The sequence below is a fragment of the Pontimicrobium sp. MEBiC06410 genome (genome assembly GCF_053601615.1).
The window spans coordinates 115,344-173,014 of sequence record NZ_JBSHNT010000145.1 but is presented as its reverse complement, the minus strand read 5'-3'; the positions used below and the strand labels follow the sequence as shown (position 1 = coordinate 173,014).

Genomic DNA, 57,671 nt, shown 5'->3' with positions numbered 1-57,671 from the left:
TCCAGATGCAAAACGTAACCCTGAAGGGATCTCCACATTATTAATATAAACTCCATCCACAATAAATAAAGGTTGGTTATTTCCATTTATAGAAGAAATACCCCTTAACCTCATTGCTATACCTCCACCTGGTGCACCAGAAGAAGATACAATATTTACACCTGGCAGTTTACCATAAAGTGCTCCATCTACAGTAGTTTGCCCAGTAGTACCGACTAATTCTTCTCCAGAAATAGTAGAAACTGCATTTGCTAAATTAGATCTCTTAATTGAGGTTCCTAAACCAGTAATTACAACTTCATTTAAGGCCGTTGCAGACTCTTCTAAAGTAACATCTACTTTAGAAGCAGAATTAACTACAACTTCTTTAGTTTCATATCCTAACAAAGAAAACTGTAATGTAGTAGGAAATTCTGAGACATCTACAATATAATTTCCATCAAAATCTGCCGTGGTTCCTGTTGAGGAGCCTTTAACAATAACGTTTGCCCCTGGCAAAGGCTCATTATTTGTTCCATCTGTTACTGTCCCCGTAATTTGCTGGGCAACAACAAATAAAGGAAGCAAAAATGAAAATAATAACATTTTTAAAGTCAACGCTTTATTCATAATTCTTTTGTTTTTTGGTTGTTAATATGTTAAATATCTTAATTTTTTATTTTAAATCGTCATTTTTTTTAAATTTTTATTAAATATTATTGATAAAGTACTCTTAAAATATTGTTTAAGATTATATGAACAATAAGTTATTTTAAAACATATTATCTTATTAAATTTGCAACTCTTAAAATTAAACTATGTATAGAAGTCATAACTGTGGTGAATTAAACGCATCACATATAAATACAGAGGTAACACTTTCGGGTTGGGTACAAAAATCTCGTGATAAAGGTTTTATTATTTGGGTAGATTTACGAGACCGTTATGGAATTACGCAATTACTTTTTGATGAAGAGCGTACTTCTAAAGCTTTATTAGAACAAGCACAAAAATTAGGAAGAGAATTTGTAATTCAAGTTACTGGTACTGTTATTGAGCGTGCTTCAAAAAATCCTAATATGCCTACGGGAGATATAGAGATTTTAGTTTCTAAATTAATTGTTTTAAATAAAGCTATTACGCCTCCATTTACTATAGAAGATAATACAGATGGTGGTGAAGATATTCGTATGAAATATCGTTATTTAGATATTCGCCGTAATCCTGTAAAAGAGAGTTTAATTTTTAGATCTAAAGTAACACAGGAGGTTAGAAACTTTTTATCTAATGATGGTTTTATAGAAGTAGAAACACCTTATTTAATAAAATCCACACCAGAAGGTGCTCGTGATTTTGTTGTTCCTTCACGTATGAATGAAGGAGAATTCTATGCTTTACCTCAATCTCCACAAACTTTCAAACAATTATTAATGGTTGGTGGAATGGATAAATATTTTCAGATTGTAAAATGTTTTAGAGATGAAGATTTACGTGCAGATAGACAACCTGAGTTTACACAAATAGATTGTGAAATGGCATTTGTTGAGCAAGAAGATATTTTAAATGTATTTGAAGGTTTAACACGCCATTTATTAAAAGAAGTTAATGGTGTTATCATAGACAAATTCCCAAGAATGCTCTATGATGATGCCATGCGTTTATATGGAAACGACAAACCAGATATTAGATTTGGAATGGAGTTTGGTGAATTAAATGAAGTTGCACAACATAAAGATTTTGGTGTTTTTAATAATGCCGAATTAGTTGTTGGTATAGCTGTTCCTGGAGGAAATAAATATACAAGAAAAGAGATTGACAAATTAATTAGTTGGGTAAAACGTCCACAAGTTGGAGCTTTAGGGATGGTTTACTGTCGTTGTAATGAAGATGGAAGCTACAAATCTTCTGTAGATAAATTCTACAATCAAGAAGATTTAGCAAAATGGGCAGAAACGACTGGAGCCAAAGCTGGCGATTTAATTTGTGTATTATCTGGAGATAAAAATAAAGTACGCGCACAGCTTAGTGCCTTACGTATGGAATTAGCAGAGCGTTTAGGTTTAAGAGACCCTAAAGTATTTGCTCCGCTTTGGGTTATAGATTTCCCTTTATTAGAATTAGATGAAGAAACGGGTCATTATCACGCAATGCATCACCCATTTACCTCGCCTAAACCTGGTCAAATAGAATTATTAGATAGCGAACCAGGAGCAGTAAAAGCAAATGCTTACGATTTAGTACTAAACGGAAATGAAATTGGTGGAGGTTCTATTCGTATTCACGACAAAGCAACTCAAGCTATTATGCTTAAACATTTAGGTTTTTCTGAAGAAGAAGCTAGAGCGCAATTTGGATTTCTAATGGATGCTTTTGAATATGGAGCGCCACCACATGGAGGTTTAGCTTTTGGATTAGATAGATTAGTAGCTATTTTAGGCGGGCAGGAAACTATTAGAGATTTCATTGCCTTCCCTAAAAACAATTCTGGAAGAGATGTTATGATAGATGCTCCTGCACCTATTGATGATGAGCAACTGTCTGAATTAAATTTGAAACTGAATTTAAAATCATAAATAAAAATCCTGCTTAAAGCAGGATTTTTTATTAGTTTTAAGTTTATCTATTAAACCATGGCGACTAAATCTCTTCTAAAACGGTTTTTAATTTGGAAATACAAACACATTTCCGAAAAGAACTTCACGTTTATATTAAGCGCTTTGGTTGGTTTATTAGCTGGGCTTGCTGCAGTAACATTAAAAAACTTGACCTTTTCTATAGAAGCTCTGTTAGACAAAGGCATAGTTTTTTCAAATAATCAACTCTACTTTATACTACCAGTAATTGGCTTGTTTTTAGTATATCTATTTGTTAAATACATAGCAAAAAACCCTATTGAACACGCTATTCCTTCTATATTATTTTCTTTATCTCGTAAAAGTGGATTTTTAAAGCGTACCAAAATATATTTCCCGTTAATTACGGCGCCTTTAACAGTAGGTTTTGGGGGCTCTGTAGGGTTATTAGGTCCAGCAATAGCTTCTGGAGCTGCTATTAGCTCTAATCTAGGTAAGCTATTCCATATTAACAGAAAAACAAAAACATTATTAATTAGTTGCGCTGCGGCTGGTGCTATTTCTTCTATATTTAAATCTCCAATTGCAGCCATTATTTTTGCTATTGAAGTTTTTAGTTTAGACCTTACTTTTGCCTCATTATTACCATTACTTATAGCTTCGGTATCTTCAGTTATAACATCTTATTTCTTTTTAGGAGACGATTTATTATTTAATTTTAATTTTTCGGATAAGTTTGAAATTAAAGATACTCTATTTTATATTTTATTAGGTGTAGGTACTGGTTTTGCTTCTATTTACTTTACTAGAATGTATTTTGCAATTCTTCAGTTTTTTAATCGGTTTCAAACTCGGTTTCAAAAATTATTGGTTGGAGGGCTAACTATAGGGATTATGCTTTATTTTATCCCTCCGCTTTATGGTGAAGGCTTTGGGTTTATTAACAATTTATTATCCGGAAATCATTTAAGTGCTTTAGGGAAAACACCTTTTGATGCTTTTATAGATAATATTTGGGTTGTTATTGCTTTACTTGTAGGTATTACTATTTTCAAAGCTGTGGCAATGACGACTACATTTGCTGCGGGTGGTGTTGGTGGTATTTTTATCCCAACCATGGTTATGGGTAGTGCATTAGGAAATGTTGTTGCAAAAATTATAAATAATATTGGTTTAGGTTTTCAGGTTTCTGAAACCAACTTTACACTTATTGGTATGGCTGGTTTAATTGCAGGTGTGCTTCATGCGCCTTTAACAGCTATTTTCTTAATTGCAGAAATTACTGGAGGTTACGAATTATTTATTCCTTTAATGATTGCTGTGGGTATATCTTTTAGTATAAAAAAAGGGACTCTAGATTATACTATTTATACTAGAGAACTTGCAAACAAAGGACAATTGCTAACCCACAATAAAGATAAAAGCGTTTTAACGCTTATGTCTTTAGATAGCGTTATAGAAACCAATTTTGTTATTCTAAAACCGACTATGACATTAGGCGAAATGCTACATGAAGGTGTTGCTAAGTCTACTAGAAACTTATTTCCTGTGGTAGACAACAATAAACAATTGGTAGGGATTATTTTATTAGATGATGTAAGAACAATAATGTTTGACCAATCTTTATATAATTCTACTTTTTTGTACGATTTAATGCATAACCCTCCAAGCAAAATAGATTACAGTAATGACTCTATGCAAGATGTTATGCAAAAGTTTCAAGATTCTAGCGCATGGAATCTACCTGTTATAAAAGATGGTAAATACTTAGGCTTTGTCTCTAAATCAAAATTATTAACAGCTTATCGCAGACAATTAATTAACTTTACCCGAAATTAAGAAGTCTTAAAAGCGATGAAATATATTATAGGTTTATTTTTTACAGCCTCTGTAGTTAGTATAATTATTGGTTATTTTGTGGATTTAGAATATTCACAAAAACTCATAGGCTTTGGTGTTCTTGGTCTTTTCTTTCTTGTAATTCCTCTTTTCTCTTATTATCGATGGAAAGATAGAGATCCTAAAGAGTATATGCTTACTAAAGAGAACTTAGATAAAATGCGAGAGCGAGAAGGGGATAAACGTCGTTAATTAAGGTTTCGTTTTTCAATAAAAAAACGCTTTAGTAGCGTTGATGCTTCAGCTTCCAAAATACCGCCTTCTATTTTAGTTTTGGGATGCAATTTTGTATTTAAATTAATACAGCCTCGGTCTTCATCTCTAGCTCCATAAACAATTTTAGAAATCTGACTCCAATACAAAGCTCCTGCACACATTTGGCAAGGTTCTAAAGTAACATATAGTGTACAACCTTTTAAATATTTACCTCCTAAAAAATTTGCAGCGGCAGTTATGGCTTGCATTTCTGCATGTGCAGTAACATCATTTAATAGTTCTGTTAAATTATGTGCTCTTGCTATTATTTTATCTTCAATAACTACTACTGCTCCAACAGGTATTTCTCCTTTTTCAAAAGCAACCTCAGCTTCTTGAAGTGCTTTTTTCATAAAATAAGTATCGTCGTATGGATTTATCATGCTCGTAAAAATACAATTTCAAATTAATATTATGGCAAGACCTTTGATGCTTAATTATAAAATAAGTACCATCATGAAGCAATTTTACAGTATTAAAATACCAAGTCCTTGTAATGAAAACTGGAATAGAATGACACCAAATGAAAAAGGTAGATTTTGTAATTCTTGTTCAAAAACCGTTATTGATTTTACTTATATGGATACATTTGAAATTCAAGACTTCATTAACACAAATAAAGGTAAATCTATTTGCGGGCATATTAAGCAATCTCAATTAGATTCAATAAATCTAGAAATCCCTATTCAATCTATTAATAAAGACATACAGTTTCACCGGTTATTTCTTTACGCGTTATTAATTACTATGGGAACTACATTATTGAGCTGTACCATGGATAATGGAAATATAAAAAAAATTGACAGTGTAGAGATTGTAGATACCTCATCTAAAACTATAGATTCTACTCCTAAACCTACTTGTAGTATTAATAACAATAATACAAAGCTTGAAAAAGTTATTAATTCTAATGAAACTATAGAAGGTTTGATGGTTGTGGGTGATATTACTTATTCAGAAAACCATAACCCCAAAGAGCTTTTTAATTTTTATAATGTAGATATGTTACCAGAATTCCCAAATACTCCTAAAAATTTAAATAAAATTGAGAAGAGAAAGTTTTTTCAAAATGAGATAGTTCATTTTGTAAAAACCAATTTTAATCATAATACCTCAACAAACTTAGGCTTAAAAGGAAAACAAAAAATATTGGTACGTTTTGAAATAGATAAAGATGGCAAAACAAACCTTTTAAAGGTAAGAGCTCCTCACCTACTTTTAGAAAAAGAAACGAAAAGAGTGTTACAACAACTTCCTGTTTTTAAACCTGCAAGAAAAAAACAAAAGGTAGTTTCTGTACTTTATAATTTACCTATTACTGTTAATTTCGATTAATAAAAAAGGCAACTAATATCTTAGTTGCCTTTTAAGTTATTTATAAAAACGCTATTTAGTTTTTAATAATCTTATTATTAACATTAATTGTTTCTCCTTTAATATTCAAGATATATAATCCAGATTGTAAAGCAGAAATGTCTAAATCTACTTGGTCTAATAAATTAGCAGTTGTAGATATTACTTGTCTTCCATTAACATCTGTTAATGTTAAGTTTACTTTTCCAAAGTTCTTTTTAACTTTTATAGACAATACGTTATTTGCTGGATTAGGGAATACAGAATACTGACTAGCTATAGCAAACTCATCTACACTTAACGATGTACAGTTAGCTAAAGTAGGATCTGTATCTGGTGGCGTAGTAAAATCTTCAACTTGGTCTGTTCTTGAATTTGCAGTACCTTCAGAAGCATTTAAACCTACTCCTCTTGCTGCAAACACATCCCAAATTAAACATTGATCTTCTCCTCCTGTTAATGCATTATCTGCTGCTAATAGTGAATCTCTTCCTCCAACAAAACCAGTGTTACATACTTGTAATTTTAAACCATCTAACACTAATTGCATTACCTTATTATTTCCACCAGTTCCATTGTAAATATCTGCATCGAATCCGTATTTCTCAACATACTTCCAAGTTAAATCCCATAATATAGCTGCCCATATAGATCCTATTCCATGAGGTTGAGAAAAACCTGCTTGATTATTAGTATCTCCATAGGTTACTGGGTTAATAGTTGTGTCTGTACTGTAAGGGAATGGACGAATTCCTCCTCCATCTGTAGGTTGCCCTATTGCAAATGTTCCTATACCTCTTATATCTTCTGGTAAATCTGTAGCTTTTAATGTTACCATTAATCCAAACCAATCAGACCATCCTTCTCCCATTTGTTCAGCATTTCCTAAACAATTTGAAGTACTCGGCCCTCCTACTAATCTTGTTGAAATTCCATGACCATACTCGTGTGCGATAATACCATTATCTAAACTTCCATCTATTTGATATGGCCCCGTTTGCACAATAGTAGCATTAATAGTTTCATTATTTTGAAGCGCTGTAATTAATTGTTCTCCATTAGCATTATTTATAAAAATTGATGGAATAGTAAACACAGGGTTAGTATTACCATACATATTAACATACTCTGTATAATTAGGATCATTTGTAGGATTATTATGGTTTACAACTATAACACCTACTGCTCCTGCATTTTGAGCATTTTGAATTTTTTCTACAAATGTACAAGACCCTCTTTTTATTACAGCTATTTTTCCATTTACATCGGCTCCATTAGTTAACGCATTACAACCTTCTGTAGGTGTTGCCGAACTATCATCTACAAGTACTAAATCTGCTGTTACTGGTGTTGTAGACGGCCCTGTAATATTCCCTGGCCCATCTGCTCCATTACCTGTACTTGGGACTGCCGCAGTAATTGGGCCAACAATAGGACCTCCTGAGTTTACTGTTAATGGCTGACCTAAACCTCCTGGAGCTGACCATAAAAACATTGTCATACCTGGGTTATTTCCATCTGGTGGTGTTCCAAACGTTGCATTATTTATACCACTTCCATCTTGCGCATCTGCAAATACAAAATCTCCAGCTACACCTCCATTTCCATAGTTGTTTTCTTGAAAATTTCCACTCGCCTCATCAAAACCATATTGATACCATACATCATGCATAATATTATTCATATAGAATAAATTAGTAATAGATGCGTCTCTGTAACCTAAAGGAGGTTGATTATCATCAAAAGGATAGTTAAACTCTAAAGTTGCTCCACCGTCTGGAGAATAACCAACACCGTCGTTACCATCTGCATCTTCTTGTGCCCAAACATTATTTCCTCTTGTAATAGTAAATTCTGCTCCAGCAACTCCGTTAGTATCATGCCATCCTTGTGGAGATGCTGTAGCGTTAGCTGGCTCAGATATTAACTCTATTGGTCCATGATTAGGGCTTTCTAATGGTATTGGAAACACATTATATTGAGACCCATCTACTAGCAATGAGTTGTTAGTTTTTAATAGACTAAAATCTTGTTGCTGTCTTACTGAGTGGTTTACATGATTATGACTTGTATGATCTCCTCCAAAATTACAAGATACAATCCAATCGTTTTTATCTAAAATAGTACCTGTAAGTGCATCTACTCTAACACTATGCCAATTAGCACCATCATTAGTATGTATACTTAAATCCCATGCTAATTTTAAACTCCCATCTAATGTTGGCTGATATACCAACTGTACAGGAATTTCTACTTTAGACACACCTCCACTAGTATATAAATATCTATTATTATCACTTGTGTTAATCAATTCTAAGCCAGCTGTACTCCCTAAATTAAATTGAGATACAACGCTATTAATAGCGCCTTCTGGAGTTATAACGGCTGTGGTTGTATTTACTTTAGAGGCGATATCTGAAATCAACGCATTTCCATAATGAAATACAGAATTTTGTTTTACAGCTACACTAGAAATAGCATTATGTATTTTTATTCCCTGATAAGCTTGATTAACGTATACATGGTTAATTTTACTTTTCTTAGAATAATAAGCATCACTTACCTGTAAATCTGAAATATCATTTGCAGTTAAGTTATAATCAGTTTTTTTAGCATCTAACCAATTCAGAATAAGAGTTCCAAATTCGTTATCAACTAAACGGTCTTGTGCTAATCCTGACTGGGTAGCAAATAGCAATACCAGCGCAAAAAAAGGTAATAAGTAATTTTTTTTCATCATTTTTAAAGGTTCTATTATATGTGAGGTTTTGGTAATGGTCTCAAATATAAGAAGCAACTTACAATTATTATAGCTTTTCTTTAACTTTATTGTCTAATTACGAACATTATACCTCTGATTTTAATAATTTTGTATTCTATTTAGCTACCTAATGACAAAATCCATATTAAACGTTTTAGAATCAATTGAATACCTTAAAACTATACCAAAAGATGATCTTCCTGAGTTAGCAAAAGAACTCCGTACATTTATTATTAATGCTGTGGCTGCAAAAGCAGGACATTTAGGGGCTAGTTTAGGTGTGGTTGAATTAACTATTGCTTTACATTATGTTTTTAACACACCGTACGATGAGCTTATATGGGATGTTGGACATCAAGCTTATGGACACAAAATTTTAACAGGAAGAAAAGACAATTTCGATACCAACAGGCAACTTCATGGCTTAAGTGGTTTTCCTAAACGTAGTGAAAGTAAATTTGATAGTTTTGGTGTAGGTCATTCTTCTACATCTATATCGGCAGCATTAGGTATGGCTATAGCATCTCAATTAAAGGGAGATGCTACAAAACAACATATTGCAGTTATAGGAGATGCTTCTATTGCCAGCGGAATGGCTTTTGAAGGGTTAAATCATGCTGGTGTTACCAATTGTAACTTACTAGTAATTTTAAATGATAACGCTATTGGTATAGATCCTAGCGTGGGAGCTTTAAAACAATATTTAACTAATGTAAAAAAGGGAACTCAAAAACAAGATAACATTTTCGAAGCGTTAAATTTTGATTATTCTGGTCCAATTGATGGTCATAATTTACCACAACTAATTACTGAGCTAGAGCGTTTAAAGCATATTAAAGGGCCTAAATTTTTACATATTATTACTACCAAAGGTAAGGGCTTACGACAAGCGGAAGAAAATCAAGTTACTTATCATGCTCCAGGAAAATTTGATGCAAAAACTGGAGATTTGTACATAAAACCAGACACTATAACGCCTCCTAAATATCAAGATGTTTTTGGACATACTATTGTTGATTTAGCAAAACAAAATAAAAATATTGTAGGTATTACTCCAGCTATGCCTACAGGTAGTTCTTTAAAATACATGATGGAAACAATACCAGATCGTGCATTCGATGTAGGTATAGCAGAACAGCATGCTGTTACCTTAGCGGCAGGAATGGCTACACAAGGATTAATACCGTTTTGTAATATCTATTCCACCTTTTTACAGCGTGCATACGACCAAGTAATACACGATGTCGCACTACAAAAACTCCCAGTTATTTTTTGTTTAGATCGTGCTGGATTGGTTGGTGAAGATGGTGCTACACATCATGGTGTTTTCGATATTAGTTATTTACGTTTAATACCTAACCTTATTATTTTTGCTCCAAGAAACGAAATAGAATTACGCAACATAATGTATACTGCACAACTTAGACTAGAGCTTCCTATTGCTATTCGATATCCTCGTGGTAAAGGGGTAACCATAAATTGGGAACAACCTTTTTCTAAAATTGAAATTGGTAAAGGGGTACAGCTTAAAAAAGGTAAAAATATAGCTGTTTTGTCTATTGGAACTATTTCAAAAAACATAACGGAAGCTATTAATAGCATTAAAAACAACGATACTATATCTCATTACGATATGAGATTTGTTAAGCCTTTAGATGAGTCTTTACTACATTCTATATTTAAATCTTATCATACAATTATTACTATTGAAGACGGATCTATTGCTGGCGGATTTGGAAGTTGTATTTTAGAATTTTCTGCAAAACATAATTATAAAAATGCCATTTATTTAAAAGGTATTCCTGACACTTTTATAGAACATGGTACTATAAACGAATTACAACAGTTTGTTGGTTTAGATCCTAAAAGCTTAGCACAGTTCATTTCTGAACTGATGCCTTAACATATTTTATATACTAAATCCCTTAATTTTCTTATAATTTAAAATAGCTTGACTGTCTGACAATAAGGATACGTAATGACATACATTTAATAAGCGTTCGTACAAATGTTCTTGTTGAATTTCTAATGTTTTTGGCAAGCCTTTTAAAATTAATTTATCGTAATTTGAGGCTGTGCCTTCATAACAGTTATTTACTGCCTTTGTATATACTTCTAACAACGTATTTATAACACCATATCCAGCTATTTCTTTATCTACAACTTCTATAGATTGGTATATTTTATCTATACTTAGCTTTATAATATCATTAATTTGCGCTTCGTACTTACTTTTATCCAACAGAGCTGTATCAAACGTTCCATTTAAAATAACATCTTCGTTAGCCATAAAAATATCCACAACTTCATTAATAAGTGTATTAATTGCTAATGCTCTTAAGTAACTTACTCGGTCTTGCGTATTGGTTAGCAGTCCATATTTTTTAGTGTTAATAGAGTCTCTAACTAAATTAATTAAATACTCTAAAGCAAACTCTTCTGGTATTAAACCTAGATTTATACCATCTTCAAAATCTATAATAGTATAACAAATATCGTCTGCTGCTTCTACTAAAAATGCCAGTGGGTGGCGCGAAAAACTTAAATGTTCTTTACTACGTTTAAGCATTCCTAACTCTTCGGCAACTGCAATAAAAGCCTCTTTATCGCTCTGAAAAAAACCATACTTTTTATCTGCTATGTGCGTGGTTGGCTTTTTAGGTAATGATTCTTTAGGATATTTAGTAAAAGCTCCTAATGTTGCATAGCTTAAACGGATGCCTCCTTCTCGCCCTTCTCTACTTTGTGTTACAATTTTAAAACCATTCGCATTTCCTTCAAAATCGCATAAATCTTGATATTCTTTTGGTTTTAATTCGGTTTTGTAGTTTTTACCTTTTCCAGAAATAAAAAACTCGCCAATTGCTTTCTCTCCAGAATGACCAAAAGGCGGGTTTCCTATATCGTGAGCCAATGCCGCAGCCGCTACAATAGCTCCAAAGTCATTAGCTTGATAACCATGCACAGTTTGTAATTGTGGATACTTTTCTAATATTCTTTTCCCTACGCGTCTACCTAAAGAACGCCCAACAACACTAACTTCTAAACTGTGTGTTAAACGTGTATGCACAAAATCTGTTTGCGACAATGGAATGACTTGTGTTTTATCTTGTAAGCTTCTAAATTCTGAAGAAAAAATAACACGGTCGTAATCGACCTCAAAACCTAATCGTGTTTCATCTTGTTCTTTTCTTAATCTTTTGTTAGTATCTCCAAAACGCTTTAATGAGAGTAATTGTTCCCAATTCATAGATATAATTTTACATGCGCAAGATACTTATTTTATAAAGTATTTCAATTAGAATCTATAGTTTCCTTATTTTCTTTGAACCAAGCCATACATGAATTAAAATTTTTAAAGATGTGTTCTTCTGAAATAAAATCTGGTATAATATCAATACGCTCCATCATGTAACGTGGTTGTTTTAATAAGTTTACAAAAACAACTTGAACATTTTTCTTTTTTAGGTCTTGCAGCATATCTTCCATAGCATACAACCCAGATTGATCCATATATTGCATACGTCCTAAACGCATAATTACCATTTTAGCTGTATCTGGTATTTGTGCCGCGAGTTGTTGGAAATCGCTAGTTGAACCAAAAAACAATGGCCCTTTTATATGTTTTATAAAAACTTCTTCTTTTAATTGTTCAGGAAAACCAATTTCATCTGGCCACGCTTCTTCTTTTAGTGGTTTAACATCAGAGCGCTCTGCAGAAATATCTCCAATTTTCTTCATAAACATCAGCGAAGCTATTACCAAACCAATTCCTACGGCATAAACTAGGTTCCAGAATGTTGATAATACTAACACTAGTAACATAATTAATACTTCTGAACTTAATTTAATAGGCCCAAAACTTATATCTTTTGGTAAACTTGGGATTGCTTTTAATCCTTTATAATCCATTACACCAATACCCACTGTTATTAAAATACCTGCTAAAACCGCAGCTGGAATTTTTGAAGCTACTGGTCCTAAGGCTAATAAAATAACTAACAACATAACTCCAGCAATCATACCAGAAAGCTTTGTTTTTCCTCCAGAATTTATATTAACTACCGTTCTAATAGTTGCTCCAGCACCAGGAATACCTCCAAATATTGCAGCGATAGAATTCCCTATTCCTTGCCCTACTAATTCTTTATTTGGCTTATGTTTAGTTTTAGTCATGTTATCTGCAACAACACTGGTTAATAAGGAATCTATGGCTCCTAATAATGCTAATGTTAAGGCTGTAAAAATATATGGCGTAATGTCATCTAATTTAAAGCTTGTAAACATTTCTAATTTTGGAATTGGGATGCCTCCAGGGATTTCTTGAATTGGCCTGTAATTTAGTTCAAACCCTACTGCTATTCCAGACATAACAACTAAAGCAACTAGAGTACTGGGTATTGCTTTTGTAATACGCTTAAACCCATATATAATTATTATGGTTCCTAATGCTAATAGTAATTCTAACCAATTAATATGCTGTAAAGCTCTTGGTAATATTTTTAAGGCTCCTAATGCTCCTGAAGCTTCTTTCGCTGCTAGAGTCTGAGATTCTTTATAAATACCTTCTTGCGTTATCTCTTCCGCCCTAGAAATAGTCTCTTTAAAATTTTCTAGTACTAATATACCTTCTCCTGCTTCTTCTTTTAAAATATTTTCTAGTATTACCTCTTCTGCTTGTGGTTTAAATTTAGAAACAAATTCTATATCTTCTTTAGGATAATACCCAATGGATGGTAAGATTTGTGTAAGTAATATAATAACCCCAATTGCTGTCATAAACCCAGACACAACTGGATATGGGATGTATCTAATATATTTTCCTAGCCCTATGAGCCCTAATCCTATTTGCATTAATCCTGCCAATAAAAAAACTAATAATATAGCTGGTAGCGCTTTATTTACATCTCCATCGTTAGCTGCTATAATTCCTGCAATAACAACCATACTAACGGCAGTCATTGGAGCTGTTGGACCAGAAATTTGTGTATCTGTACCACCAAATAGCGCAGCAAAAAAGCTAATAAAAATAGCTCCATATAATCCTGCTTCAGGCCCTAAACCAGAGGACACTCCAAATGCTAAAGCTAGTGGTAAGGCTACTATTCCAGCAGTGATACCACCAAAAGCGTCTCCTTTAATGTTTGAAAATAATTTTTTCATGTGTAATATTATATTGATTAATCCCCTTACAGTTTGCTTTAAAAAGTAAAAAATGTAATTATATTTAGTTGATCTCTTCCAGAGTTTTCAAAAAATTGATTCATGTACCCCAACTCGAACCTAAGGCTTTTATTTAACTTATACCCTACGCCTCCGTATAGTCTATTTCTATCAAAAACCGAAGATTTTGTATTTAAAAAGATTTCGTTGTAAGCTGAAAGGTATACTTTATAGTCTTGCTCTTCATTTAAACCTAAAGGATATTTTAGAGATAAAAAATAACGGAACCTCATTTTAAATTCAGACTCAACAAACCTTTGTTCAAATCGATAACGGTGTCCTAACTTTAATCGTCCTACAGACTGCTTAGTCGTAAATTGTTGAAAAATTCTATGCTCGTTTACAGAAACTTTATCATCCGTATCTCCAATGTAGTTTTCAGATAATATGTATCCATACCCAAGTAGAACATTGTTATTATTTTCAGATAAATTATAACCTACTCCTGTTCTTAAAAGTAATTGTTCTAAATCTCCTATGGCATCATAATTTCGGTACTGTACTTCATTATGTATATTCCATTTAGAGTTTAATTTTTTACCTCCTATATAAATAAGCCAATTACCAAAATCACTCTCTTGAGCGTTTGCTAATTTTGGTAACATAAATACTATTGATAATGCTATAACACCAAATACTTTTCTCATTTTAATTTAATATTTTTATTCTTAATTATAAAATGAAACTGCGCCTGTTTTAATATCGTACATTCCGCCTACAATATCGATATCTTTTTCTTTTTTCATTTGCGCTAAAACATCGCTCTCCTTTAAAATTCTATCTATTGTTAGCTCTACATTTTTCTTAGCAACATCATTTACGAACTCTATATTTTTTGAGTTTCTAAGGTTACTCTCTTCGGGTAAGCTTACAGCATTAACTGCTGGTTTTATTTTGTCTAACATTCCTGTTAAATTTCCTAGTTTAGCATTATCGCATGCTCCTTTTACAGCTCCACAACTTGTATGCCCTAAAACAACAATTAGTTTAGTTCCTGCTAATTTACAAGCAAATTCCATGCTTCCTAAAATATCTTCATTGACAAAATTTCCAGCTATTCTTACACTAAAGATATCTCCAAAGCCTTGGTCGAAAATCAGCTCAGAAGACACTCTAGAATCTATACAACTTAAAATAGTAGCAAATGGATATTGTCCTTTACTAGTATCTTCAACTTGTTCTAATAGATTTCTACTAGTTTTTAAGTTCTCTTGAAATCTTTTATTGCCTTCTTTTAAAACTTGTAATGATTTTTCTGGTGTCATTATCGCTTGCGACTCCTTTGTATGTGCTTTCATCTTTTTTATTATCGTTTTTTCAACTAAATCTATTAACTGATTATAGGGTTACATTTGTAATTAAAAAATATCTTGTATGACTTTATCTATAATTACCTTTCTATATTTTAAGCTAATTATAGATAAAATGCTAAAAGTAAATTATAGTTCTGGAGGAGGAGATATTAAATTAAGGTAAGGTTTCAGGTAATTTCTAAAATCCAAACCTAAGTATTCTATTTCGGTAGTTTCTAAAAAACAAATAGGTTCGTTTTTTACTTCAGAAAAAAGCTCCAATGTTTTAACATGTTCGCTTTCTATTTCGTCCTCTTCTTCCGATAAATCGTAAAAAACAGAAACGTCTATAGAGTCATCAATAACAGATATAATTGATGGTACAGTTATAATAACCATAAACAATATTGTAAAAAAAGTTGAAACTGGTTTTTTAATCATTTCTATTATTGGGTTCTACTACAAATATAACATTTAACAAGCACCAAAGTGTTAAAAAATTTCAAAAACACATGAACAACTCAATGTTAAGATAAGGTTTACAAATCTCTAAAAAAGTGTTTTTTTAATAACCTTAATCTAACATTTTAGTCACTCTTTTTTAACCTCTAATTAACCTAGTCTTTACACAACAACAGTTTCTTTGCATCGAGAAAATTTAACGAAAAAAATGAAACAACTTTTATTAACTACTGCTCTATTAATATCATTATTTTCCTTTGGTCAAGACACAGGAAGTGTTTTTGGTAAAATACTAGATAAAGAGTATGACAACGAGCCTTTAATAGAGTGTAATATTACAATTAAAGGAACTACTAAAGGATCTACCTCAGACTTTGATGGTTTATATACAATAAGCAACTTAGAAGCTGGGGATTATGTTGTTCAATTCACGTTTGTTGGTTACAAAACTCAAGAAATTCCTGTAACCATTTTAGCTGGGGAAAATAAAGAACTTAACATTACAATGGAAGCTAGTGCTGCTGCTTTAGATGAAGTTGTTTTACAAGGTACTACAAAACGAGAAAGTGAAACTGCTTTACTAATGGAACAGAAAAAAGCTGTAGAAATTAAGCAAAGTATTGGAGCAGATGAATTATCTAGAAAAGGCGTTAGTGATGCTGCTGGTGCGGTTGCTAAAATCTCTGGTGTATCTAAACAAGAAGGTTCTAGCAATGTTTATGTTCGTGGTTTGGGAGATCGCTATTTAAATACTACAATGAATGGTTTAGCATTACCTTCTAACGATGTTAACAAGAAAAATATAGATTTAAACCTTTTTAGCTCCGACGTTATTGAAAATGTTTCAATAAGTAAAGCTTATTCTTCTAAATTTTATGGTGATTTTGCAGCAGGAAATGTAGATATTACTTCTAAAAACTATAAAGGAAATGGGTTTTTCGACTTTTCTACAAGCACTGGTATTAACTCTAGAGCTGTTGGGCAAAACTTTGTAAGAAGTGAAGGCACAGGTTATTTTGGGTACTACGGTAGGTATGCACACAATCCTTTTGCTGTAATTGTTTCTCATGGTGTAGATCCAGTTGCTGTTAACTCGCCTATTAATGTTGGGTATGGTGCTTCTGCAGGAAAATCTTTTGAATTTGAAAACGGTTCCCGTTTAAGCTTATTTGCTACTGCTTCGTTTGAAAATGATTACGAATATAGAGCAGGAAGACAGACAGATTTCACTTCTATATTTAAAAAGATATTTCCAGAAACTGAAGAGTTTGAATATTCTACTACTACTACAGCAATGTTAAACGTTAACTATAGAATAGATGACAACAATAAATTAAAATTTAGTTCTTTATTTATAAACAGCTCTTCTGATCAAGTTGGATATTATGGAACTGGAGGAAACGGTTTTAACAGAGACTCGCAATCGCTAATAGATGACCAAATAGGATTCTACCAACAAAATGTTCAGTTTAATCAAGATTTAATTTATGTAAATCAAATATTAGGTAATCATAAGTTTGGAGATAAGTATGAATTAGATTGGGGGATTGGTTATAACAGAGTTAATGCTCACGAACCAGACAGAAAGCGTTTTAGTGTAGAAAACTACCAGTTAGCTTTAGATAATGACCCCAACACTAACCCAAGTTTCTTTAATAATGTAAACTTCGATAACCAACGTTATTTTCAAGATATTGAAGATGAAGAAATTAACAGTCGTATAAATCTAGCTTACACTATATCTGAAGATACTAAATTAAATTTTGGGGTTAATGGTCGTTCAAAAACACGTGATTTTGAAAATATCCGTTATGGGTTTGATGTAGATGACGACTATACTATTCCAAATGTAGCCAACCTAAACAGTTATTTTAATGTTGATAATATTAACTTAAACGGAGTACCTCTGGATGGTAGTGGTCTTTACGACATTAAAGTAATTAATGCAGCTGTTAGCGAATACGGTAACACAAATGCACCCGGAAAACCAGAAAATACATACAGCGGTAAATTAGAAGTCTACTCTGGCTATGCCAATGCAGAATTAAAATTTGGAGATAAATGGTTAATTGTTCCTGGAGCAAGAGTAGAATCTTTTAAGCAAAGTATTACATACGATGTTATAAACTTACCTGCAAACGAACCTGGTTATAGAGAAACAAGCAATGTATTCTTTCTACCAAGTTTAAGTATTAAATATGCTTTAAACGAAGATCAAAACTTACGTTTTTCTGCAAGTAAAACAGTTTCTAACCCAGAGTTTAAAGAAATGGCTCCTTTTGTTTACGAAGGTGTAACACAACGTATTGGTGGTAACCCAGATTTATTAAACGATCCATCCTTTTCTAGTGTATACAATGTAGATTTTAAATACGAATGGTTTGTAAGCCGCTCAGAAATAGTCTCTGTTGCAGCATTTGGAAAACAAATTAACGACCCAATAAACCTAGTTATTGCAAATGATGCAACTGGAACTCAACGTTATTTTAGAACTGGAGACAAAGCAACCATACTAGGTTTTGAAGTTGAATTAAGAAAAGCCTTAATTAAAAACGAAGATGAAGATGCTACACTATCTGCAGGATTTAATGCGACATACATGCATACAAAACAAGATTTAAGAAGCTCAACAGGCTTATATTCATCTACTTTAGATAGAACCGATAAATTACAAGGAGCCTCTCCTTTAATTATTAATGCAGATTTAAGTTACACCCCAACATTTGGTAAAAACTTTAAACCAACAGCAAACTTAGTATTCTCATATTTCTCAGACAGAATTGCCGCTTTAGGTTCTGGTCAACTAGGAAATATTATTGAAAAAGGGATACCTACAATAGATTTTGTTTGGAAAAATAAAATCAATGAAAAAATCGAACTTAATTTTAGTGCTAAAAACTTATTAGACCCAAGTATAGAGCGTGTTAGAGAAAACACATCTTTTGGAGATGTTACACTTTCTGAATACAAGAGGGGGATTGACTTAGGACTACAATTAAAATATAAATTCTAAACAACAACATTAAACTAAAAATTAAAAACTATGAAACGTAATTTATTATTAAGCTTAGCTGCAGCAGCAATGCTTTTTACAGGATGTTCTACAGATGACACATCAGACGTTGTATTAAACGTAAACAATGGCGGTGGTAATGGCGGTGGAGCTACTGGAAACACAATTTCTGGAACATACACTAGCGATTTAACACTAGAAGCTGGAACTGAGTACACTTTAAACGGTTCTTTAATTATGGCCACTGGAACAACATTAACAATTCCTGCTGGTACAACTATTAAAGCTCTAGCACAAGGATCTGATGTATATATTGCAATTTCTCAAGGCGCAACTATTAACGCAATGGGTACAGCTTCTAACCCTATTGTATTAACGTCTAATGCTTCAAATCCTCAAGCAGGAGATTGGGGTGGTTTAATTGTATTAGGTAAAGCACCTATTAATTCTGTTTCTGGTAGTTCTACTTCTACGTCAGAAATTGCAAGTTTACCATACGGAGGAACAGAAGCTGGTGACGATTCTGGAAGCATTCGCTACATGAGAATTGAATACTCTGGAGGATCGGCAGATGGACAATCTGAAAACAATGGTTTCTCTTTCTACGGTGTTGGCAATGGTACTTTAGTAGAGTACATACAAGCTTTTGAGGGTAAAGATGACGGTATCGAGTTTTTTGGAGGAACAGTAAATGTAAATTATGTATCTGTTGTAAACGCACAAGATGATTCTATAGACTGGACAGAAGGTTACACAGGAACAATTACAAATGCTTATGTAAAGCATGGAGCTGACCACGATAAAGGTGTTGAAGCTGATGGATACAACACAGATATAGGTAACAATTCTAGCCCTATTTTTTGGTCTAAGCCTACTGTAAACAACTTAACTATTATTGGTAATGGTTCTACAACAGGTAATGAGGCCATTCGTTTAAGAGCTGGAACTCAAGGTATTTTCAATAATGTATCTATTCAAGGTTTTGCTGAAGGTTTTGACTTAGATGGAGACCAAGGTGATTCTCCAACTGGTGCTGGTGTTATAAGTGACGATTTACAAGTAACCGATGTTTTATTTACAGATGTTACTCTAAAAATGAAAAACGATACTGGTAGTACTTTCACTATAGATGATTTTATCTCTGGAGACGGAAACGGTACTGCAACTGATTATGCTACATGGGGTTCTGGATGGACTGCTCAATAAAACAATACACTAAAAACATAAAAAAGCTTTCTTAAATTTAAGAAAGCTTTTTTATGTTTTTAATTTTAATGTAATACTCTAATTATTATCGGCGACAGGGGTTTTAACCTCCCATTCGCTAACACTAGCTATCGCATTATTATCATAATCTACTTCTTTAAGAGTGGTATCTTTCCAGAAAAACCACTTGCCGACTTTTTTACCATTATCATAATTTGCAGAAACTTGTTTCTTGCCTTCTGTGTTATAACTAAGCCACTCTCCTTGTAATTTACCATCTAAAGTATAAGTACCTGTTTGACTTACAACTCCATTGTCATGATAATAAACAACTTCAATTAAATTTGTGTCTTTGTTAAGTTTTAAATCTCGCTTGTCTTGAGCATAAGATACCACAGCAATTAAAAAGGCAATTGAAAATAAAATTGTTTTCTTCATAATTATGGGTTTTAACATTATACTTCAAATATACATATTAGATAACATTTAAACAACTATTACGTAACATTAATTTAACATAGGGGTTGTAAAAAACTGATTTCTAGTTAAATACTATTATTTAATTATTAAAAAAGCCTTAATAATTACTTAATATTAGCATTACATTAAGTTTAATTACATTAATCATCTTTGCAATGTCTTAAGACAAAACAATTAGTATTTCATATAATCTATTAGTTTTTGTCGACTACATTATTATGATTTCTAATGAGACTGCCTAAGGCCAAGGCAGTCTTTATTTGTTCTTAAACACTACTCAAAATTAATCATTTGGAAACATTAAGTTAACATTAGAGTTAGTTATTTGCAGCGACAAAAACTAATATTTATAATGAAACTTAAAATTACGCTTACAGCATTTTTATTGTGTGCATTTTTATCTATAGGTGCACAAGAAATTAGTGATACTTCTTTTGGAAAAGGGCTAATTAACTTTACAGCTAAAGATAGTTCTTTTAGTGTAAAATTTGCGCCACGTTTTCAGGTGCGTTCTATGTCTTCATGGGATCATGACGGAAACCAATATGGTAGCCCCGATCATAATTTTATTGTACGTAGAGCACGTTTAAAATTTGATGGTTTTGCTTACAGCCCAAAATTAAAATATAAAATAGAGTTAGGATTATCTAACAGAGATATTTCTGGAGCTAATCAATTTAACAGAAATACGCCTCGTTACATTCTAGATGCAGTACTAATGTGGAACTTTGCAAAAAATTGGGAGCTTTGGGCTGGACAGACAAAATTACCAGGAAACGTAGAACGTGTAGTGTCTTCAGCAAACCTACAATTAATTGATCGTTCTTTACTAAACAGTCGTTTTAATATAGACCGAGATTTAGGCATTCAGTTACGTCACAAATCTAATTTAGGAGGAAACTTCTTAATGCGTGAAAAACTAGCCATTTCTCAAGGAGAAGGTCGAAATGTAACTGAAGGAAATGAGGGTGGTTTACAATATACAGCCCGTTTAGAATTTTTACCTTTCGGAAAATTTAAATCTAAAGGAGATTATGTACAATCTGCAATTAAAAAAGAAGAAACACCTAAATTAATGGTAGGTTTTACATATAATTATAATCAAGATGCTGTAAGAGAACGTGGTTTTGCAGGAGATTATATGATAAGAGCTGATGGTTCTATTTATGAAACAGATCAAACCACTATTTTTGCGGATGCTATGTTTAAATACAAAGGTTTTTCTTTTATGGGGGAATATGCTAAACGTACCGCGGATGATGAGATTGCAACAGAAATAGATGGTATTACTCCTACAGGAGATATTGTATTAACTGGAAATGCTTTAAATCTACAAGCTGGGTATTTATTTAAAAACAACTACGAAATAGCGGCACGTTATACAACTGTAGATTATGAAATAGTTACAGGACAGTTACCAACAGATCAATACACTTTAGGCGTAAACAAGTTTATAGTTGGCCATAAATTAAAAGTACAGAGTGATCTAAGTTACACTACTGTAGATGGAAACGAAGACAATATTACTTTTAGATTAGGATTCGATATCCACTTCTAAACAAGTTAGCTAAAACATAACATTGAGATAACATTACACTCAATAACACTACAGATATTTGCAAACTTATTTTAATTAAAAATTATGGATAGTATTTATTTATTTATGTTAATTGCCATTACAATCTTAGCCATTGCTGATATTGTGGTTGGCGTTAGTAATGATGCCATTAATTTCTTAAACTCGGCTATTGGCTCTAAAGCACTTTCTATGCGAACTATTATGATTGTAGCTAGTTTAGGTATTTTTATTGGAGCCGTTTTTTCTAGCGGTATGATGGAAGTGGCTCGTAAAGGTATTTTTGTGCCTGCCATGTTCAATTTTGAAGAGATTATGTACATTTTTATGGCTGTAATGATTACAGACATATTATTATTAGATTTCTTTAATACTATTGGCCTACCAACTTCTACAACAGTTTCTATTGTATTTAACTTATTAGGGGCTGCAGTTGTGATGTCATTAATAAAAATTACATCATCAGATACTCAAACATTATCCGACTTAGGTAGTTATATTAATACAGAAAAAGCGATCAAAATTATTAGCGGTATCGTCATGTCTGTATTTATAGCCTTTACGGTTGGTGCAATAGTACAATGGCTTTCACGATTAATATTTACATTCCAATATGAAAATAAAATTAAGAATTTTGGTGTTTTATTTGGAGCAGTATGCTTAACTTCCATAACTTACTTTATATTCTTAAAAGGATTAAAAGGGACCCCTTATTATAAAGATTTAAAAGGCCTTGTTGAAGGTAATGAAATCTTCATTATTCTTGGAAGTTTTCTTTTATGGTTAGGTGTTTCTTATGCTTTTCAAGCTATTACAAAAAAAACAATACTATTAGTTGTTATAGCAGTTGGTACTTTTGGTTTAGCTTTAGCGTTTTCAGGAAATGATTTAGTAAACTTTATTGGTGTACCAATGGCAGCTTATCACTCATACGAAGCAATGCAAGATGCTTTTTTAACTTCTGGGACTTTACCTGCAGATTTTTCCATGGCAGTTTTAGATAAAAAAGTACCTGCAGAACCTTTATTACTATTTATTGCAGGAGCTATCATGGTATTAACATTATGGTTCTCTAAAAAGGCAAAAACTGTTGCAGAGACAGAATTAAGTTTGTCTCGCCAAGGGGATACACATGAAAAGTTTGAGCCAAATATGTTATCTAGAGGTGTTGTTAAAGGTACATCATGGTTGTCTGATGTACTTAGTACTATTATACCTAAATCTACACAAGAAAGTATAGGAAAAAGTTTTGAAAAACCCGATGTAGTATTAACAAAAGATCAAAGTATAGACGCTCCAGCTTTTGATATGATTAGAGCTTCTGTTAACTTAATGGTTGCTGGTGTCTTAATTGCTATTGCCACTTCATTAAAATTACCTTTATCTACTACTTATGTAACGTTTATGGTAGCCATGGGTACTTCATTTGCAGATCGCGCATGGGGTAGAGAAAGTGCTGTATATAGAGTTGCAGGCGTTTTAAATGTAATTGGTGGATGGTTTGGTACTGCTATAGGCGCTTTTGTAGCTGCTGGTTTTGTAGTGTTTCTAGTACAAGCTAATCCTAAAGTAATGACACCTATATTATTATTATTAACAGTAATATTATTAGTTAGAAACTACTTATCTCATAAAAATAGTTCTAATAAAGCAATTGACGAGGATAGCTTAACAACATCTGAAGAGAGTAGTTCTGTACAAGGTGTTATTCATGAAAGTGCTAAAAACATAGCAAGTGTTGTAAAACGAGGAAACAGAATTTATACTAACGCAATTACTGGTTTAGCCAAACAAGATTTATCATCTCTTAAAAAGAATAAAAAGCAAGTTATTAAACTCTCTGAAGAGGTAGATAATTTACGTGATAACATTTTCTATTTCATTAAAAATTTAGATGAATCAAGTGTTGGTGCTAGTAATTTTTATATTAATATATTAGGGTATTTACAAGACATGACACAATCTTTAGAATACATTTCTAAAGCAAGTCATAAACATATTAACAATAACCATAAAAAACTTAAGTTTAGCCAAGTTAAAGAGTTAAAAGAAGTTGATGATATGTTAGAAGCCTTATTTAATGATATAAAAGAAGCTTTCGATTCTCGCTCTTTTGAAGAAATTGGAGCTATTTTATTTCGTAAAAAAGAAGTATTAGATTTAGTAACATCAAAAATTGTAAAACAAGTTGCGCGTACTAGAACAGAAGAATCTAGCCCAAAGAATACAACACTTTACTTTGGGTTGTTATTAGAAACTAAAGATTTATTAAATGCAACCATGAATTTACTAGAGGAATACCATAATGCTCACGATAGCGATGTTACTCCTGCTACAGTAAAGGAAGAAGAATAGGGATTATATTCTATTTTAAATACAATGAAGCCTCATAATACAAATTATGAGGCTTCTTCTTTTCTTATTAATATACTTTATCAAAATAGGCTAATCCACTTAAAAAACTATTACACGTAGAGAAAATAGCCTTTATCTACTTTGTATTGCTATTTTTAACTTGAAGAAAATTACATTACTTACACTTATAATATAAGAAGGAAGTTTAGAGGATTATACATCCCGCTGTTTAAATAATATAAGCTACAGCCATAGTAACTGTAACCAAACATATTATATTTAAATCCTTTTAAAAAGAAAATAGGATGTATCTACAATTAAAACAAGTCTAGTTAAAAGAAACTAAAAAGGTAACCTAGTACTGCCCCAATAACAATAGTCCAAATAGGGCCTATTTTAGTTCCAAAAAATAGGTAAGAAGCACTTAAAGCAATGACTATAGTTTCCCAGCTTATTAAAGTTTCTTTAGTCATTATTATAAGTACAGCTAGCATAACGGCTACAGCTGCAACATTTACTGCATCTAAAAAGTAACGTAATATTTTAGATTTCCTCATTTTAGGTATAAAAGGGTTAAGTAGTAATACAAATAAAAATGAAGGCAAAAAAACACCTGTTGTAGCTGCTATTGCTCCCCATATTCCTGACAATTGATAACCAATAAACGTAGATGTTGATAGTACTGGACCTGGTGTAAATTGACCTACAGCAATAGCATCTATTAATTCAACCCTTGTTAACCATCCTTTTGTTACTAGTTCTGCATCTAAATATGCAAAAAGCACATAACCACTACCGTATAAAATAGCACCCACTTTTAAGAATACCAAAAATACATTAAGAGCAGAAATTTTAGCTAATGAGCTTCCTAACCCTAAGGACAGAAATAAAGGAGAAACAGTATTTAGTTTAGCTGTTGCTCTATCTTTAATGTAAAAATACAATGTTCCTAAAACTCCTGCAGATAATAGTGCGACCACTTCGTTAACACCTAATAAACTAGCTATTAATACTAATACTCCTATAACCATTAGTTCTTTAGTTTTAATAGCCTTTTTACCAAGCTTAATTACTGCAGAAGCAATAATAGCTAGTACAGCAGGTTTTATACCTAAAACAAAAGGAGTAACTTCTGGTAACTGGCCATATTCTACATATAAGTATGCTAATATACCAGTAATAATAACTGCTGGAAAAATAAATGCTATTCCTGCTACAAATAGCCCAACTTTTCCTGCACGTTCATGTCCACAATGCATCGTCATTTCTGTAGAGTTAGGTCCTGGAATTAAATTGGTAGTCCCTATTAAGTCTAAAAAGTAATCTCTAGTCATCCATTTACGTTTTACTACAACTTCATTTTCCATCATCGCTATATGAGCTGCTGGCCCTCCTAAAGCAAAACATCCTAATTTAAAAAATACTAATGCTACTTCTTTAAGCTTCTTATCCATTTTTAAATATTTACTATCATTTTAGACTAAAATTAATCTCATCATCAAATTTGTGAAAAAAAAACAAGATCATGAAATTAAGTCTATAAAATACTATAGATTATATCTGTATATTTTCAAGTTAGCGTTTAAGCTTAATACACAAATAAATATGCCTTTTTAAGCGAAAAAATATTTAGTTATTTTAAATTATATAATACTCATTTAACGCTTTTTATGCATTACATTTATTAAAAAAAAGAAATTTACACCTATTAATTCTCTTTCTTTTTGGCTTATTTTAATCTGCTTTAACTTTTAATTTTAACTAAATTTATAATACTAATAGTTATTAAGAAACATCTATAATCATAATTCCTCCGTATTTATAGAAAACAAAAAGACATATTATGAGAATTATTTCAATGACATTAGTTTCTTTATTAATATTTACATCTTGTGTTTCAAAAAAGAAATACTTGGCTTTAGAGCAAGAAAAAGGTGAATTAACTAATGAACTTACCAAAACTCGAGTAGAAAAAGAAGATCTAGAAAACAAGTTTTCTATTATAGAGGCTAGAGTTAATCAATACAATTCAAAAATTAATTCTTTAACTGAAAACGTTGAGGGTTTAAAGTTAGAAAACGATACTAAATTTGCTGTCTCAGAAGACGGTACATTAGCATCTAACCTTACTAAACAAAGAATGCGAGAAACATTAACTCAAGTAGATCCGCATGTACTAAATCAAGCTAAAACATTAAAAGATTCTATGAATTTAGCTATAGATTATCACCTAAATCGTACTATAGATACCAGTTCTTTAAATGAAGACGAAGACATTAGTGTAGATATTAATGAAACTGTAGTTATGATTTCTATTTCGGACAAAATGCTTTTTAACAGTGGTAGTTATAGGTTAAATCCTAAAGCTAATACTATTTTACAAAAATTAGCAGATGTTATTAATTCTGAGCCTAGTATAGATGTTATGGTTGAAGGGCATACAGATTCTAGAAGTATTAATACAGATAAAATTGCAGATAATTGGGATTTAAGTGTTCTTAGAGCTACATCTGTGGTTAGAAAGCTACAGAAAGATTATGGCGTGGCTCCTGAAAAACTAATTGCTTCTGGCCGTAGTAGCTACCAACCTTTAACAGATAACGATACTAGAGAAGGGCGCTCTAAAAATAGACGTACGCGTATTATAATACTTCCTAATATTAATAAGTTTTTTGCTTTGATGGCTTCAACAGATTAGTATTAGTCCATATATATACAAAAAGCATCCTAAATTTAGGATGCTTTTTATTTATAAGTTTTATGTAAAACTTATTAATCTTCTACATATTTTCCTATTTGATCTAGATTATTAGCTGACTCTTTCTTGGCATTAAATAGTTTCTCATCAACAACATAAGTATTGGATATAGAATCATGCCAACCTCTTCCTTGTGCTCCTAAAAAAGAAAACTGATCGAATGGTATAATTCTACACAAACTCCTTTTAATTAAATCTCCAGTTTTTGGCATAGCACCATCCTCCATAACAACTCTTGTCTTTGTTACATATTTACCTACAGATTTTCCTTTAAGTACTGTTTCCATAATAAAGTAGCATAGCGCAAGAACCAACCCTGTGATTAACCTATCTAATAATGGATTTATCTCGTTAGTCTCATTTAAAAAATTATCCATTGTTGTTGTATCTGTAGCATACGAATAATAGAAGTATCCAAAAAGCATAAACCCTCCAAAAAGCACTGCTAATATTACAATAAGATCTATAATGTAATTAGCAAAACGGCTCCCTTTACTAGCATATAAATCTGGGGTTACTTTAAAATTTGTTTTATTCATGGTTTTATTTTAGTTAGTAATAGTATTTCTGAAAAAAGCACCCTAAAATAGGATGCTTTTATAACACTTAAATTAATTTTAAAAAGCAGCTATTCGCTTAAGATCCACACATTAAGCAATCGTCTCCTTCTGCAGCTTTTGCTTGCTCTATTAAAGCTTTCATTTCTTCTGGACTCATTGGCTCTACATCTATCGCTTCTTTTGCAAATTTAGCTGCAGTATTAGCTGCTTTTTGTTGCTTTTGTTCTACAATAGTTTGCTGTGCATCTAGAGATTTAGCTACTGGCTCTGTTTTTTTAGACTTTTCTACAGTAAATTTAATTGCATCTACCGCACTCTTAGTACGTAAATAATACATACCCGTTTTTAAGCCACTTTTCCAAGCATAAAAATGCATTGATGTTAACTTAGCCATAGTAGCTCCTTCTAAGAATAAGTTTAAAGATTGTGATTGATCTATAAAGTATCCTCGTTGACGAGACATATCTATAATATCTTTCATACTTAATTCCCAAACGGTTTTGTATAGGTCTTTTATATCTTGAGGTATAACATCTACATTTTGAACAGATCCATTAGCTCTCATTATTTCGTTCTTTAAACCATCATTCCAAAGCCCTAATTCTACTAAATCTTCTAATAAATGCTTGTTTACAACAATAAATTCTCCAGATAATACTCGGCGTGTATAAATGTTAGATGTGTATGGTTCAAAACACTCATTATTTCCTAGAATTTGAGAGGTTGATGCTGTTGGCATTGGTGCGACTAATAATGAATTACGTACACCATGTTTAAGTACTTGTTTACGCAATTTATCCCAATTCCAAAGTCCGCTTAATTCTTCATCTTTTATTCCCCATAGGTTATATTGAAATTCTCCTTTACTTATTGGAGAGCCCTCATATGTTTCGTATGGCCCATCTGCTTTAGCTTCTTCCATTGATGCTGTAACAGCTGCAAAGTATAAGGTTTCAAAAATATCTTTATTTAGTTTTTTAGCCTCATCACTTGTAAAAGGCATTCTAAGCTTAATAAATGTATCTGCCAATCCTTGTACTCCCAGACCTACTGGTCTGTGGCGCATATTAGAGTTTTTAGCTTCTTCTACTGGATAGTAGTTTCTATCTATTACTCTATTTAAGTTTTTAGTTACGCGTTTTGTAATTCTAAATAACTCTTTATGGTCGAACACTCCGTTTTTAACAAACATTGGCAATGCAATAGATGCTAAATTACATACAGCCACCTCATCTGGAGAAGTGTACTCCATAATCTCTGTACATAGGTTTGATGAACGGATAGTTCCTAAATTCTTTTGATTAGATTTACGGTTTGCTGCATCCTTGTACAACATGTATGGTGTACCCGTTTCTATTTGAGATTCTAATATTTTCTCCCAAAGCTCACGCGCCTTAATTGTTTTACGTCCTTTTCCTGCTGCTTCGTAACCTGTATAAAGTGCTTCAAATTCTTCACTATGTACATCGCACAATCCTGGACATTCATTAGGGCACATTAGTGTCCAATTTCCATCTTCTTGTACACGCTTCATGAATAAATCTGGCATCCACATAGCATAAAATAAATCTCTTGCACGCATTTCTTCTTTTCCGTGGTTCTTTTTAAGATCTAGGAAATCGAAAATATCTGCATGCCAAGGTTCTATATACATTGCAAAACTTCCTTTACGCTTTCCGCCTCCTTGATCTACATAACGTGCTGTATCGTTAAATACTTGTAGCATTGGCACAATACCATTACTAGTTCCATTTGTTCCAGCTATATAACTTCCTGTTGCACGAATATTGTGTATAGATAAGCCTATTCCTCCGGCAGATTGCGATATTCTTGCTGTTTGTTTTAATGTATCGTATATACCATCTATACTGTCTTCTTTCATTGTTAATAAGAAACATGAAGACATTTGTGGTTTTGGTGTTCCTGAGTTAAATAATGTTGGCGTAGCGTGTGTAAAATACTTTTTAGACATTAATTCGTACGTTTCTATGGCTGCATCTAAATCGTTTAAATGTATTCCTATAGAAACACGCATTAACATGTGTTGCGGTCTTTCGGCTATTTTCCCGTTTAATTTTAAAAGGTAAGAGCGTTCTAAGGTTTTAAATCCAAAGTAATCGTAACCAAAATCTCTATTATAGATTATTGTAGAATCTAATCTATCTTTATTTTCCATAATAACATTGTATACATCGTCTGCTAAAAGTGGTGCATCTTTACCAGTTCTAGGATTTACGTAAGTATACAAATCTTGCATAACTTCACTAAAAGTTTTCTTTGTGTTTTTATGTAAGTTAGAAACAGATATACGTGCTGCCAAACGCGCATAATCTGGGTGAGCAGTCGTCATTGTTGCCGCTACTTCTGCTGCTAAATTATCTAGCTCACTAGTTGTTACTCCATCATATAATCCTTCAATTACACGCATAGCAACTTTTAATGGGTCTACAAGTTCGTTTAAACCATAACATAGTTTACGAATTCTAGCAGTAATTTTGTCGAACATTATTTGTTCTTTTCTTCCGTCTCTTTTAATTACAAACATACTTTACACTTTTTTTAGTTTTTCTGAATCGCCCATTCAGAAAAAGGGTTAGTTGGTTATTCTAAATTTATAACGTGCTATTTGGGAGCAAATTATAATTCCAGTTAATGAATTATTTTAATTACGCTAGCCAGTTTCCATTTAGCACATTTATTTAATGGAAGCTACGTAGCTTTATTTAATGTGGTGTTTTGTTAGGTTACCTAAATTATTAGGCAGAAGATTCACATTTATCTAAAAATCAGCATCAAAACTGAATTTATCTTCTTCTTCTTCTTTGTTAAGCACTCCTGCTTTTTGATATTCGGATACACGTTTCTCGAAAAAATTTGTTTTTCCTTGAAGCGAAATCATATCCATAAAATCGAAAGGGTTTGCTGTATTATATTCTTTTTCGCAACCTAGTTCTCCTAAAAGTCTATCGGTTACAAATTCTAAATATTGTTCCATCAATTTGGCGTTCATGCCAATTAAACTTGCTGGAAGAGACTCTGTAATAAATTCTCTTTCAATATTTAAAGCGTCTACTATAATTTCTCTTATTCTTTCTTTTGGCACTTTATTTACTAAATGCTTTTCGTGTAGGTGCACTGCAAAATCACAGTGTACGCCTTCATCTCTAGAAATCAATTCGTTAGAGAATGTTAAACCTGGCATTAGTCCTCTTTTCTTTAACCAGAAAATAGAACAAAATGCTCCAGAAAAGAATATACCTTCTACTGCTGCAAATGCTATTAAACGCTCTGCGAAACTTGGAGACTCAATCCATTTAAGAGCCCAATCTGCTTTTTTCTTAATTGCAGGGAAGGTTTCTATAGCATTAAATAGACCGTTTTTCTCTTTTTCGTCTTTTACATAGGTATCTATTAATAGCGAATAGGTTTCACTATGAATATTTTCCATCATGATTTGAAATCCATAAAAGAATTTTGCCTCACTATATTGTACTTCGTTTACAAAATTTTCTGCTAAATTTTCATTTACAATACCATCACTAGCTGCGAAAAATGCTAAGATGTGTTTTATAAAATAACGCTCGTCATCGTTTAATTTGTTTTTCCAATCTGTAAGATCTTGATGTAGATCGATCTCTTCTGCTGTCCAAAAACTAGCTTCAGATTTTTTATACCATTCCCAAATATCATGATGCTGAATAGGGAATATTACAAATCTATCTTTATTTTCTTGTAAAATTGGCTCGACGCTTTGAGACATAATTTAGTGTTATTTTTATGAAAAAATGAAATGAAATTTTAACTCGTTTTGAGACAAACAAAGATTGCAAATTACATCTAATTCTGAAAGCCTATATCTATTAAAACTTCGTAAAGTTTTTAACACTAAATGTTGAAATGTGATGTTACTAGCGTGTTTTATTGAGGTTTAAAGTGTTTTACTTTTTTTAATAATTATTTTATAGCCCATATAAAAATTTTAAAGCTATAATTTGTATATACCAAAATTTAACACTTTAAAATATGCTTATATAGCATGCTAGGCATGAGTTCTTTACAATAAAAATATTTATACAACTTGTTAAACAGCTTAACGTAGTTATACTAAAAAAAGTGAATTAGTTTTTATTGATTTAGTTTTTGCTCTGCTACCTTCTCTAATTCATTATACCAATCTTCTCCGAATTTTCTAATAAGTGCTTCTTTTACAAATTTGTATATAGGAATTTGTAACTCTTTACCTAATGTACAGGCATCACTACAGATGCTCCATTTGTCGTAATTAACAGCAGAAAACTCACTATATTCTTTTACTCTAATTGGATATAGGTGACATGAGATTGGTTTTTTCCAAGAAACGACACCTTGATTATATGCTTCTTCTATTCCACAAAGTGCAGTTTTTTTTTCATCAAAGATAACATAGGCACAATCTGCACCATCTATTAAAGGGGTTTCCAATTCTCCAAAATGACTTGTAATAAATGTGCCTTGCTCTTCTATTGCTTTTATACCTTCTTTGCGTAAAAATGGCTTTACTTCTGGGTAAATATCTTCAAGTATTTGTGTTTCTTCTTTTGTTAATGGCGCTCCAGCATCTCCATCTACACAGCAAGCGCCTTTACATGCTGAAAGGTTGCACATAAAATCGTTTTCGATAATTTCTTCTGAAACAATTGTTTTTCCTAATTGAAACATAAATACTAATTCTAATAGAATACAAATATAGTATTACTACAAAAAATATCACCTTTAAAACAACTTATAATTGTTTAGGTGTTTTAATTAAACTTTACGTTAGTTTAATACACTATATAATTCTAAAGCACTATTTTTGCCGAAAATTTAAATCGCGCAAATTATGCTTCTTAATTTTAAAGAAATTATTACGGCCTTTATGGTCCTTTTTGCTGTAATAGATATTATAGGAAACATTCCTATTATTATAGATTTACGCAAAAAAGTTGGACATATACAGAGTGAAAAAGCTTCTATTATTGCTGGTATTATTATGATTGTTTTTCTTTTTCTAGGACAAAGTTTATTGTCGCTTATAGGAATAGATGTAAATTCTTTTGCCGTTGCTGGTGCTTTTATTTTATTTTTTATTGCTTTAGAAATGATTCTAGGTATTACCCTATATAAAGATGATGAGGATGGCAACTCTATTACAGCTTCTGTTTTCCCTTTAGCTTTTCCTTTAATAGCAGGCCCAGGTAGTTTAACAACCTTGTTGTCTCTGCGTGCTGAATTTAGAATAGAAAATATTATTATAGCTGTTATATTAAATGTTATCCTTATTTATATAGTATTAAAAACGTCTAGTCGTATTGAGCGTTTTATTGGTCCAAACGGTATTAAAATTATACGTAAAGTTTTTGGAGTTATTTTATTAGCTATTGCTGTAAAACTTTTTGCACAAAATATTAAGGTTTTACTTGCCTAATAATAGTAGTATCTTTAAAGTATGTTTACAAATTAAATATAGAAACTAATGAAACTTTTTACATACATTTTTACAATTATTGCTATTGGATTAATTATATATAATGCTACAAAAATTAATTGGGACACTCCTTTTGAAGGGCAAAGTATTATAGGCTTAATTACTATTTTTGCTGCCCTTTGCGGAATTATTTTATTACAGATTTTACGTGTTTCTAAAAAAATAGAAACGCAATCTAGAAAAAAATGATAGATACTTTAATTATAGGTGGTGGTGCCGCAGGCCTATCTTGCGCTCTTGTTTTAGGCTCTGCCTTAAATAAACCGTATGCCAAAGACAAGTGTGTAGCTATAATTACACACCAAAAAACCTCTCACCTACAAAACGCTTTATTAAATAATGTTTTAGGTTTTGCTCCTGCAACTCTAGGTAAAAATATTTTAATTGAAGGTAAGCAGCAACTAACAGACTTATATCCTGAAGTACAACAAATTGATAAAGAGAAAACGCTACAAATAGAAAAAACGGCTATAGGTTTTAAGGTAACAACTAATAAAAACGAATACATAGCTAAGCATGTTGTTATAGCTGTAGGTTATACAAATTTAATTACTATAAAAGGACTTGAAAATTACATAGAACCTCATCCTAGAGCTGCAATAGAAAAAAATAGAATTTGGCTAAAAAACACAGATCACTGTATTGAAAAGGGATTATATGTTGCTGGTACTTTGGCTGGTTGGAGAAGTCAGTTTTCTATTGCTGCAGGTAGTGGTGCACATGTAGCAACAGATATTTTAACACTATGGAATAATGGAAAACACACCAAAGTGCACGATAAAGCCTAGCAGGTTATTTATTTTCTTCACTTAGGGTTATAACTTCATTAATCATAACATCTTTTTTATTTATAACTTCTTCAAAAGCTCCAGCTCCAAAAAGTTGCTCTGCTATTGCTGCTTTTAAATATTGCTTAACTTCTTCTTTATAGGCAACAAAAACCATATTTGTTCTGCGTTTTATTTTTAAATAGTCTTGAAACTCTACAACTACATCATCTTCAACTTTATAATTATCTATAAAATCTTGCCTAGTTTCATCTTTAAAAACAGTTCTATCTTTTTCTAATACTTCAAAAGCAAAGCTATTTATATAACCTCTACGTTGTAAAAACGTAATGGTTTCGTTTTGCATTCCTGTGTCTAAAGCAACAAAAACATCTGGTATTATACCTCCTCCTCCATAAACTACTTTACCTTTAGGTGTTGTGAATTTTAAAGAGTCTGCAACTTTAATTTTTTCTGGATCTAGCAACTCACCATTATCTACCCTAGAATAGTAGTCATCAAAATAATCTGCATTTCCTTTTTTGTAAGATCGTTGTATAGATCTTCCTGTCGGTGTATAATATCTAGAGACCGTTAAACGCACTGCACTTCCATCTCCTAATTTCATTTCGCGTTGCACTAAGCCTTTACCGTAAGATCGTCTACCAACAATGGTTCCTTTATCGTTATCTTGTAAAGCTCCTGCTACGATTTCGCTTGCAGAAGCAGAGTTTTCATCTATTAAGACATATACATGTCCGTCTTCGAATGCACCTCGTCTAGTTGCAAAACTTTTTTCTATTTTACCGCGTTTATTTTTAGTAAATAAAATTAATTTATCGTCTTCTAAAAACTCATCTACGATTTGTTCAGCGATACCTAAAAACCCACCTGGATTCCCTCTTAAATCTAACACTAGTTCTGTTGCTCCATCTTTTTGCAAATTATTAAGTGCTCGCTTAAATTCTTTATATGTAGACTCAGCAAATCTATTTATTTTAATGTAACCTAGTGTTCTTGTTAGCATGTACGAGGCGTCTACACTTTTAATAGGGATATGATCTCGTTTAATTTTAAACTTTAATAGTTCTGGCTCTCCTCTTCTATAAACTTCTAATAATACTTCTGTATTTATTGGGCCTTTTAATCGTTTTACCAAATCTCCATTTGCTCCATCTCTTCCGTACAATGTATCTCCATTTGCAAATACAATTCTATCTCCTCCTTTTATACCTGCTTTTGCGCTAGGCCCTCCTTCTATAGCCCGTATTACAGCAATAGAGTCGTTGTAGGGGTAAAAACTTACGCCAATGCCTACAAAATCTCCTTTCATATTTTCTGTTACACTTTCCATTTCTTCTTTTGGAATGTATACAGAATGCGGATCTAGATTCTCTAAAATACCATTAACTGTAACATCTACAATGCTATCTGTATTAATCTCATCTACATACTCGTAGTCTATGTAATCTATAAGTCTATTTAATTTGTCTTTTTTACTATTAGATGTAAATAACCGGTCTGAGCTATCATTAAAGTTTAGTGTTCCACCAATAAAAATACCAACCGCTATTGCAGCACCTATAATAAGTGGGAAGTATTTTTTATATGTATTCATTACGCTCTAGAATCTTCTATTTGTTCTATTATTATTCCTGCTTTATCTAAAAATTTAAGTCCGGAGTCATCCTTGTATCCTTCTTTATAAACAACTCTAACAATCCCTGCTTGATGTATTAGCTTACTACATTCTTTACATGGAGACATAGTAATATATAATGTTGCTCCTTTACAGGATTGTGTAGATGAAGCCACTTTTAATATTGCATTTGCTTCTGCATGCAACACATACCATTTTGTATACCCCTCATCGTCTTCACAAAAGTTTTCAAACCCTGTTGGAGTGCCATTAAATCCATCAGATATTATCATTCTATCTTTAACAATTAATGCTCCTACTTGTCTTCTTTTACAAAAGGATAATTTTCCCCATTCTTCAGCTATTCGCAAGTATGCTTTATCGTATCTGTGTTGTTTATGTTTTGGCATGTATAAAAACTATCATTAACATTGTAAGTACCTACTAAAAACAGGGTGTTTTCTATTTATAGCCCCATTAATTTTTTTTAGTTCATTAAAAACTAAAGTTGTACGCTTATAAACTAATATAACGAAGATAAGTTGATTGTATTTTAATTACAATTTAAATATTGAAGATTTATGAAAACTTTATGTTATTGTTAAAATATATTTCTATTTAATAGCATAGGGATTACCAATCCTACAACTATAGCTGATACAACCATAATCCAATCTCTTTTAGAGAATCTAAAAACTGTCTGCGTTAAATATCCTAAAAACAGAACTATAAAAACAATAATTATTTGTGCAATCTCTATTCCTAAAGCAAATTCAAGAAGTGTTACTATTTTATTATCGTTTTTACCAACTAGAATAGATAGTTCTCTTGCAAAACCTAAACCATGTACCAAACCAAAAAACAGTGTAGAGAAAAACAATACTCCTACTTTTTCTTTCTGCGCCCCTTTGCCTGCTGTAAATACATTAAATAAAGCGACAACAAGTATAGTTACTGGTATTAAAAACTCTACAATACTTGCCGATACTTTTACTGCTCCGTATGTTGCTAAAATTAAAGACAATGTGTGCCCAACCGTAAAGAGTGTAACTAATAAAAATACGCGTTTCCAGTCTTTAAACAAATAAGGCACTGTTAACACTATTAAAAACAGGACATGATCGTACGCATTAATATCTAAAACGTGATTAATGCCGTATTGTATATTAAACCAAAGTTCTTCTAACATAAATATTGAGTTTAGAGTGACTCAAATATACATTAAAAATAGAATATTATTGCTAGTATTTAGCACATAGAAACTATGATCTACAACAAATAATAATCTTATGTTTTTTTAGAAAAAACAGACTCAATATTACATGTATTTAAAACTGACATGGTATATTATAACATTTTATTTCTATATCCTTTATCTTTAAGACTGTAACTGTATTCAAAAAAATTACAATTATGAATCCAAAAGTTAGAAACATCTTCGCCGTTTTAGCTGGATGGCTTGGTGGTAGTAGTATTAATATGGGGTTAGTAAAAGTAGGCCACATATTATTTCCTATAGCAGATTTAGACCCAAACGATTTAAATTCCATAGCAGAAATTATGCCCGCTTTAGATTATAGATACTTTATTTTTCCTTTTTTAGCTCATGCTTTAGGCACACTAATTGGTGCTTTTATTGCAGGAATGATAGCTGCTAAAAATAAAATGAAATTTGCATTAGTTATTGGAGTTCTATTTTTAATAGGTGGTATTTTAATTAATTATATAATTCCTGGTCCTATTTGGTTTATAATTTTAGATCTTGTTGCAGCCTACTTACCAATGGCCTGGATAGGAGGACTATTTGCTTTAAAATTTTTAAATAAAAACTAGGTTTCATTTATTAAACTTTCTATAGCATAATACAATCTATTTTGTGCTCCATATTGCGAGCCAAAAATAGATCTGTACACATCCCCTTGTTTATTAATTATTACCCAATGTGGAGTGCCTTCACATTTAAAACTATCGTAAACACTTTTTGTTTCGTCTAAATAAATTGGGAAAGGTAAATTGTTTATAGTAAAGATACTTTTAATTTCTTCTTTAGTAGTTTTAGCATTTCCAAAATTAACATGTATTCCTACAACTTGTATCTTTTTATAGTCTTGTTTAAATTTGTGCGCTAAAGGGATTGCTCTTCCTGTACAACCAAGACAAGCATTGTTATAAAACAACAACAATAACGGTTTATTTTTATATTTAATCATTAGGTTAACTTCTAAATAATCTAAATCTTTAACCTTTATAGCTTGTATTTTATTTTCTGTCTCCATTGTATATAAAAGACCCCTAAAATACTAATTAATATTTTACGTCATTAGCATATTAGGCTTACAACTTATAAAAAATAAATCAGCTTTATATTTACCTACAAACATCTAGCGGAATTACAATAACAAGTATAAATAGTTTTCTCATTTTACAAATCAGATATAAAGTTTACTTAGTTTAGAACTAATTAAGGTCAGTACTATATATTTGTCCCCAATATATTATGACGCATTTGTAATCCCTAGAAAATGATCCTATTACCTAATTACTACTATTTATTTTTTGTTATCTATCCACTAGACATGTAGGCCCCAACTAACTACTTTTTTTAAATTAAAAAATCTAAAACCTGTAGTATTCTATTATTTCAATAGTTTTTATTCTTAAACTTCACAATAGTTTTTTTAAGCATAAACCTTCTTAAAAAAATAAGTGTATAAAAAATAGCCTAATTCTATATTTACCTACAAATATCTAGTGGAATTATAATAACAAGTTTAAAATAGTTTTCTTATGGATTATGTAATTTAGAATTAATTAATGTCGTCCTTCGTTAGCTCCTCGAATATATTATGACGTCCTTTATAATCCTTAAAAATAATCCTGTTTCCTAATTACTGCTATTTATTTTTTGTTACCAATCCACTAGATTTGCAGGGGCTCTTCAACCAACTACTTCCTTTTAAATTAAAAAATCTATAATAGATAGCATACTACTATCTCAATTACTATATTCTTAAACATTATGATGTTTTTTTTAAAACAATAACCATCTTAAAAAAGATCAAGCATAAAAAAATGACCTAACTGTTGTTTCCTACAAATATCTAGTGGAGTTAAAATAACAAGGATAAATAGTTTTCCTAATTTTACAAATCAAATTTAAAATTCACATCGCTTAGAATTAATGTCAATAGTTATATTTCTCCCGAATATATTATGACGCTTTGTAGTCCTTAAAAAATGATCCTATTACCTAATTACTACTTTCTACTATTTATTTTTTGTTACCAATCCACTAGACTTGTAGGCCCCAACTAACTACTTCTTTTAAATTAAAAAATCTAAAATAGGTAGTATACTAATCATCTTCTTCTTCCTTAAACTTTACAACTATCCATCGCTTTAAGTATAAGCCATCGTAAAAAATTAAAGCTGCCATACCTGGCCCCATTACATAATCTTCTTTTATAGAAAAACGATTTATAGAATTTGTACCATTTGCATCATCATTTTCTCTTAATGTTAAATTTTTATTAGAACTACCATTATACAAATAGATTAATCTTCCATGAGTTCCATTTGATATCCCTGCAATGGATGCTCCATTATGATTTATTTTAAAAGCATCTACACCAGCATTTGTTGATGTTAACTCTAAGTTTACATTATTGTTTGTACCAGATGAAATAGCTAGTGCTTTTTCTGCAAATGTTAAATCATTATCACAACAACATTCAGAAACAAACCTTACCCACTTATCTACTTCCCAGTAATAATATCCAGGTGTAACATCATTAATTGTTTCTGTATTATATACAATTGTTCCATCTACCAAATTTCCTCCAACTGGGTTTGTAATAGGTGTAGCTACATCAGTTCTTACCAGTTTTACTCTTGGAGGCAATAGCCCTAACGTTTCTACATCTATATCTAAAGCTGCCTGAGGATTTGTTGTACTAATACCTACTTGCCCATAAATAAAAGAACAAGAGACAAAACAAAGTATTACGATAATAAAAAATCTAATTTTGCACATTTTTATAGTTGATTTAAATTTTAGTATTTATTTTAATTAGGAGTGAGACAGTCTAAAATAGCTTTCTCATTAATCTTTTTTAAAGATGATATTCGTTTAGATTGTATTAAAGCTTCATCTACAGACTTATTATAAACATTTATAACCTCTTTATTAAACTCAGGTATTTCTGAAGCTTCTATTGTTAATATTTGTGTTTGATATATAAAAGTATTTAGTATGTGTGTATTTGCATATCGCATAGATTCTGTAACTTGTTTTATTTCTCGTTTAGAAATGATTAATTGTAAGTAAAACACATTGAGTAAAAAGAAAAAGAAGCATACAAATACACTTAACCACAATAGGCTTAAATTATAATGAGATTGATGCCCATGTATTGTATACAGTATATTAACATCTTTAATAGTATAGAAACGAAGAAGCATATAGACCAGTATGGCTATTATAATTCCGCTTAATGCAAAAAAGAAATCCTTAAACTTAATTTGATAAGAATAAATTTTCATTTTTCTATTGTTTTAAAAATGCAAATATATATTCCTGTTTAGTCTAGATATTAATATAATTCCTTTTACATGTATAGATTTCTGAATTCAAAACATAATTACAAAATTAGTCCTGTCTCTTTTTTTTGTACATGGCAGGTGTAGATTTCTCAAACTTTTTAAAAGCACTATAAAAAGAAGCTCTAGAGTTAAAACCTACTTCTATACCTACACCTTCAATAGACAAATGGTCTTTTAAAGGGTTTTTTAAAATGGCCTTCGCTTTATCTATTCTGTACTTATTTATATAAGTATTAAAATTGTATCCTGTAAGTTTATTTAATGAAAACGACACTCTTCTTGGATGTACATTAATAGCATTAGAAAGATTGTTTAAAGCAAAATCTTTATTTATATACACCTCAGACTCTACTAGATAAGCATCTACTTTTTTAAGAATATTATTCATTTCTTTATGATCCATATATTCGTATGTCTTTTCATCATCTTCAATAGTATCTTCTGCAACATAAAGTTCTGGCTTACTGTTTTCATAAGGCAATAAGCCTTTTTCTCTATAATTTAAGTCTAAAGATTTAAAATCATCCAACACAGAGTTTATGGAATGTTGTGTAAACCCTTTAAAACAAATCCAATAAATTAATATTAAGTTAGAGACATTAGATAAAATGTACCAAAAACTATGTATCGTAAAACCATCTATTAAAAGGATAACTTGAAATAAAATACTTGCATACAAGAACCATTTACACCAATTTAACTGCTTATCTAGCAAGTAGGTGTATTGGTTTTTAATTTCTACTTGATGTTTTTTTATTAAGTTCAGTGTTTTTATTCCAATAAAAATAGAATACAAAAGCCCAAATGCGTAATATTCCATTGAATAATAAAAAGGTTTTAGGGACAATTTTATAGGAATTGGTTGAATAAAAATAAATATCCCTATAACAAACTCGACAAAGCCTGGTATTAAAACCCAATAATTTGTTTTTTTCGTTTTTAAAATCGATATTTTCTGAATATATAAGTAAAATAAAGGGAAGGCCGAAAAATGAAAATGAGCTGGAAATAGCTCTAAATATGGATATTGATTTAATATGTCTAGAGAGTATAATAAGCTTGGTATTGGCTCTAGCGAAAAAAGAAGAATAAAGCCCCCTAAATAAGCAAAATACTTCTTTTTTTCTTTTTTAGAGTTCAGAATTATAAACATTAAGCCAAAAAGAACTCCTTGGATAATACCTACTACATCAACAATGTTGATAAAAGTATTTGTTGAATCCAAATCCAAAATTATTTCTTTTTGTTTTTGAAACATGGCTAAACTCGTATGCATTAAATTTTAAATTAGGGATTGTTAATTGATTTTGAAGAATTATTCGGCAAAAATGTTTCTTTAATTTTAAACACTTGTTAAATAAAAGTTTTAAAAATGTATAAATTTCTGAAATCACTACACCTTACAACAAAAAAACTTAGCCTCATAAGGTACAAATAAATCTTAAAAAGTCCTGTAAATACATATATGGGAGCAACATTGGGGTTGTTTTTAATATAATATGAATAAATTAATGGATTTATAAAAGCAATTTAATCTAGGTTTAATATTATTTTTTTTCCACTCTTATCTTATAATAATACTTTTCTACAAAATATTCATATTAAAATCAGTTACTACCCAATATCATAAATATTCACATATCTTAAAAAACAACTTAATCTAAATAAAAGAAAAACCTCAATCTATTTATGTTAAATAGATTGAGGTTTTAAAAAGTACTCAAGGTGGGGATCGAACCCACACTTCCGAAGAAACTGGATTTTGAATCCAGCGCGTCTACCAATTCCGCCACTTGAGCTATTGGAAGCGCAAAAATATATCTTTTTTCTGTAAATACTTTAAAAATAGTCTCTATATATATTATGATAGATGAAAAAAAACTCTAAATTTGCACGCAATTAAAAAACATGTAGTGTTACACACTGCAAAACAACATTTTAACTATGTCTATTACACAGCCAGAAGCTAAGATTTTTTCTATTACGCAAAGTAAAACTTTAGCTGAAAAGATTGCAGCCTCTTATGGTACCTCTTTAGGGAACGTTATAACCTCTACCTATAGCGATGGAGAGTTCCAACCATCTTATGAAGAGTCTATACGTGGTAAACGTATTTTTGTTATTGGATCTACCAATCCAAGTTCAGAAAACTTAATGGAAATGTTGTTAATGCTAGATGCAGCTAAACGTGCTTCTGCTAGACATATTACTGCTGTTTTACCTTACTTTGGTTGGGCAAGACAAGATAGAAAAGATAAACCTAGAGTACCTATTGCTGCAAAATTAGTAGCAAAAATGTTAGAAGCTGCTGGTGCAACCCGTATTATAACAATGGATTTGCATGCAGATCAAATACAAGGATTTTTTGAAAAACCGGTAGACCATTTATTTGCATCTACAGTATTTTTACCTTATTTAAAAAGCTTAAATCTAGATAATTTAACTATTGCTTCTCCAGATATGGGTGGTTCTAAAAGAGCCTATGCATACTCTAAGGCCTTAGAAAGCGATGTTGTTATCTGTTATAAACAACGTGCAAAAGCTAATGTAATATCTCACATGGAATTAATTGGTGATGTTACTGGTAAAAATGTTGTTTTAGTAGACGATATGGTTGATACTGCTGGTACTTTAACCAAAGCCGCAGATTTAATGATGGAAAGAGGTGCACTTAGCGTAAGAGCAATCTGTACACACCCTATACTATCTGGAAGTGCATACGAGAGACTTGAAAACTCTAAACTAGAAGAATTAATAGTAACAGACTCTATACCATTAAAGCAAGAAAGTAATAAAATAAAAGTACTAACTTGCGCAGACTTATTTGCAGAAGTAATGCACAATGTACATTACAATAAGTCTATAAGTTCTAAATTTTTAATGTAATTAATAATTAAATATAAATAACAAAAATGAAATCGATTACAATCAACGGATCTCTAAGAGAAAGCGTGGGCAGAAAAGCAACAAAAGCCTTACGTAATGCTGACCAGGTTCCTTGCGTATTATACGGAGGAGACAAGACAGTTCATTTCTCAGCAGCTGAATTAGCATTCTCAAAATTGGTTTACACACCTAATGCGCATACAGTTGTAATTAGTTTAGAAAATGGAGACAGCTATAATGCTATCTTACAAGACATTCAATTCCACCCTGTAACAGACAGAATTTTACACGTAGATTTCTATCAATTATTTGATGATAAAGAGATCACTATGGATATTCCTGTTGCATATGTAGGAAACTCTAGAGGTGTTAGAGCTGGTGGTGTTTTACGTAAAAACAAACGTAGCTTAAGAATTAAAGCTTTACCTGGTAATTTACCAGATTTTATTGAAGCTGATATTTCAGAACTTAAAATTGGAAACAAATTATACATTACTGCTTTAGAAAGTGATGGTTATAAATTTATGCATCCAGAAAACACTGTTGTATGTTTAGTTAAACGTTCTAGAACATCTGTATCTGATGCTGACGACGACGACGATGAGGATGAAGAAACTGCAGCAGCAGAATAAAACTTATAATTCTTTATAATATTAAAAGCATTCTGTTTATTCAGAATGCTTTTTTATTTTTGAGTCCTTAATTATTATTATTTCTATGCTTAAAAAGCTTATTAATATTTTTATAAATAGTAAAGCTACATTTACTATTGAAGAACAAGACCCTATGAAAAAATTTCTTATTGTAGGTTTAGGAAATATTGGTCCTAAATACGAAAACACACGTCATAATATTGGCTTTAAAATACTAGATTTTTTTGCTAAAAAAGAAGACTTAACCTTTGAGACTCAAAAACTAGGAGATATAGCAACCTATAAGTTAAAAGGTCGAACTTTTATATTTTTAAAACCCAATACTTTTATGAACCTAAGTGGGAAAGCCATTTTATATTGGTTAACTAAAGAAAAAATCCCCTTAGAAAACTTATTAGTTATTACAGACGACCTTAATTTGCCCTTTGGAAGTCTACGCATTAAAACTAAAGGTAGCGATGGCGGGCACAACGGCTTAAAAGACACTCAAAATGCCTTAAACACGACAAAATATAACCGTTACAGATTTGGCATAAGCGATGCTTTTAGCAAAGGAAGACAAGTTGATTACGTATTAGGTGAATGGACAGAAGAAGAACAGGAAAAGCTACCAGAAAGGTTAGAAAAAAGCATTGAAATCATTAAATCTTTTGTTTTGGCTGGTGTTAGTAATACTATGAATGCTTATAACGGCAAATAGTATGCTTCTAGTAATGTATTTAGACATTTTTTTCATAGAAAAGCAAAAAAGGAAGCCAATAGGCTTCCTTTTTTTATAAGTATTGAGTAACTAGTTTTAGTTAACAATAATCTTTTTACTTTGTTTTTTAACACCATCAGAAACCTCTAAAATATACATACCAGCTTGTACGTTATTTAAGTTTACTGTTTCATTAAATGTAGGGCTGCTTTCGTATCTCTTATCAAAAACACGTCTACCGCTTATGTCATATACAGTCATACTAATATCATTAGTAGATGATGTATTTAATTTAACATTAAACGTTCCGTTATTTGGGTTAGGGAATACAAATAAACCTGTAAGTTCATTATTAAACTCCTCTACAGATAAAGATCCTTGTACACATAAGTATAAATCGAAGCTATTAAATGTTCCTCCATCTTGATTGGCATCATCAACAACTGTTAAAACCCAATCTCCACCAGAGTTCTCTCCATATAAGGTAGATAAATCTCCCTCTGGCACATAACTTCCCGTAAAAGGAGCCGTTCCTCCTGTAATAGGCCCATCTGTTCCTTCTTGATCGAAAACAGTATTTGTATAGTTATCACCACTACCTCCGTTATCTGAAGTTAATTCTATAACTGTTCCTGCTGGACTAGTTAGTGTAATATCTAAATCGGCTGCCCATGAATGATCTATATTTATAGTAACATTAACATCTGTAATAGGGAAATCTGCACCTACGTTTACAGTAGATGTAATTGTATTTCCTGCTCCAGAAGCAGAGATTACTTGAGACACATTATCTACATAGTTTCCACAAGTTAAATTAGCAGTTGTAAAGCTATATGTAGCAGATGCAGCTGCTGTAGCACATTGGTTAGATGCAGTTACTCTCCAATAGTATTGAGTATTTGCAGCTAAAGCTGTTGTTGTGTAAGATGTAGTTTGTACTGTGGCAGACTCTACTATAGTTGCAAATCCACTATCTGACGCCACCTCAACTAAGTAATTTTGAGCATTAACATCTGCATTCCATGTTAAGTTTCCATCAGCAGGAACATCTACTGCTCCATCTGCTGGTGCCGTTAGTGTTGTTGCACTAATTGTACCATTAAATACATTTAATGTAACATCTACATTTTTAGTAATAGCTCCAGAAACTCCTGTTATTGCAAAAGGATAACTACCTGTTGCTAAAGCGCCTGTTCCAGATACAGTAACAGTAAAAGTTGTACCATCTGCTGTAGCAGATGTAGGGTTAATTACAGCATTTGCTCCTGCAGGTAAACCTGTAACAGAGAAGTTTGTTGTATCTGAAAATCCTAAGAATGTATTATAAGTACAATTGTAAACAGCATCATCTGGTGTACATATATCTATAACTGGGTTAGCTACAGAAATTACAAACTCAGATTCTTGTATCGTAAAATTCGTTGAATTTACTGCATAGAATATATTATTATTACCTTCAACTATTACTCTTGCCATAGTAGTATCTCCTCCTGTTACTGGTACAGTAACATCGTGAGTCCCGTCGTTTGGCACATTAGATGCCATTGTAAATGGAAATGTTAAACCTCCATCTGTAGATAATAAAATATTTACCGTTGGTGTATTTACAGCTCCACCATCAGTTCCTGCAACATCCCAAGTTACAGTCTGTGTTGAACCAGCATCCCAACTTACATTTGTTGTTTGTGATGTAACCGCAAATGGACCAGATGCTCCATCTACTGTTACTACCATTTCATCAAAATCTGTTTGAGGCATTTGTCCAACCCCATTAGCTTCAGATCTATCTCTAACTGTTAAAGCAAAATTTAAATCTCTACCTACAGTAGAAACAGTTTCCCAAGATGTATTAGCTACAGTCTCTACTGGGTTAGTTTCAGTAAGCTGTCCATTTAATACACGACTTAATATAGGCATATATCTATTAGGGTTTGTACTTGGTGGACGAGATCTAAACATCGCTCCACTAGTGTTTGTTGGTCCAAAAGATGTATTTGGCACTACACCATCATCTACTTGTTCCCATGTATAAGTTAAAACATCACCTCCATCAGGATCTGTTGCTGCTCCTTTAAGAATAAAAGCCGTTCCCATAGGAATTGTATAATCGCTTCCCGCATCTGCAACTGGTGGTGCATTTGTAATAGCAGTAGTAACTGCACAAGTATTTGCCCCTGTTGTTACGTTATTAAGAATTTGATCGATACTATGGTAGTGGAAATAAGGATCACTATGATCTTGTACATCACTTCCTCCAGTAATACCAGCATATCCCATTATGGTTGTACCACTTCCTGGTTCTGCATTTACACCTGTTCCTTCAGAGTTGAATGACCATGTGTGGTTTGCTCCCATTTGGTGTCCTATTTCATGTGGCACATAATCGATATCGAAAAAATCTGCCATATATGGTCCGCCATCATTATCTACAAATTGGTGAGAAGAGAATCCACTTCCCTTTCCATTTGTACACACACAACCAATACATCCTGCATTACCATTATTAGCATCATTATGTAATAAGTGTCCTATATCGTAATCTGCTTCTCCAACTGTAGCTGTTAGATTTGTTTGCAAATCCCCATTTAAGTTCCCTCCATAAGGATCTGTTCCAGAGTAAATTAAATCTAACGCAGGGTCGTCTGCAGTATCAACTAAAACAAATGTAATAGCCATATCTACTTCAAAGACCTCGTTGTTTCTGTTTAATGTAGAAATCATTTGAGCTAAAGCATCTTGTTGTGCATCACCATTTCCAGCATTACCATCATCCCAGAAAGCTGTATATTCTGAAGTTGTTGATACCGCAATTCTAAAGGTTCTTAATAATTGATCATTAGCATCTCTACTAGTTAACGTCATTGCTTCTTTTTTAACCATCTCTCCTATTGTAGAACACTCAAAGTCTTCTGAATAGTCTGGTCTAGCATTTCTATTGTAAACTAAATACTGTCCGTTAGATACTTTAGTTGCTGGTTGAATAAACACAGTTTCTTCTCCAGGTGTAGAAATCATAGCATTTAAACCTAGTGGTGTAACACTGAATCTTACTCTAGTTCCTTTACCATCTACACTAGATCCTAAATATGTTTTAATATTTGGATGTGCAATAGCAGCATATTCTGGGTCAGAAAATATCGATGTCTCAACTACTCGATATTGAGCTGTTTTTCCATTTATACTAGGAAAAGTAATTATAGTATTAGATTTTCCATTAGAAGCACTTCTTAAAGGCGCACCAACTAATTGCTCTTTAAATCCTTCGATATTTAATTGAAAAATACTATAATTTTCCTTATCTAATTTTTTCATAGACACACCTTGTGTCCCATCTCTAAATGTACTTGATGACCATACGCTTTGTTGTGCAGAAACTACTCCTACACACAATGATAGTATCAAAACAAATACGTAATGTAATTTTGTTCTCATGAATGAAGATTTTTTAATTCACTCAAATTTAACACTTATTTTCTTTTTTTCATCATAAAAACAAATTTAATACCTTGTTTTTAACACCATTAAACGTTAAATAATGCAATAAACTAAATATTAACACCAATAAATAAATCTATCGATTTAATAGGATATTACTTAATAAACTTAGAAGCATTAGTTAATAATATTGGAAGCTCTTAATGTTATTCCAATTGCTTTTCTATTTTTGTATTATAAATTATTTTCATTTTTGAGATCTACACCTAAATCAGAAAAGCAAACAGTAATTACCATAGGCACTTTTGATGGTGTCCATATTGGACATCAGAAAATAATACAACGCTTGGTTACCGTTGGTAAGGAAAAAAGTTTAGAACCTACTATTCTTACTTTTTTTCCTCACCCAAGAATGGTTTTACAAAAAGATGCCAACATTAAACTTATTAATACTATAGATGAAAAAAAAGACATCTTAGCTAATTACGGTGTAGCGTCTTTAATTATTAAAAAATTCACTCAAGAGTTCTCAAGGTTAACAGCTAAAGAATTTGTTGAAAATATATTAGTTAAAGAGCTTAAAGCAAAATATATTATTATTGGGTACGACCATCATTTTGGCAGAAATAGGGCAGCAAATATTGAAGATTTGAAAGCTTTTGGTGAGGTTTATGATTTTAAAGTTGAAGAAATAACGGCGCAAGATATTAATGATGTCGCTGTAAGTTCTACAAAAATTAGAAATGCTCTAGAACTAGGCGATATTGAAACTGCTAACGCCTATTTAGGCTATAACTTTATATTAACTGGAGAAGTTGTAAAAGGTAAAGGCCTAGGGCGCACTATTGATTTCCCTACCGCCAATTTACAATTACAAGAATCTTACAAATTAGTTCCTAAGCAGGGTGTATATATAGCCAAAACTATATACCAAAACAAAACCTATTATGGCATGATGAACATAGGGACTAACCCAACAGTAAATGGGATTAAACAGACTATAGAAATTCATTTTTTCGACCTAAACGCCTCCCTTTATGGAACACTCTTACAAGTTGAGATTTTAAAGCGGTTAAGAGACGAAGAAAAATTTGAATCTATAGAAGCTTTAAAAAAACAATTATATTTAGATCAAGAAAATGCTTTAAGATACATAACAGACAATGTTAAATAAATTTTTATTCAAATATATAGATAACAGCTCGCTTGTAGTCTTTAGGATTATTTTCGGGTTACTATGTTTTTTAGAATCTGTAGGTGCTATTTTTACTGGTTGGATTAAAAGAACTTTAATTGACCCAGAATTCACTTTTTCCTTTATTGGTTTTGAATGGTTACAGCCTTTACCAGGAGATTGGATGTATGTATATTATTGTGTAATGGGGTGTTTTGGCTTACTCATTATGTTAGGATACAAATATAGAATGAGTATGATTGTGTTTACCATAATGTGGTCTTGTACTTATTTTATGCAAAAAGCATCTTATAATAACCATTACTATTTACTTATATTATTAAGTGCAATAATGGTATTTCTCCCAGCAAACAAGTATGCCTCTATAGATGCTAAACTAAATCCTAGCATAAAACGCAATGCCATGCCTAGTTGGTGTAAATGGGTATTTGTAGTACAATTATTCATTTTATATACTTACGCCTCAATTGCTAAAATGTATCCAGATTGGATGGATTTAACATTTCCAAAAATATTAATGGCAGGAAAAGCTAATTACCCCATAATTGGAGGCTTTTTGCAAAATGATTTTATGCCCTATTTAATATGCTATGGTGGTTTATTGTTTGATGGTTTAATTATACCGTTGCTTCTTTTTAAACCTACTAGAAAGTATGCTTTTTTCGCCTCTATTTTTTTCCACTTATTTAATGCTATTGTATTTCAAGTTGGTGTTTTTCCTTTTTTATCTCTAGCATTTTCATTATTCTTTTTTGAACCGAAAACGATAAAAAATATATTCTTGAAAAAGAAAGTTTTTTATGATAAAGCAGAGATTATAGTTCCTTCTTACAAGAGACCTATGTTAGTCGTTTTTTGTATTTATTTTATTATTCAAATAGCATTGCCACTCCGCCATCATTTTATTGAAGATAGTGTATTATTTACAGAGGAAGGCCATAGAATGTCATGGAGGATGATGCTACGCGCTAAACATGGTGTTGCCGTTTATACAGTAGAAGATAAAGCTACCAAAGAAAGTAAAATTATAAATTTAGACAATTACTTATCGGCCAAACAAAAACGAATGGCTAGCTCAAAACCAGATGTAATATGGCAATTTGCTCAACATTTAAAGCAAGATTTTAAAACAAGAGGTAAAGACATTGCAGTATACGTTAATTGTAAAATAAGTGTAAATGGAAAGCCTTATAAGCAATTAGTAAACCAAAAAACAGATATAGCGAGTGTTAAATGGAATCCTTTTGCTCATAGCGAATGGTTACTTCCTTCAAAATAGACCTACAAATTATTTCCTAGCATCTAAAAACTTACTACTTTTACGCTTTTAAATTAAATTTATAATTTGCGTTAAGGATTGAGCAATATGTATAAAATCTTTTTATTTTCCAAAAAAAAAATAAAAAAGCGAGTTGCGAAATGAATACATTCACGATTCATAAATAAAAAGATAATAAACAAGAGTAAAGTCTGACCTGTAAGGGAACGCCCAAACAAAACATCATGTTACAAGTACCATTTATTAGAGACAATAAGGATCTCGTAATCGAGCGTTTAGCAAAACGAAATATTGATGCTACACAAATGATTAACGATGTTATTCTTTTTGATGAGGAACGCCGCGCGTTACAAGCTGAATTAGATAACACTTTAGCGGAATCTAATAAGTTATCCAAAGAAATTGGTGTGTTGTATAAATCTGGTGAAGCAGAAAAAGCAACTGTTTTAAAAGCAAAAACAACAGATTTAAAGAAGCTTGTAGAAACTTTAAAAGAAAACTTAAGTACAAAAGCCGAGGATTTAAATCAGTTATTATATAAAATACCTAATGTTCCTAATGCAATTGTTCCTAAAGGAAATACAGACGAGGATAACGAAGAAACCTTTAGAGAGGGTGATATCCCTGTATTACATGATGGTGCATTACCACATTGGGAATTGGCAAAGAAATACGATATTATAGATTTTGAGCTAGGAAACAAAATAACAGGAGCCGGCTTCCCAGTATACAAAGGAAAAGGCGCCCGTTTACAGCGTGCTTTAATAGCTTATTTTTTAGATAAAAATACAGCTGCTGGCTATACAGAATACCAATTACCTCACTTAGTAAACGAGGCTTCTGGATTTGGAACAGGACAGTTACCAGATAAAGAAGGGCAAATGTACCACGTTACTGGAGATAACTTATACTTAATTCCTACAGCCGAAGTTCCTGGTACAAACATATTTAGAAATGTAGTATTACCTGAAAGCGATTTACCTGTTGGTATAACTGGTTACACGCCTTGTTTTAGAAGAGAAGCGGGAAGTTATGGCGCTCATGTTCGTGGATTAAATAGATTACATCAATTTGATAAAGTAGAAATTTTACGTGTAGAACACCCTACAAAATCTTATGAAGCATTAGATGGTATGGTAGCACATGTAAAAGAAATTTTAAGAGAACTAAAATTACCATATCGTATTTTACGTTTATGTGGAGGCGACCTTGGTTTTACATCTGCTTTAACTTACGATTTTGAATTATTTTCTACTGCACAAGACCGTTGGCTGGAAATATCTTCTGTATCTAATTTTGAAACTTTTCAAGCCAATAGATTAAAGTTACGTTTTAAAAATAGTGAAGGTAAAAACGAATTAGCACACACTTTAAATGGAAGTGCTTTAGCTTTACCTAGAGTTTTAGCTGGTATTTTAGAAAACTGCCAAACAGAAGAAGGCATAGTAATACCTGAAGTATTAGTACCATATACAGGGTTTAAAATTATAAATTAAGGCTTATAAAAGTAGCTCTTTTCTCTATTTTAATCGATTAAGTGTTAATTTTTAACGTTATTTGACGATTTTTTCAATGTTTTGTTTGATTTAATAGATTTTATTATGAAATTTATTTTTCCCAAATCTAACAAATCATGAAAAACATTAAACGTCTACTTTTGTTAGCTACGTTAATTGTTATTGCTTTTAAAGTATTTTCATCTGATGTTGAAAAAATAAACACCCCAAAGCAAAACAATGTAGCTATTGTAAACAACTAAACGATTTTAAAAACCCTTTAAACACTATAAGCAAAACCTGATTAATTTCAGGTTTTTGCATTTATTTCACAATATCTACATACTACTTTTGTTATATTTACAGAAAGTAAATAAATATGCGGTTTTTAATACTATTTCTTTTTTTGTTTAGTCTCAATACGTTTGCACAAGACGATATTGTAGCAAGAGAGTATTTTAAAAATGGAGAGTTTGAAAAAGCATTAATATCTTATAAAAGTCTTATAAAGAAAAACAAAAATAATCCTAGTTATATTATTCAATTAATAAAAATACACCAACAACTAGAGCAATATACAGAAGCACAAAGTTTAATTGAAGCTCAATTAGCAAAAAGAGCTTATGGCCCATATATTATAGAGTTAGGCTATAACTATGCTTTACAAAAAGATACTATAAATGCCAAGTTAAACTATGATAAGGCTATTAAATCTATAGAAACTAATGCCAATTATGCTTATGGAATAGGTAGACGTTTTGAAAACCTTTCTCTACTAGATGAAGCTATTACCACTTATAAAAAAGCAATGGATTTAAAACCAGAGCTTAATTTTAATATGCAATTGGCACGTATTTATGGAGAGCAAGGAGATATTGAAAAAATGTTTAATAGCTACGTTAATTTCTCTGAAGTTAATGCCTCTTATTTAAATAATATAAAAAGAGAGTTTAGTACCTTTATTAGTGAAAATGGCACCAATGAAAATAATATTATCTTAAAAAAAATTCTACTTAAAAAAATACAGACTAGCCCTAACATCATCTGGAACGAAATGTTAAGTTGGTTGTTTATTCAGCAAAAGGATTATAAAAAAGCATTTATACAAGAAAAAGCAATCTATAAAAGAGAACTAACCTCTTTAGACCGTGTTGAAGAATTAGCACTAATAGCTTATACTAATAAAAAGTACGACTTAGCAAAGCAAATGTTTTTGTTTATTATAGAGAATACTCAAGACATAGACACGAAAATTAGTGCTCATTACAATACACTTAAAATTGAAACAGAACTAGCTTCTAAAAAAGACTATCCAGATATTAATAATAAATACCTAAATACTATTAATGAATTTGGTCGTTTCTCTAATACTTTAGACATACAAATTGCTTACGCTCACTTTTTAGCATTTAACGAGAATAAAACTAAAGAAGCTATTGCTTTTTTAAAAGAAAGTTTAAAACTAAACCTTACTACATTTAACCTTGCGAAAATAAAACTAGAACTCGGTGATATTTTAGTATTAGAAGAAAAGTTTAATGAAGCTCTAATCTATTACACACAAATACAACGAAGTTTAAAAAACAGCACCTTATCTCAAGAAGCCCGTTTTAAAGTTGCAAAAACAAGCTATTATAAAGGTGATTTTAAGTGGGCAGAATCGCAGTTAAAAATATTAAAATCTTCAACATCTCAACTTACAGCAAATGATGCCTTAGATTTAAAACTGCTTATCTCAGACAATAAACTAGACGACTCACTTCAAGTAGCTTTAAAAAGTTATGCCAAAGCAGACTTGTTAGCTTTTCAAAACAGAAAGGACGAAGCCATTACTATTTTAAGTACTATTTTAAAGAACCATAAAACAGAAGCTATTATTCCGCAAGCACTTTTAAAGCAAGGACAGTTATTTGAAGATAAGCAAGAATATGAAAAAGCAAAAGACAACTACGAAGCTATAATTAAAAATTACAAAAAAGGCATCCTTATAGACGATGCATTATTTGCATTAGCCGAATTGTATGCCAATAAATTGGCCTTACCAGAAAAAGCAAAAGCATTATACGAAACTATAGTTTTTAACCATGCCGATAGTATCTACTTTGTAGAATCTCGTAAAAGATTTAGAGCCTTGAGAGGTGATGCTATAAATTAAAACAAGATGATAATAGCAGAAACGAAGAGACTTATTATTTCTAAATTTACTACAGAAGATGCTCCGTTTTATTTAAAACTAGTAAACACACCTCATTGGATACAATATATAGGAGATAGAAATATAAAAACACTAGACCAAGCTATAACTGCTTTAAAAGAAGGCAATATTAAAAGCTACAAAGACAATGGTTTTGGTTTCTACAAACTACTCTTAAAAGATAATAACTTAAAACCAATAGGCACATGTGGTTTAATAAAACGTAACACCTTAGACGATGTAGACATAGGTTTTGCTATGCTTCCAGAATACGAAAGAAAAGGGTTTGGTTACGAAGCCTCTTTAGAAATTATAAAACTAGCTAAACATAAATTTAACTTAAAACGTATAATAGCCATTACATTACCTAACAATAAAGGTTCCATAGCACTATTGGAAAAATTAGGGTTAAACTACGAAAAAACTGTATTTCCTTTTGATGCTGATGAAGAACTTCTGTTATTTGCAAAAAAATTGGATTAATAAATTGATTTACTTTATTAACGTATAGAATTTCAAATTTATAATACTACAAAATCATAATTCAAGATGTATATATATAATGTTACAGTAAATATAGATGATAGCGCACATGACGAATGGTTAAAATGGATAAAAGAGCACATTCCGCAAGTATTAGCCACAGGTAAGTTTAAAGATGCAAAATTAACCAAAGTATTAGTAGAAGAAGAAATGGGCGGACAAACTTACTCTATTCAATACCGTTCGTACTCACGTGAAGCTTTAGATGCTTATTATAGAGAAGATGCAGATAAGTTAAAGGCCGATGGATTAAAACGTTTTGCAGATAAGATGCTAGCCTTTAGAACAGAATTACAAATTATTGACGAATACACTGTAAACTTTAAATAATACCTTATCTTTTATAAAATTCTATCATTTCATTCTTTTAATATTTAACTATGGCTCAAAAACCTAATAATCATCAAGTAAAAGCAAAAAAGTTTTTAGGGCAACATTTTTTAGAAGATGAAACCATAGCAGAACAAATTGCAGATTCGCTACAATTACAAGGCTATAAAAATGTTTTGGAAATTGGGCCAGGAATGGGGGTATTAACAAAATACCTATTAAAAAAACCAGTAACCACTTACGTTGTTGAAATAGATACCGAAAGTGTAGACTACTTAAAAAACAATTACCTCAATTTAGCACCTAGAATATTAGAACAAGATTTTTTAAAGTACGACTTAAGTAAAACATTTAACAGCGAGCCTTTCGCCATTATTGGTAATTTTCCATATAACATTTCTACGCAAATAGTATTTAAAACCTTAGAATTACGAGATCAAATTCCAGAATTCTCAGGCATGTTTCAAAAAGAAGTCGCTGCTCGTATCTGCTCTAAAGAAGGCAGTAAAGTTTATGGTATTTTATCTGTATTAACACAAGCATTTTACGATGCAGAATATTTATTTACAGTACCACCAACCGTGTTTAATCCTCCACCAAAAGTAGATTCTGGTGTGCTAAGGTTAACTAGAAAAAAAGATTATAGCTTACCTTGTAATGAAAAGTTATTTTTTAAAGTTGTAAAGCAAGCATTTCAGCAGCGTAGAAAAACACTTCGTAACAGTTTAAAAACATTTAATCTAAGCGATAATTTAAAAGCAAATGTTATATTTGGCAAACGTCCAGAGCAATTAAACGTATCCCAATTTATAGAACTTACCAGTTTTATAGAAAACGATATGCCAGACGCCGATTAAATTATAATTTAAAAATCGCTTTTTCAAAAATTCTATTTATTAAGAATCAACAGATTAAGCCCTATACTAACAAAAGTTTGGTGGAAGAGACTAACGAAAATATTCAGTTTAAAATAAGCATAGCGCTTATAGAAAACGTAGAACAATTAATAGAATCAAGAAATAATACTGAAATTCTTGAACTGTTAAATGATTTGCACCACGCTGATATTGCCGAAATTCTCGGAGAATTAAAAATAAACCAGGCCACATACATCATTAAGCTATTAGATAGTGAAAAGACATCAGAAATTCTGATGGAGTTAGATGATGACGATCGTGAAAAAATATTATCCTCTCTTTCTGCTAAAGAGATTGCAGAAGAAATCGAGGAACTAGATACCGATGATGCAGCAGATATTATAAACGAACTTCCCGAAGAACGACAAGAAGCAGTTATTTCTCAAATAGAAGACGAAGAACATAAGGCCGAAATACAAGAACTTCTCACCTATTCTGAAGACACTGCCGGAGCCTTAATGGCAAAAGAGTTAGTAAGGGTAAATGAAAATTGGACCGTTACCCAATGCGTTAAAGAAATGCGTGCTCAAGCAGAAGAGGTAACTAGAGTACACTCTATTTATGTAGTAGATGAAAACGAAAAACTTATAGGTCGTCTCTCTTTAAAAGACCTACTAATGGCTTCACCTCGAGCACATATTTCTACAGTATACATACCAAAAGTAGATTATGTAAAAGTAGACGAAGATATAGATGAAGTCGCTAGAATCATGCAAAAGTATGACCTAGAAGCTATACCAGTAGTAGATGAAAACAAAGTACTTTTAGGACGCATTACTATAGACGACATTGTAGATGTTATAAAAGAAGAAGCCGAAAAAGATTACCAATTAGCAGCAGGTATTACGCAAGATGTAGAAGCTAGCGATAGCATTTTAGAACTAACAAGAGCAAGACTACCTTGGTTATTTTTAGGGCTTGTTGGTGGAGTAGGAGCTTTTCTAATTATGGAAGGTTTTCAAGAATCATTTACTAAATATGCAGTGTTATTTTTCTTCACACCATTAATTGCAGCTATGGCTGGTAATGTAGGTGTTCAATCTAGCGCCATCATAGTACAAGGTTTGGCAAACGACGATGTAAAAGGAAGCATTAATAATCGTCTAATAAAAGAAATGCTACTTGCAGCATTAAACGGTAGCATACTGGCTTTATTTTTATTTTTATTTGTTTGGGGTTATACTACAGAACTATTAAAAGCATTGGCTATTTCCGTTTCTTTAGTTGTCGTTATTATTGTCGCTGGTTTAATAGGCACATTTATTCCATTATTTTTAGACAAAAGAGGCATAGACCCAGCTATAGCAACGGGTCCCTTTATCACTACAAGTAATGATATTTTTGGTATATTAATATACTTCTGGATAGCAAAATTAATTCTTAATATCTAGAGCGTTACTTAAGGATCAGGCTTTACTCTCTTTTTATACCCATTTCGCAGCTCGCTTTTTTATAAAAAATAAAAAGAGCTCAAACAGACTGCTCCATCCTTAACGCAAAACTTCGTAAATTTAAACATTCTCAAAGCATTTTAGATTATGAAAGCAATCAATATAAAAGCCAAACACGCAGAGTTTACAAAACAATGGCACCCGCACAGAATTGCAACAGTAGACGATATGCAAGTACTTTTAGCCAAGATACAGGGTGAATTTGTTTGGCACAGTCACGAACATGAAGACGAATTATTTCAAGTTGTAAAAGGTACTTTATATATGCAATTTAGAGACCGAACAGAAATTGTAAAACCAGGGGAGCTAATTGTGGTACCCAAAGGGGTAGAA

At 31.6% G+C, this 57,671-nt stretch carries 49 protein-coding genes and 1 tRNA gene (2 of these 50 cut by a window edge); 27 read left to right on the top strand and 23 right to left on the bottom strand.

Annotated elements, in window-relative coordinates; genetic code table 11:
• Positions 1 to 609 carry the 5' portion of a SusC/RagA family TonB-linked outer membrane protein gene (locus ACVC08_RS07005; protein ID WP_452596818.1) on the bottom strand. The gene continues 2,310 nt to the left of window position 1, outside the view, so only the first 609 of its 2,919 coding nucleotides appear in the window; the start codon lies at positions 607 to 609; its stop codon lies off the left edge, out of view.
• Positions 610 to 797: 188 nt separating this feature from the next.
• Here ACVC08_RS07005 and aspS point away from each other — a divergent pair, with 188 nt between their 5' ends.
• Genes aspS through ACVC08_RS06990 form a run of 3 tightly spaced genes read left to right on the top strand, consistent with a single transcriptional unit; the run spans position 798 to position 4,643 of the window.
• Entirely contained in the window at positions 798 to 2,552 is a 1,755-nt protein-coding gene (gene aspS / locus ACVC08_RS07000; RefSeq protein WP_452601517.1) for an aspartate--tRNA ligase, read from the top strand.
• Between the two features lie 57 nt (positions 2,553 to 2,609).
• Positions 2,610 to 4,391: a chloride channel protein gene (locus ACVC08_RS06995; protein WP_452601516.1), complete on the top strand. Its 1,782-nt coding sequence runs from the start codon at positions 2,610 to 2,612 to the stop codon at positions 4,389 to 4,391.
• A gap of 15 nt (positions 4,392 to 4,406) precedes the next feature.
• Positions 4,407 to 4,643, top strand: a complete 237-nt coding sequence (locus tag ACVC08_RS06990) for a hypothetical protein (RefSeq protein WP_452596815.1) — start codon at positions 4,407 to 4,409, stop codon at positions 4,641 to 4,643.
• Here the strand turns inward: ACVC08_RS06990 and ACVC08_RS06985 are convergent.
• Entirely contained in the window at positions 4,640 to 5,089 is a 450-nt protein-coding gene (locus ACVC08_RS06985; protein WP_452601515.1) for a nucleoside deaminase, read from the bottom strand. The genes ACVC08_RS06990 and ACVC08_RS06985 overlap by 4 nt on opposite strands.
• 73 nt (positions 5,090 to 5,162) lie before the next feature.
• Here ACVC08_RS06985 and ACVC08_RS06980 point away from each other — a divergent pair, with 73 nt between their 5' ends.
• Positions 5,163 to 6,041 (top strand): hypothetical protein, encoded by an 879-nt coding sequence (locus ACVC08_RS06980; RefSeq protein ID WP_452601514.1) that lies wholly within the window; start codon positions 5,163 to 5,165, stop codon positions 6,039 to 6,041.
• 55 nt (positions 6,042 to 6,096) lie between these two features.
• On the opposite strand, the gene ACVC08_RS06975 is transcribed toward ACVC08_RS06980, so the two are convergent.
• On the bottom strand, positions 6,097 to 8,799 hold the full coding sequence (locus ACVC08_RS06975; RefSeq protein ID WP_452601513.1) for a T9SS-dependent M36 family metallopeptidase: 2,703 nt from the start codon (positions 8,797 to 8,799) through the stop codon (positions 6,097 to 6,099).
• A gap of 151 nt (positions 8,800 to 8,950) precedes the next feature.
• On the opposite strand from ACVC08_RS06975, the gene dxs reads away from it, so the two are divergent.
• Positions 8,951 to 10,723, top strand: a complete 1,773-nt coding sequence (gene dxs, locus ACVC08_RS06970; RefSeq protein ID WP_452601512.1) for a 1-deoxy-D-xylulose-5-phosphate synthase — start codon at positions 8,951 to 8,953, stop codon at positions 10,721 to 10,723.
• 6 nt (positions 10,724 to 10,729) lie between these two features.
• Here the strand turns inward: dxs and dgt are convergent, their stop codons facing one another.
• The 5 genes from dgt to ACVC08_RS06945 form a co-directional block, all read right to left on the bottom strand.
• Entirely contained in the window at positions 10,730 to 12,070 is a 1,341-nt protein-coding gene (dgt, locus tag ACVC08_RS06965) for a dGTP triphosphohydrolase (protein ID WP_452601511.1), read from the bottom strand.
• 44 nt (positions 12,071 to 12,114) lie between these two features.
• On the bottom strand, positions 12,115 to 13,983 hold the full coding sequence (locus ACVC08_RS06960) for a SulP family inorganic anion transporter (protein ID WP_452601510.1): 1,869 nt from the start codon (positions 13,981 to 13,983) through the stop codon (positions 12,115 to 12,117).
• Between the two features lie 38 nt (positions 13,984 to 14,021).
• Entirely contained in the window at positions 14,022 to 14,690 is a 669-nt protein-coding gene (locus tag ACVC08_RS06955; RefSeq protein WP_452601509.1) for a DUF2490 domain-containing protein, read from the bottom strand.
• Positions 14,691 to 14,711: 21 nt separating this feature from the next.
• Complete coding sequence (locus tag ACVC08_RS06950; protein ID WP_452601508.1) at positions 14,712 to 15,341, bottom strand: carbonic anhydrase family protein; 630 nt, start codon at positions 15,339 to 15,341, stop codon at positions 14,712 to 14,714.
• A 141-nt stretch (positions 15,342 to 15,482) separates the two neighbouring features.
• Complete coding sequence (locus tag ACVC08_RS06945) at positions 15,483 to 15,734, bottom strand: hypothetical protein (protein WP_452601507.1); 252 nt, start codon at positions 15,732 to 15,734, stop codon at positions 15,483 to 15,485.
• A 271-nt stretch (positions 15,735 to 16,005) separates the two neighbouring features.
• Between ACVC08_RS06945 and ACVC08_RS06940 the strand changes: the two genes are divergently transcribed.
• Positions 16,006 to 18,810, top strand: a complete 2,805-nt coding sequence (locus ACVC08_RS06940) for a TonB-dependent receptor domain-containing protein (protein ID WP_452601506.1) — start codon at positions 16,006 to 16,008, stop codon at positions 18,808 to 18,810.
• A gap of 30 nt (positions 18,811 to 18,840) precedes the next feature.
• Positions 18,841 to 20,016 (top strand): multidrug transporter, encoded by a 1,176-nt coding sequence (locus ACVC08_RS06935; protein WP_452601505.1) that lies wholly within the window; start codon positions 18,841 to 18,843, stop codon positions 20,014 to 20,016.
• A 78-nt stretch (positions 20,017 to 20,094) separates the two neighbouring features.
• Here ACVC08_RS06935 and ACVC08_RS06930 read toward each other — a convergent pair whose 3' ends face one another.
• Entirely contained in the window at positions 20,095 to 20,454 is a 360-nt protein-coding gene (locus ACVC08_RS06930; RefSeq protein WP_452601504.1) for a toxin-antitoxin system YwqK family antitoxin, read from the bottom strand.
• A gap of 394 nt (positions 20,455 to 20,848) precedes the next feature.
• On the opposite strand from ACVC08_RS06930, the gene ACVC08_RS06925 reads away from it, so the two are divergent.
• Both ACVC08_RS06925 and ACVC08_RS06920 read left to right on the top strand, forming a co-directional pair.
• Positions 20,849 to 22,054 carry a porin gene (locus ACVC08_RS06925; protein ID WP_452601503.1) on the top strand — a complete coding sequence of 402 codons (1,206 nt, stop codon included), beginning with the start codon at positions 20,849 to 20,851 and terminating at the stop codon, positions 22,052 to 22,054.
• Positions 22,055 to 22,138: 84 nt separating this feature from the next.
• Positions 22,139 to 24,427 (top strand): anion permease, encoded by a 2,289-nt coding sequence (locus tag ACVC08_RS06920; RefSeq protein WP_452601502.1) that lies wholly within the window; start codon positions 22,139 to 22,141, stop codon positions 24,425 to 24,427.
• A gap of 332 nt (positions 24,428 to 24,759) precedes the next feature.
• On the opposite strand, the gene chrA is transcribed toward ACVC08_RS06920, so the two are convergent.
• Positions 24,760 to 25,881 carry a chromate efflux transporter gene (gene chrA, locus ACVC08_RS06915; protein ID WP_452601501.1) on the bottom strand — a complete coding sequence of 374 codons (1,122 nt, stop codon included), beginning with the start codon at positions 25,879 to 25,881 and terminating at the stop codon, positions 24,760 to 24,762.
• Between the two features lie 389 nt (positions 25,882 to 26,270).
• Between chrA and ACVC08_RS06910 the strand changes: the two genes are divergently transcribed.
• Positions 26,271 to 27,125 (top strand): OmpA/MotB family protein, encoded by an 855-nt coding sequence (locus tag ACVC08_RS06910; RefSeq protein ID WP_452599445.1) that lies wholly within the window; start codon positions 26,271 to 26,273, stop codon positions 27,123 to 27,125.
• Positions 27,126 to 27,199: 74 nt separating this feature from the next.
• On the opposite strand, the gene ACVC08_RS06905 is transcribed toward ACVC08_RS06910, so the two are convergent.
• From ACVC08_RS06905 to ACVC08_RS06890, 4 genes are all read right to left on the bottom strand, one after another.
• Entirely contained in the window at positions 27,200 to 27,724 is a 525-nt protein-coding gene (locus ACVC08_RS06905; protein ID WP_452599446.1) for an RDD family protein, read from the bottom strand.
• Positions 27,725 to 27,821: 97 nt separating this feature from the next.
• A complete protein-coding gene (locus ACVC08_RS06900; protein WP_452601500.1) occupies positions 27,822 to 30,290 on the bottom strand; it encodes a ribonucleoside-diphosphate reductase subunit alpha in 2,469 nt (822 codons plus the stop codon).
• 234 nt (positions 30,291 to 30,524) lie between these two features.
• On the bottom strand, positions 30,525 to 31,505 hold the full coding sequence (locus tag ACVC08_RS06895; protein ID WP_452599448.1) for a ribonucleotide-diphosphate reductase subunit beta: 981 nt from the start codon (positions 31,503 to 31,505) through the stop codon (positions 30,525 to 30,527).
• A 365-nt stretch (positions 31,506 to 31,870) separates the two neighbouring features.
• The gene (locus ACVC08_RS06890) at positions 31,871 to 32,443 is read right to left on the bottom strand and encodes a DUF3109 family protein (RefSeq protein ID WP_452599449.1); all 573 of its coding nucleotides are present in this window, start codon (positions 32,441 to 32,443) and stop codon (positions 31,871 to 31,873) included.
• Between the two features lie 163 nt (positions 32,444 to 32,606).
• On the opposite strand from ACVC08_RS06890, the gene ACVC08_RS06885 reads away from it, so the two are divergent.
• The 3 genes from ACVC08_RS06885 to ACVC08_RS06875 are packed head-to-tail and all read left to right on the top strand — an operon-like array spanning position 32,607 to position 34,039.
• On the top strand, positions 32,607 to 33,191 hold the full coding sequence (locus ACVC08_RS06885) for a MarC family protein (RefSeq protein WP_452599450.1): 585 nt from the start codon (positions 32,607 to 32,609) through the stop codon (positions 33,189 to 33,191).
• 48 nt (positions 33,192 to 33,239) lie between these two features.
• The gene (locus ACVC08_RS06880) at positions 33,240 to 33,440 is read left to right on the top strand and encodes a hypothetical protein (protein WP_452599451.1); all 201 of its coding nucleotides are present in this window, start codon (positions 33,240 to 33,242) and stop codon (positions 33,438 to 33,440) included.
• Positions 33,437 to 34,039, top strand: coding sequence for an FAD-dependent oxidoreductase (locus tag ACVC08_RS06875; RefSeq protein WP_452601499.1), 603 nt, complete (start codon positions 33,437 to 33,439; stop codon positions 34,037 to 34,039). Before ACVC08_RS06880 ends, ACVC08_RS06875 begins: the two co-directional genes overlap by 4 nt.
• 4 nt (positions 34,040 to 34,043) lie before the next feature.
• On the opposite strand, the gene ACVC08_RS06870 is transcribed toward ACVC08_RS06875, so the two are convergent.
• From ACVC08_RS06870 to ACVC08_RS06860, 3 genes are all read right to left on the bottom strand, one after another.
• Positions 34,044 to 35,636 (bottom strand): S41 family peptidase, encoded by a 1,593-nt coding sequence (locus ACVC08_RS06870; protein WP_452599453.1) that lies wholly within the window; start codon positions 35,634 to 35,636, stop codon positions 34,044 to 34,046.
• The gene (locus tag ACVC08_RS06865; protein WP_452599454.1) at positions 35,636 to 36,067 is read right to left on the bottom strand and encodes a deoxycytidylate deaminase; all 432 of its coding nucleotides are present in this window, start codon (positions 36,065 to 36,067) and stop codon (positions 35,636 to 35,638) included. Before ACVC08_RS06865 ends, ACVC08_RS06870 begins: the two co-directional genes overlap by 1 nt.
• Before the next feature lie 191 nt (positions 36,068 to 36,258).
• Complete coding sequence (locus tag ACVC08_RS06860; protein WP_452599455.1) at positions 36,259 to 36,846, bottom strand: HupE/UreJ family protein; 588 nt, start codon at positions 36,844 to 36,846, stop codon at positions 36,259 to 36,261.
• A gap of 224 nt (positions 36,847 to 37,070) precedes the next feature.
• Here ACVC08_RS06860 and ACVC08_RS06855 point away from each other — a divergent pair, with 224 nt between their 5' ends.
• The gene (locus ACVC08_RS06855; RefSeq protein ID WP_452601498.1) at positions 37,071 to 37,490 is read left to right on the top strand and encodes a hypothetical protein; all 420 of its coding nucleotides are present in this window, start codon (positions 37,071 to 37,073) and stop codon (positions 37,488 to 37,490) included.
• Here ACVC08_RS06855 and ACVC08_RS06850 read toward each other — a convergent pair.
• The 5 genes from ACVC08_RS06850 to ACVC08_RS06830 all read right to left on the bottom strand — a co-directional run bounded on the left by ACVC08_RS06850 (position 37,487) and on the right by ACVC08_RS06830 (position 42,058).
• The gene (locus ACVC08_RS06850; protein WP_452601497.1) at positions 37,487 to 37,933 is read right to left on the bottom strand and encodes a TlpA family protein disulfide reductase; all 447 of its coding nucleotides are present in this window, start codon (positions 37,931 to 37,933) and stop codon (positions 37,487 to 37,489) included. The genes ACVC08_RS06855 and ACVC08_RS06850 overlap by 4 nt on opposite strands.
• Positions 37,934 to 39,012: 1,079 nt before the next feature.
• Entirely contained in the window at positions 39,013 to 39,690 is a 678-nt protein-coding gene (locus ACVC08_RS06845; protein WP_452599458.1) for a hypothetical protein, read from the bottom strand.
• 32 nt (positions 39,691 to 39,722) lie between these two features.
• Entirely contained in the window at positions 39,723 to 40,199 is a 477-nt protein-coding gene (locus tag ACVC08_RS06840; protein ID WP_452599459.1) for a hypothetical protein, read from the bottom strand.
• A 106-nt stretch (positions 40,200 to 40,305) separates the two neighbouring features.
• On the bottom strand, positions 40,306 to 41,535 hold the full coding sequence (locus tag ACVC08_RS06835) for a helix-turn-helix domain-containing protein (RefSeq protein WP_452601496.1): 1,230 nt from the start codon (positions 41,533 to 41,535) through the stop codon (positions 40,306 to 40,308).
• Positions 41,536 to 41,976: 441 nt separating this feature from the next.
• Positions 41,977 to 42,058, bottom strand: a tRNA-Leu gene (locus ACVC08_RS06830).
• A gap of 145 nt (positions 42,059 to 42,203) precedes the next feature.
• On the opposite strand from ACVC08_RS06830, the gene ACVC08_RS06825 reads away from it, so the two are divergent.
• From ACVC08_RS06825 to pth, 3 genes are all read left to right on the top strand, one after another.
• A complete protein-coding gene (locus ACVC08_RS06825) occupies positions 42,204 to 43,145 on the top strand; it encodes a ribose-phosphate pyrophosphokinase (RefSeq protein ID WP_452599461.1) in 942 nt (313 codons plus the stop codon).
• A gap of 26 nt (positions 43,146 to 43,171) precedes the next feature.
• Positions 43,172 to 43,777, top strand: a complete 606-nt coding sequence (locus ACVC08_RS06820) for a 50S ribosomal protein L25/general stress protein Ctc (RefSeq protein WP_452599462.1) — start codon at positions 43,172 to 43,174, stop codon at positions 43,775 to 43,777.
• A 154-nt stretch (positions 43,778 to 43,931) separates the two neighbouring features.
• Positions 43,932 to 44,498: an aminoacyl-tRNA hydrolase gene (gene pth, locus ACVC08_RS06815; protein WP_452599479.1), complete on the top strand. Its 567-nt coding sequence runs from the start codon at positions 43,932 to 43,934 to the stop codon at positions 44,496 to 44,498.
• A gap of 96 nt (positions 44,499 to 44,594) precedes the next feature.
• Here pth and ACVC08_RS06810 read toward each other — a convergent pair whose 3' ends face one another.
• Positions 44,595 to 47,930 carry a zinc-dependent metalloprotease gene (locus ACVC08_RS06810; protein ID WP_452601495.1) on the bottom strand — a complete coding sequence of 1,112 codons (3,336 nt, stop codon included), beginning with the start codon at positions 47,928 to 47,930 and terminating at the stop codon, positions 44,595 to 44,597.
• 256 nt (positions 47,931 to 48,186) lie between these two features.
• Between ACVC08_RS06810 and ACVC08_RS06805 the strand changes: the two genes are divergently transcribed.
• The 10 genes from ACVC08_RS06805 to ACVC08_RS06760 form a co-directional block, all read left to right on the top strand.
• Positions 48,187 to 49,107, top strand: a complete 921-nt coding sequence (locus ACVC08_RS06805; protein ID WP_452601494.1) for a bifunctional riboflavin kinase/FAD synthetase — start codon at positions 48,187 to 48,189, stop codon at positions 49,105 to 49,107.
• Complete coding sequence (locus tag ACVC08_RS06800; RefSeq protein ID WP_452601493.1) at positions 49,097 to 50,407, top strand: HTTM domain-containing protein; 1,311 nt, start codon at positions 49,097 to 49,099, stop codon at positions 50,405 to 50,407. Before ACVC08_RS06805 ends, ACVC08_RS06800 begins: the two co-directional genes overlap by 11 nt.
• A 224-nt stretch (positions 50,408 to 50,631) precedes the next feature.
• Positions 50,632 to 51,903 carry a serine--tRNA ligase gene (serS, locus tag ACVC08_RS06795; RefSeq protein WP_452601492.1) on the top strand — a complete coding sequence of 424 codons (1,272 nt, stop codon included), beginning with the start codon at positions 50,632 to 50,634 and terminating at the stop codon, positions 51,901 to 51,903.
• A 137-nt stretch (positions 51,904 to 52,040) separates the two neighbouring features.
• On the top strand, positions 52,041 to 52,166 hold the full coding sequence (locus tag ACVC08_RS06790; RefSeq protein ID WP_452599467.1) for a hypothetical protein: 126 nt from the start codon (positions 52,041 to 52,043) through the stop codon (positions 52,164 to 52,166).
• A gap of 143 nt (positions 52,167 to 52,309) precedes the next feature.
• Positions 52,310 to 54,058 carry a tetratricopeptide repeat protein gene (locus tag ACVC08_RS06785; protein ID WP_452601491.1) on the top strand — a complete coding sequence of 583 codons (1,749 nt, stop codon included), beginning with the start codon at positions 52,310 to 52,312 and terminating at the stop codon, positions 54,056 to 54,058.
• Positions 54,059 to 54,064: 6 nt separating this feature from the next.
• Positions 54,065 to 54,580 (top strand): GNAT family N-acetyltransferase, encoded by a 516-nt coding sequence (locus ACVC08_RS06780; protein WP_452599469.1) that lies wholly within the window; start codon positions 54,065 to 54,067, stop codon positions 54,578 to 54,580.
• A gap of 66 nt (positions 54,581 to 54,646) precedes the next feature.
• A complete protein-coding gene (locus ACVC08_RS06775; RefSeq protein WP_452599470.1) occupies positions 54,647 to 54,970 on the top strand; it encodes a DUF4286 family protein in 324 nt (107 codons plus the stop codon).
• Between the two features lie 50 nt (positions 54,971 to 55,020).
• Positions 55,021 to 55,827, top strand: coding sequence for a 16S rRNA (adenine(1518)-N(6)/adenine(1519)-N(6))-dimethyltransferase RsmA (gene rsmA / locus ACVC08_RS06770; protein ID WP_452599471.1), 807 nt, complete (start codon positions 55,021 to 55,023; stop codon positions 55,825 to 55,827).
• Positions 55,828 to 55,907: 80 nt separating this feature from the next.
• A complete protein-coding gene (gene mgtE / locus ACVC08_RS06765; RefSeq protein WP_452599472.1) occupies positions 55,908 to 57,278 on the top strand; it encodes a magnesium transporter in 1,371 nt (456 codons plus the stop codon).
• A 147-nt stretch (positions 57,279 to 57,425) separates the two neighbouring features.
• Positions 57,426 to 57,671: the 5' portion of a cupin domain-containing protein gene (locus ACVC08_RS06760; RefSeq protein WP_452599473.1), read on the top strand. Its footprint extends 120 nt past the window's final position; 246 of the gene's 366 nt are visible here — the first part of the coding sequence; it begins with the start codon at positions 57,426 to 57,428; the stop codon falls past the right edge of the window.

Bases quoted from the DNA above. Each gene is read 5' to 3' on its own strand.
- aspS (WP_452601517.1), top strand. From the start codon at position 798: ATGTATAGAAGTCATAACTGTGGTGAATTAAACGCATCACATATAAAT.
- ACVC08_RS06995 (WP_452601516.1), top strand. From the start codon at position 2,610: ATGGCGACTAAATCTCTTCTAAAACGGTTTTTAATTTGGAAATACAAA.
- ACVC08_RS06990 (WP_452596815.1), top strand. From the start codon at position 4,407: ATGAAATATATTATAGGTTTATTTTTTACAGCCTCTGTAGTTAGTATA.
- ACVC08_RS06985 (WP_452601515.1), bottom strand. From the start codon at position 5,089: ATGATAAATCCATACGACGATACTTATTTTATGAAAAAAGCACTTCAA.
- ACVC08_RS06980 (WP_452601514.1), top strand. From the start codon at position 5,163: ATGAAGCAATTTTACAGTATTAAAATACCAAGTCCTTGTAATGAAAAC.
- ACVC08_RS06975 (WP_452601513.1), bottom strand. From the start codon at position 8,799: ATGATGAAAAAAAATTACTTATTACCTTTTTTTGCGCTGGTATTGCTA.
- dxs (WP_452601512.1), top strand. From the start codon at position 8,951: ATGACAAAATCCATATTAAACGTTTTAGAATCAATTGAATACCTTAAA.
- dgt (WP_452601511.1), bottom strand. From the start codon at position 12,070: ATGAATTGGGAACAATTACTCTCATTAAAGCGTTTTGGAGATACTAAC.
- ACVC08_RS06960 (WP_452601510.1), bottom strand. From the start codon at position 13,983: ATGAAAAAATTATTTTCAAACATTAAAGGAGACGCTTTTGGTGGTATC.
- ACVC08_RS06955 (WP_452601509.1), bottom strand. From the start codon at position 14,690: ATGAGAAAAGTATTTGGTGTTATAGCATTATCAATAGTATTTATGTTA.
- ACVC08_RS06950 (WP_452601508.1), bottom strand. From the start codon at position 15,341: ATGAAAGCACATACAAAGGAGTCGCAAGCGATAATGACACCAGAAAAA.
- ACVC08_RS06945 (WP_452601507.1), bottom strand. From the start codon at position 15,734: ATGGTTATTATAACTGTACCATCAATTATATCTGTTATTGATGACTCT.
- ACVC08_RS06940 (WP_452601506.1), top strand. From the start codon at position 16,006: ATGAAACAACTTTTATTAACTACTGCTCTATTAATATCATTATTTTCC.
- ACVC08_RS06935 (WP_452601505.1), top strand. From the start codon at position 18,841: ATGAAACGTAATTTATTATTAAGCTTAGCTGCAGCAGCAATGCTTTTT.
- ACVC08_RS06930 (WP_452601504.1), bottom strand. From the start codon at position 20,454: ATGAAGAAAACAATTTTATTTTCAATTGCCTTTTTAATTGCTGTGGTA.
- ACVC08_RS06925 (WP_452601503.1), top strand. From the start codon at position 20,849: ATGAAACTTAAAATTACGCTTACAGCATTTTTATTGTGTGCATTTTTA.
- ACVC08_RS06920 (WP_452601502.1), top strand. From the start codon at position 22,139: ATGGATAGTATTTATTTATTTATGTTAATTGCCATTACAATCTTAGCC.
- chrA (WP_452601501.1), bottom strand. From the start codon at position 25,881: ATGGATAAGAAGCTTAAAGAAGTAGCATTAGTATTTTTTAAATTAGGA.
- ACVC08_RS06910 (WP_452599445.1), top strand. From the start codon at position 26,271: ATGAGAATTATTTCAATGACATTAGTTTCTTTATTAATATTTACATCT.
- ACVC08_RS06905 (WP_452599446.1), bottom strand. From the start codon at position 27,724: ATGAATAAAACAAATTTTAAAGTAACCCCAGATTTATATGCTAGTAAA.
- ACVC08_RS06900 (WP_452601500.1), bottom strand. From the start codon at position 30,290: ATGTTTGTAATTAAAAGAGACGGAAGAAAAGAACAAATAATGTTCGAC.
- ACVC08_RS06895 (WP_452599448.1), bottom strand. From the start codon at position 31,505: ATGTCTCAAAGCGTCGAGCCAATTTTACAAGAAAATAAAGATAGATTT.
- ACVC08_RS06890 (WP_452599449.1), bottom strand. From the start codon at position 32,443: ATGTTTCAATTAGGAAAAACAATTGTTTCAGAAGAAATTATCGAAAAC.
- ACVC08_RS06885 (WP_452599450.1), top strand. From the start codon at position 32,607: ATGCTTCTTAATTTTAAAGAAATTATTACGGCCTTTATGGTCCTTTTT.
- ACVC08_RS06880 (WP_452599451.1), top strand. From the start codon at position 33,240: ATGAAACTTTTTACATACATTTTTACAATTATTGCTATTGGATTAATT.
- ACVC08_RS06875 (WP_452601499.1), top strand. From the start codon at position 33,437: ATGATAGATACTTTAATTATAGGTGGTGGTGCCGCAGGCCTATCTTGC.
- ACVC08_RS06870 (WP_452599453.1), bottom strand. From the start codon at position 35,636: ATGAATACATATAAAAAATACTTCCCACTTATTATAGGTGCTGCAATA.
- ACVC08_RS06865 (WP_452599454.1), bottom strand. From the start codon at position 36,067: ATGCCAAAACATAAACAACACAGATACGATAAAGCATACTTGCGAATA.
- ACVC08_RS06860 (WP_452599455.1), bottom strand. From the start codon at position 36,846: ATGTTAGAAGAACTTTGGTTTAATATACAATACGGCATTAATCACGTT.
- ACVC08_RS06855 (WP_452601498.1), top strand. From the start codon at position 37,071: ATGAATCCAAAAGTTAGAAACATCTTCGCCGTTTTAGCTGGATGGCTT.
- ACVC08_RS06850 (WP_452601497.1), bottom strand. From the start codon at position 37,933: ATGGAGACAGAAAATAAAATACAAGCTATAAAGGTTAAAGATTTAGAT.
- ACVC08_RS06845 (WP_452599458.1), bottom strand. From the start codon at position 39,690: ATGTGCAAAATTAGATTTTTTATTATCGTAATACTTTGTTTTGTCTCT.
- ACVC08_RS06840 (WP_452599459.1), bottom strand. From the start codon at position 40,199: ATGAAAATTTATTCTTATCAAATTAAGTTTAAGGATTTCTTTTTTGCA.
- ACVC08_RS06835 (WP_452601496.1), bottom strand. From the start codon at position 41,535: ATGCATACGAGTTTAGCCATGTTTCAAAAACAAAAAGAAATAATTTTG.
- ACVC08_RS06825 (WP_452599461.1), top strand. From the start codon at position 42,204: ATGTCTATTACACAGCCAGAAGCTAAGATTTTTTCTATTACGCAAAGT.
- ACVC08_RS06820 (WP_452599462.1), top strand. From the start codon at position 43,172: ATGAAATCGATTACAATCAACGGATCTCTAAGAGAAAGCGTGGGCAGA.
- pth (WP_452599479.1), top strand. From the start codon at position 43,932: ATGAAAAAATTTCTTATTGTAGGTTTAGGAAATATTGGTCCTAAATAC.
- ACVC08_RS06810 (WP_452601495.1), bottom strand. From the start codon at position 47,930: ATGAGAACAAAATTACATTACGTATTTGTTTTGATACTATCATTGTGT.
- ACVC08_RS06800 (WP_452601493.1), top strand. From the start codon at position 49,097: ATGTTAAATAAATTTTTATTCAAATATATAGATAACAGCTCGCTTGTA.
- serS (WP_452601492.1), top strand. From the start codon at position 50,632: ATGTTACAAGTACCATTTATTAGAGACAATAAGGATCTCGTAATCGAG.
- ACVC08_RS06790 (WP_452599467.1), top strand. From the start codon at position 52,041: ATGAAAAACATTAAACGTCTACTTTTGTTAGCTACGTTAATTGTTATT.
- ACVC08_RS06780 (WP_452599469.1), top strand. From the start codon at position 54,065: ATGATAATAGCAGAAACGAAGAGACTTATTATTTCTAAATTTACTACA.
- ACVC08_RS06775 (WP_452599470.1), top strand. From the start codon at position 54,647: ATGTATATATATAATGTTACAGTAAATATAGATGATAGCGCACATGAC.
- rsmA (WP_452599471.1), top strand. From the start codon at position 55,021: ATGGCTCAAAAACCTAATAATCATCAAGTAAAAGCAAAAAAGTTTTTA.